At 69.9% G+C, this 55,268-nt stretch carries 52 protein-coding genes (2 of these 52 only partly in view); 30 read left to right on the top strand and 22 right to left on the bottom strand.

Going from position 1 to position 55,268, the window contains the following annotated elements; translation table 11 throughout:
* A protein-coding gene (locus ACFVBH_RS23755; protein ID WP_354987997.1) for a nitroreductase family deazaflavin-dependent oxidoreductase crosses the window boundary here: on the top strand, window positions 1–157 show its 3' portion. The gene continues 329 nt to the left of window position 1, outside the view; the window shows 157 of its 486 coding nt (coding positions 330–486); its start codon lies off the left edge, out of view; the stop codon is at window positions 155–157.
* Between the two features lie 97 nt (window positions 158–254).
* On the opposite strand, the gene ACFVBH_RS23750 is transcribed toward ACFVBH_RS23755, so the two are convergent.
* The gene (locus tag ACFVBH_RS23750) at window positions 255–857 is read right to left on the bottom strand and encodes a hypothetical protein (RefSeq protein ID WP_379004597.1); all 603 of its coding nucleotides are present in this window, start codon (window positions 855–857) and stop codon (window positions 255–257) included.
* A gap of 37 nt (window positions 858–894) precedes the next feature.
* Window positions 895–1,533, bottom strand: coding sequence for an NADPH-dependent F420 reductase (locus tag ACFVBH_RS23745; RefSeq protein ID WP_379004487.1), 639 nt, complete (start codon window positions 1,531–1,533; stop codon window positions 895–897).
* Window positions 1,534–1,641: 108 nt separating this feature from the next.
* Between ACFVBH_RS23745 and ACFVBH_RS23740 the strand changes: the two genes are divergently transcribed.
* Window positions 1,642–2,031 (top strand): helix-turn-helix domain-containing protein, encoded by a 390-nt coding sequence (locus ACFVBH_RS23740; RefSeq protein WP_354988000.1) that lies wholly within the window; start codon window positions 1,642–1,644, stop codon window positions 2,029–2,031.
* 176 nt (window positions 2,032–2,207) lie between these two features.
* On the opposite strand, the gene ACFVBH_RS23735 is transcribed toward ACFVBH_RS23740, so the two are convergent.
* On the bottom strand, window positions 2,208–4,307 hold the full coding sequence (locus ACFVBH_RS23735; RefSeq protein WP_379004485.1) for a glycogen debranching N-terminal domain-containing protein: 2,100 nt from the start codon (window positions 4,305–4,307) through the stop codon (window positions 2,208–2,210).
* On the bottom strand, window positions 4,304–5,422 hold the full coding sequence (locus ACFVBH_RS23730; protein ID WP_354988002.1) for a glycosyltransferase family 4 protein: 1,119 nt from the start codon (window positions 5,420–5,422) through the stop codon (window positions 4,304–4,306). Before ACFVBH_RS23730 ends, ACFVBH_RS23735 begins: the two co-directional genes overlap by 4 nt.
* 528 nt (window positions 5,423–5,950) lie before the next feature.
* Between ACFVBH_RS23730 and ACFVBH_RS23725 the strand changes: the two genes are divergently transcribed.
* Window positions 5,951–7,276 (top strand): GDSL-type esterase/lipase family protein, encoded by a 1,326-nt coding sequence (locus ACFVBH_RS23725; RefSeq protein WP_379004482.1) that lies wholly within the window; start codon window positions 5,951–5,953, stop codon window positions 7,274–7,276.
* 104 nt (window positions 7,277–7,380) lie between these two features.
* Here the strand turns inward: ACFVBH_RS23725 and ACFVBH_RS23720 are convergent, their stop codons facing one another.
* Together ACFVBH_RS23720 and ACFVBH_RS23715 are read right to left on the bottom strand one after the other, a co-directional pair.
* Complete coding sequence (locus ACFVBH_RS23720) at window positions 7,381–8,394, bottom strand: alpha/beta hydrolase family protein (RefSeq protein WP_354988004.1); 1,014 nt, start codon at window positions 8,392–8,394, stop codon at window positions 7,381–7,383.
* Between the two features lie 161 nt (window positions 8,395–8,555).
* Window positions 8,556–8,918 carry a DUF1304 domain-containing protein gene (locus ACFVBH_RS23715; protein ID WP_379004480.1) on the bottom strand — a complete coding sequence of 121 codons (363 nt, stop codon included), beginning with the start codon at window positions 8,916–8,918 and terminating at the stop codon, window positions 8,556–8,558.
* A gap of 224 nt (window positions 8,919–9,142) precedes the next feature.
* Here ACFVBH_RS23715 and ACFVBH_RS23710 point away from each other — a divergent pair, with 224 nt between their 5' ends.
* Window positions 9,143–9,787: a pentapeptide repeat-containing protein gene (locus ACFVBH_RS23710; RefSeq protein ID WP_354988006.1), complete on the top strand. Its 645-nt coding sequence runs from the start codon at window positions 9,143–9,145 to the stop codon at window positions 9,785–9,787.
* Window positions 9,788–9,799: 12 nt separating this feature from the next.
* Here the strand turns inward: ACFVBH_RS23710 and ACFVBH_RS23705 are convergent, their stop codons facing one another.
* The gene (locus ACFVBH_RS23705) at window positions 9,800–10,570 is read right to left on the bottom strand and encodes an SDR family NAD(P)-dependent oxidoreductase (protein ID WP_379004477.1); all 771 of its coding nucleotides are present in this window, start codon (window positions 10,568–10,570) and stop codon (window positions 9,800–9,802) included.
* A 242-nt stretch (window positions 10,571–10,812) separates the two neighbouring features.
* Here ACFVBH_RS23705 and ACFVBH_RS23700 point away from each other — a divergent pair, with 242 nt between their 5' ends.
* Complete coding sequence (locus ACFVBH_RS23700; protein ID WP_379004475.1) at window positions 10,813–11,940, top strand: flavin-containing monooxygenase; 1,128 nt, start codon at window positions 10,813–10,815, stop codon at window positions 11,938–11,940.
* 88 nt (window positions 11,941–12,028) lie between these two features.
* On the top strand, window positions 12,029–12,979 hold the full coding sequence (locus ACFVBH_RS23695; protein ID WP_354988009.1) for a DoxX family membrane protein: 951 nt from the start codon (window positions 12,029–12,031) through the stop codon (window positions 12,977–12,979).
* Between the two features lie 165 nt (window positions 12,980–13,144).
* Here ACFVBH_RS23695 and ACFVBH_RS23690 read toward each other — a convergent pair whose 3' ends face one another.
* Window positions 13,145–13,693: a TetR/AcrR family transcriptional regulator gene (locus ACFVBH_RS23690; protein ID WP_379004472.1), complete on the bottom strand. Its 549-nt coding sequence runs from the start codon at window positions 13,691–13,693 to the stop codon at window positions 13,145–13,147.
* A gap of 116 nt (window positions 13,694–13,809) precedes the next feature.
* Between ACFVBH_RS23690 and ACFVBH_RS23685 the strand changes: the two genes are divergently transcribed.
* Window positions 13,810–14,973 (top strand): FAD-dependent monooxygenase, encoded by a 1,164-nt coding sequence (locus ACFVBH_RS23685; RefSeq protein ID WP_379004470.1) that lies wholly within the window; start codon window positions 13,810–13,812, stop codon window positions 14,971–14,973.
* On the opposite strand, the gene ACFVBH_RS23680 is transcribed toward ACFVBH_RS23685, so the two are convergent.
* Window positions 14,925–15,944: a diguanylate cyclase gene (locus tag ACFVBH_RS23680; RefSeq protein WP_379004468.1), complete on the bottom strand. Its 1,020-nt coding sequence runs from the start codon at window positions 15,942–15,944 to the stop codon at window positions 14,925–14,927. The two genes, ACFVBH_RS23685 and ACFVBH_RS23680, sit on opposite strands and share 49 nt — an antisense overlap.
* A gap of 202 nt (window positions 15,945–16,146) precedes the next feature.
* Window positions 16,147–16,725: a TetR/AcrR family transcriptional regulator gene (locus ACFVBH_RS23675; protein ID WP_354988013.1), complete on the bottom strand. Its 579-nt coding sequence runs from the start codon at window positions 16,723–16,725 to the stop codon at window positions 16,147–16,149.
* A gap of 43 nt (window positions 16,726–16,768) precedes the next feature.
* Between ACFVBH_RS23675 and ACFVBH_RS23670 the strand changes: the two genes are divergently transcribed.
* From ACFVBH_RS23670 to ACFVBH_RS23625, 10 genes are all read left to right on the top strand, one after another.
* A complete protein-coding gene (locus tag ACFVBH_RS23670) occupies window positions 16,769–17,614 on the top strand; it encodes a phytanoyl-CoA dioxygenase family protein (RefSeq protein WP_379004466.1) in 846 nt (281 codons plus the stop codon).
* Between the two features lie 218 nt (window positions 17,615–17,832).
* On the top strand, window positions 17,833–18,147 hold the full coding sequence (locus ACFVBH_RS23665) for an SMR family transporter (RefSeq protein ID WP_354988015.1): 315 nt from the start codon (window positions 17,833–17,835) through the stop codon (window positions 18,145–18,147).
* Window positions 18,148–18,388: 241 nt separating this feature from the next.
* Complete coding sequence (locus tag ACFVBH_RS23660) at window positions 18,389–21,106, top strand: phosphoenolpyruvate synthase (RefSeq protein ID WP_379004463.1); 2,718 nt, start codon at window positions 18,389–18,391, stop codon at window positions 21,104–21,106.
* Complete coding sequence (locus tag ACFVBH_RS23655; RefSeq protein WP_379004461.1) at window positions 21,106–24,471, top strand: AMP-binding protein; 3,366 nt, start codon at window positions 21,106–21,108, stop codon at window positions 24,469–24,471. The genes ACFVBH_RS23660 and ACFVBH_RS23655 overlap by 1 nt, the downstream gene beginning before the upstream one ends.
* A complete protein-coding gene (locus ACFVBH_RS23650) occupies window positions 24,468–24,713 on the top strand; it encodes an acyl carrier protein (protein ID WP_354988018.1) in 246 nt (81 codons plus the stop codon). Before ACFVBH_RS23655 ends, ACFVBH_RS23650 begins: the two co-directional genes overlap by 4 nt.
* Before the next feature lie 40 nt (window positions 24,714–24,753).
* Window positions 24,754–25,842: an SDR family oxidoreductase gene (locus ACFVBH_RS23645; RefSeq protein ID WP_379004459.1), complete on the top strand. Its 1,089-nt coding sequence runs from the start codon at window positions 24,754–24,756 to the stop codon at window positions 25,840–25,842.
* A complete protein-coding gene (locus tag ACFVBH_RS23640) occupies window positions 25,839–26,738 on the top strand; it encodes a nucleoside-diphosphate kinase (RefSeq protein WP_379004456.1) in 900 nt (299 codons plus the stop codon). Before ACFVBH_RS23645 ends, ACFVBH_RS23640 begins: the two co-directional genes overlap by 4 nt.
* Entirely contained in the window at window positions 26,738–27,700 is a 963-nt protein-coding gene (locus tag ACFVBH_RS23635; RefSeq protein WP_379004595.1) for a ScbA/BarX family gamma-butyrolactone biosynthesis protein, read from the top strand. The genes ACFVBH_RS23640 and ACFVBH_RS23635 overlap by 1 nt, the downstream gene beginning before the upstream one ends.
* Window positions 27,700–28,335: a nitroreductase family protein gene (locus ACFVBH_RS23630; RefSeq protein ID WP_379004454.1), complete on the top strand. Its 636-nt coding sequence runs from the start codon at window positions 27,700–27,702 to the stop codon at window positions 28,333–28,335. Before ACFVBH_RS23635 ends, ACFVBH_RS23630 begins: the two co-directional genes overlap by 1 nt.
* The gene (locus ACFVBH_RS23625) at window positions 28,332–29,270 is read left to right on the top strand and encodes a hypothetical protein (protein ID WP_379004452.1); all 939 of its coding nucleotides are present in this window, start codon (window positions 28,332–28,334) and stop codon (window positions 29,268–29,270) included. The genes ACFVBH_RS23630 and ACFVBH_RS23625 overlap by 4 nt, the downstream gene beginning before the upstream one ends.
* On the opposite strand, the gene ACFVBH_RS23620 is transcribed toward ACFVBH_RS23625, so the two are convergent.
* Together ACFVBH_RS23620 and ACFVBH_RS23615 are read right to left on the bottom strand one after the other, a co-directional pair.
* A complete protein-coding gene (locus ACFVBH_RS23620; RefSeq protein WP_379004449.1) occupies window positions 29,271–30,029 on the bottom strand; it encodes an ABC transporter permease in 759 nt (252 codons plus the stop codon).
* Window positions 30,026–31,303, bottom strand: coding sequence for a glycosyltransferase (locus ACFVBH_RS23615; RefSeq protein ID WP_379004447.1), 1,278 nt, complete (start codon window positions 31,301–31,303; stop codon window positions 30,026–30,028). The genes ACFVBH_RS23620 and ACFVBH_RS23615 overlap by 4 nt, the downstream gene beginning before the upstream one ends.
* A 119-nt stretch (window positions 31,304–31,422) precedes the next feature.
* Here ACFVBH_RS23615 and ACFVBH_RS23610 point away from each other — a divergent pair, with 119 nt between their 5' ends.
* The 6 genes from ACFVBH_RS23610 to ACFVBH_RS23585 all read left to right on the top strand — a co-directional run bounded on the left by ACFVBH_RS23610 (window position 31,423) and on the right by ACFVBH_RS23585 (window position 36,387).
* Window positions 31,423–33,972 (top strand): cytochrome P450, encoded by a 2,550-nt coding sequence (locus ACFVBH_RS23610; protein WP_379004444.1) that lies wholly within the window; start codon window positions 31,423–31,425, stop codon window positions 33,970–33,972.
* Between the two features lie 88 nt (window positions 33,973–34,060).
* On the top strand, window positions 34,061–34,405 hold the full coding sequence (locus ACFVBH_RS23605) for an acyl-CoA thioesterase (RefSeq protein ID WP_379004441.1): 345 nt from the start codon (window positions 34,061–34,063) through the stop codon (window positions 34,403–34,405).
* The gene (locus ACFVBH_RS23600; RefSeq protein WP_379004439.1) at window positions 34,405–34,788 is read left to right on the top strand and encodes an acyl-CoA thioesterase; all 384 of its coding nucleotides are present in this window, start codon (window positions 34,405–34,407) and stop codon (window positions 34,786–34,788) included. Before ACFVBH_RS23605 ends, ACFVBH_RS23600 begins: the two co-directional genes overlap by 1 nt.
* 78 nt (window positions 34,789–34,866) lie before the next feature.
* Complete coding sequence (gene rplL, locus ACFVBH_RS23595; RefSeq protein WP_354988028.1) at window positions 34,867–35,253, top strand: 50S ribosomal protein L7/L12; 387 nt, start codon at window positions 34,867–34,869, stop codon at window positions 35,251–35,253.
* Window positions 35,254–35,311: 58 nt separating this feature from the next.
* The gene (locus ACFVBH_RS23590) at window positions 35,312–35,878 is read left to right on the top strand and encodes an NUDIX domain-containing protein (RefSeq protein ID WP_379004436.1); all 567 of its coding nucleotides are present in this window, start codon (window positions 35,312–35,314) and stop codon (window positions 35,876–35,878) included.
* Complete coding sequence (locus ACFVBH_RS23585) at window positions 35,875–36,387, top strand: hypothetical protein (protein ID WP_379004434.1); 513 nt, start codon at window positions 35,875–35,877, stop codon at window positions 36,385–36,387. The genes ACFVBH_RS23590 and ACFVBH_RS23585 overlap by 4 nt, the downstream gene beginning before the upstream one ends.
* Before the next feature lie 944 nt (window positions 36,388–37,331).
* Here ACFVBH_RS23585 and ACFVBH_RS23580 read toward each other — a convergent pair.
* Both ACFVBH_RS23580 and ACFVBH_RS23575 read right to left on the bottom strand, forming a co-directional pair.
* Window positions 37,332–38,813 carry a DUF222 domain-containing protein gene (locus ACFVBH_RS23580; RefSeq protein ID WP_379004432.1) on the bottom strand — a complete coding sequence of 494 codons (1,482 nt, stop codon included), beginning with the start codon at window positions 38,811–38,813 and terminating at the stop codon, window positions 37,332–37,334.
* Between the two features lie 163 nt (window positions 38,814–38,976).
* Entirely contained in the window at window positions 38,977–39,657 is a 681-nt protein-coding gene (locus ACFVBH_RS23575) for a class I SAM-dependent methyltransferase (protein WP_379004430.1), read from the bottom strand.
* Window positions 39,658–39,769: 112 nt separating this feature from the next.
* Between ACFVBH_RS23575 and ACFVBH_RS23570 the strand changes: the two genes are divergently transcribed.
* Together ACFVBH_RS23570 and ACFVBH_RS23565 are read left to right on the top strand one after the other, a co-directional pair.
* The gene (locus ACFVBH_RS23570; protein ID WP_379004428.1) at window positions 39,770–40,375 is read left to right on the top strand and encodes a helix-turn-helix domain-containing protein; all 606 of its coding nucleotides are present in this window, start codon (window positions 39,770–39,772) and stop codon (window positions 40,373–40,375) included.
* A 192-nt stretch (window positions 40,376–40,567) separates the two neighbouring features.
* Entirely contained in the window at window positions 40,568–40,726 is a 159-nt protein-coding gene (locus tag ACFVBH_RS23565; RefSeq protein WP_354991475.1) for a hypothetical protein, read from the top strand.
* Window positions 40,727–40,862: 136 nt separating this feature from the next.
* On the opposite strand, the gene ACFVBH_RS23560 is transcribed toward ACFVBH_RS23565, so the two are convergent.
* Window positions 40,863–41,360, bottom strand: coding sequence for a hypothetical protein (locus ACFVBH_RS23560; RefSeq protein ID WP_379004425.1), 498 nt, complete (start codon window positions 41,358–41,360; stop codon window positions 40,863–40,865).
* 71 nt (window positions 41,361–41,431) lie between these two features.
* Window positions 41,432–42,223 (bottom strand): maleylpyruvate isomerase family mycothiol-dependent enzyme, encoded by a 792-nt coding sequence (locus tag ACFVBH_RS23555; protein WP_379004423.1) that lies wholly within the window; start codon window positions 42,221–42,223, stop codon window positions 41,432–41,434.
* Window positions 42,224–42,345: 122 nt separating this feature from the next.
* On the opposite strand from ACFVBH_RS23555, the gene ACFVBH_RS23550 reads away from it, so the two are divergent.
* Window positions 42,346–42,657, top strand: a complete 312-nt coding sequence (locus ACFVBH_RS23550; protein ID WP_354991472.1) for a hypothetical protein — start codon at window positions 42,346–42,348, stop codon at window positions 42,655–42,657.
* Between the two features lie 48 nt (window positions 42,658–42,705).
* Here ACFVBH_RS23550 and ACFVBH_RS23545 read toward each other — a convergent pair whose 3' ends face one another.
* Entirely contained in the window at window positions 42,706–44,319 is a 1,614-nt protein-coding gene (locus ACFVBH_RS23545; RefSeq protein ID WP_354991471.1) for an adenylate/guanylate cyclase domain-containing protein, read from the bottom strand.
* A gap of 220 nt (window positions 44,320–44,539) precedes the next feature.
* Between ACFVBH_RS23545 and ACFVBH_RS23540 the strand changes: the two genes are divergently transcribed.
* The gene (locus ACFVBH_RS23540; protein ID WP_379004420.1) at window positions 44,540–44,725 is read left to right on the top strand and encodes a hypothetical protein; all 186 of its coding nucleotides are present in this window, start codon (window positions 44,540–44,542) and stop codon (window positions 44,723–44,725) included.
* 552 nt (window positions 44,726–45,277) lie between these two features.
* Window positions 45,278–45,877, top strand: coding sequence for a phosphoribosylanthranilate isomerase (locus tag ACFVBH_RS23535; protein ID WP_379004418.1), 600 nt, complete (start codon window positions 45,278–45,280; stop codon window positions 45,875–45,877).
* Between the two features lie 118 nt (window positions 45,878–45,995).
* On the opposite strand, the gene ACFVBH_RS23530 is transcribed toward ACFVBH_RS23535, so the two are convergent.
* Genes ACFVBH_RS23530 through ACFVBH_RS23515 form a run of 4 tightly spaced genes read right to left on the bottom strand, consistent with a single transcriptional unit; the run spans window position 45,996 to window position 52,756 of the window.
* On the bottom strand, window positions 45,996–47,867 hold the full coding sequence (locus ACFVBH_RS23530) for a hypothetical protein (RefSeq protein WP_379004416.1): 1,872 nt from the start codon (window positions 47,865–47,867) through the stop codon (window positions 45,996–45,998).
* Window positions 47,864–49,702, bottom strand: coding sequence for a serine/threonine-protein kinase (locus tag ACFVBH_RS23525; protein ID WP_379004414.1), 1,839 nt, complete (start codon window positions 49,700–49,702; stop codon window positions 47,864–47,866). Before ACFVBH_RS23525 ends, ACFVBH_RS23530 begins: the two co-directional genes overlap by 4 nt.
* Window positions 49,699–50,862 carry a hypothetical protein gene (locus tag ACFVBH_RS23520; RefSeq protein ID WP_379004412.1) on the bottom strand — a complete coding sequence of 388 codons (1,164 nt, stop codon included), beginning with the start codon at window positions 50,860–50,862 and terminating at the stop codon, window positions 49,699–49,701. The genes ACFVBH_RS23525 and ACFVBH_RS23520 overlap by 4 nt, the downstream gene beginning before the upstream one ends.
* A 37-nt stretch (window positions 50,863–50,899) precedes the next feature.
* Window positions 50,900–52,756 (bottom strand): serine/threonine-protein kinase, encoded by a 1,857-nt coding sequence (locus ACFVBH_RS23515; RefSeq protein ID WP_379004409.1) that lies wholly within the window; start codon window positions 52,754–52,756, stop codon window positions 50,900–50,902.
* Window positions 52,757–53,003: 247 nt separating this feature from the next.
* On the opposite strand from ACFVBH_RS23515, the gene ACFVBH_RS23510 reads away from it, so the two are divergent.
* A complete protein-coding gene (locus ACFVBH_RS23510; protein ID WP_379004407.1) occupies window positions 53,004–54,053 on the top strand; it encodes a YdcF family protein in 1,050 nt (349 codons plus the stop codon).
* A 42-nt stretch (window positions 54,054–54,095) separates the two neighbouring features.
* On the opposite strand, the gene ACFVBH_RS23505 is transcribed toward ACFVBH_RS23510, so the two are convergent.
* The gene (locus ACFVBH_RS23505; RefSeq protein WP_379004405.1) at window positions 54,096–54,977 is read right to left on the bottom strand and encodes a DUF4389 domain-containing protein; all 882 of its coding nucleotides are present in this window, start codon (window positions 54,975–54,977) and stop codon (window positions 54,096–54,098) included.
* Between the two features lie 137 nt (window positions 54,978–55,114).
* Here ACFVBH_RS23505 and ACFVBH_RS23500 point away from each other — a divergent pair, with 137 nt between their 5' ends.
* Window positions 55,115–55,268, top strand: partial view of a DUF2971 domain-containing protein gene (locus ACFVBH_RS23500; RefSeq protein WP_379004403.1) — the beginning only. The gene runs 728 nt beyond the window's last position; 154 of the gene's 882 nt are visible here — the first part of the coding sequence; its start codon is at window positions 55,115–55,117; its stop codon lies off the right edge, out of view.

Below are 55,268 nucleotides of genomic sequence, written 5' to 3'. Positions count from 1 at the left end.
GATCGGCCGCGAACACCGCCCCGTGCGCGCCGATCTGGCCACCCCCGCCGAACGCGCGCGCCTGTGGCCCCTGCTGGTCGAGACCTACGCCGACTTCGACACCTACCAGTCCTGGACCACCCGCGAGATCCCGGTGTTCGTCCTGCGCCCCCGCTGACCACCGCCCGCGGCACGCCGTCACCCGCGGTCGCGTGCCGCGCGGACGCCGCACGGCGGGCGTCCACCGCGACAGCCGCCGGGATCCGACCGAGTGATCAGAACTTGCCCGAATGGTGCTCGACGCGGTGGGCCAGGAACGTCGTCAGCTCGGCGACGAACTCGTCGGTCAGGGGCGGCCAGCCCCAGAAGTCCAAAGCCAGTGCGCCCAGGGCGAACTCGTCGGCCCACGTCCACTCGGTGATGGGGCTCGCGGCGGCGCAGGACGGGCAGGCTGCCGTGCCGGAGCCGGTGCGCTCCCAGGACTCGATCGCCGTCGCGAACGGGCGCCAGACCTCGGGATCGGCTTCCCACGCGGTGGGGTAGTCGATGATCACCGTGCGGGCCCCGCAGCGCGGGCACCCCGCCCAGGCGGGTTCGATCTCGCCCTGCCCGCCGTAGTGGGCGTGGCGGCCCACGATCACCGCGACGGGGCCGGGGATCCAGTCCGCGCCCCACTCCCGGGTGATCCCCGGCCACTCCGGGCCGGGCAGGTATCCCGTCTCCGCGTGCAGGCTGTACATCGCCTCGCCCGAGGTCTCGCGTCGCAGCCGGCCGTGCGACACCATCCAGTCCACGGTGCGATCGGCGAGCGAACCCGCCTCGGCGGCGGTCACGTCCAGGTCGATGATGCGTTCGAAGAAGTCACCCACGCCTCGCATACTGCCATCGGTTCCGGGACGCGGCATCCGCGAGTTCCTAGCCGCCCGGGATGTGCGCGGGCGCGGCCGGGAGCGCGTCGCGGGGATCCGCGCCGCGGAAGATCAGCCCGATCGCGAAGCCCGCGACCTCCTCGAGCTGGCGGGCGCGCGCGAGCGGGCCCAGCACCGTCGAGCGCGAGCCCGCGTCCCGGATCAGCGTTTCGGTGACGGCCAGGGCGTGCGGGTCGTCGCCGCAGATCGTCACCGTCACAGGCGGATTGGCGGGATCGCTCCACTGGCCGGCGGGAAACAGGTGAAAGGCCTTCACCACGTGCGCGCCCGGCGCGAGCGCGGCGATGTGCCCGGCACCCGACGTGCCGGGCGGGGTCAGCAGCGCGCCGACGCCGTGGTCGATGGCATTGGTCGGGTCGATCAGCGTTGTGCCGCCGAGTGTTCGGTCGCCCGCGCCCGCCGCCCGCAGGATGTCCTCGACCCCGCTCCAGGCCACGGCCAGCAGTACCGCGTCGGCCCCGGCCACCGCCGCGCGCGGGGCGCAGGCCCGCGCGCCCAGCCGCCGCGCGGTCTCCTCGGCTCGATCCGGCGACCGCCCCGCCACCACGACCTCGTGCCCGGCCGCCACCCAGCGACTCCCCAGCGCGGCGGCCAGCGTGCCCGTACCCAGAATTGCGATTCGCATCGTGTGCTCCTGCTCGTGGCCGGTGTTTTCGTGTCCGGCGTTCGGGAGCAACGGTAGGCAGGTCGATCCGCACCGATCGGTGCGAAACGACTGCGCGATCATGGACGTATGAGCGCTGCCGGAGACCCGCGCGACGAGCTGGTCGCGGACTGCCGCATGCGCGCGGCCACGGATCTGTTCGCCCACACCTGGGACCCGGTGGTGATCGCCGCGCTGCACGAAGGACCGCGCCGGCGGCGCGAATTGCGCGCGGGCATCGGGGGACTCAGCGACAAGGCGCTCACCGAGGCCCTGCGCCGGCTGCTCGGCCACGGCCTGATCGAGCGGCGCAGCTACGCGCAGGCCCCGCCGCGGGTGGAGTACGCGCTCACCCCGCTCGGGCAGAGCCTGGTCCGGGGGCCGATGCGCGCGCTGGGCGCGTGGGTGGACGAGCACGGCGACGAACTCCTGGACGCCCAGGAACGATCGGCCCGCGCGCTGCGGGGCTACGGCGCCTGAGCCCGGCCGCGAGCTCGATCACCTTCGATGGCCTTGGCCCGCACCGCGATCCGCCGTACGGAGTCGACCATCGCCTGCTCGAGTCGTCCGAATTGGGCCGAAATCGCCCCCTCGGGGTCCAATCATGGTGCCGCCCCCGCCTCGGCCGACGGCCGAGGCGGGGGCGGCAACGTCGCTCACGGCTGGATCAGCGTCCACTCCGCGGGCAGCCCCTCGACGCGGACCTCCGTCCCCTCGGCCTCGATGGTGACCGTGGCGGGCCCCAGCCGCAGCTCGGCCAGCCGCACCCGGCCCGCGCGCTCGGGCAGGCGCGGCAGCACGGTCAGGGTGCGCCGGGGCACGTCCGGTTCCAGCCCGAGGAACGAGCGCAGCAGCAGCAACGGCGCGGCGCTGGCCCATGCCTGCGGTGAGCACGAGGTGGGATACGGCACGGGCGACCGGAATTCACCGCGATCGAAACCGCAGAACAACTCCGGCGGCCGCGCCCCGAACTCGCGGATCGCCTCCAGCAGCCCGCCCGCGAGCCGCTCGGCCAGATCCCAGGCTCCCGGAATGTGCTGGTAGCGCAGCAGTCCCGCGACGGCGATGGCGGTGTCGTGCGGCCACACCGAACCATTGTGGTAGCCCATGGGATTGAACCGCCCCATGGCCGCGGACAGGGTGCGCAGCCCGAAACCGCTGTCCATGTCGGCGCTCGCGAGCCGTTCGGTGAGCACGGCCGCGCGCTCGTCGGGGACGATGCCGGTCCACAGCAGCTGCGCCGCGTTGCTGCCGAGTGCGTCGACCGGGCGCTTGGCCGCGTCCAGCGCCATGGCGTACCAGCCCCGCTCGGGCAGCCAGAACGCTTGATCGAAGCGGTCTTTCAGCTCTCGCGCCTGCTCGCGCAACCGGGTCGCGGTGGCGTGGTCTCCGGCTGCCTCGGCGATGTCCGCCCGCCCCAGCCGGGCGGCGTACACGTAGCCCTGCACCTCGCACAGCGCGATCGGCGGATCGGCCAGATGCCCGTCGGCGAAGCTGATGGAGTCCCAGCTGTCCTTCCAGCCCTGATTGGCCAGCCCGCGATCGGTCTTTCGCTGATACTCCACGAATCCGTCACCGTCGGCGTCGCCGTACTCGTCGATCCAGGCCAGCGCCGCGTCGGCGGCCGGTAGCAGTTCGGCGATCGCCGCCTGATCCACGCCCCAGCGCCGGCATTCGGTGAGCAGCATGACGAACAGCGGTGTCGCGTCGGCGGTGCCGTAGTAGACCGACCCGCCCAGCACCTGATCGCCGCCGGGCCCGTGCCGCATCTCGTGCATGATCCGGCCCGGCTCCTCCTCGGTGACCGGATTGACCTGCGTGCCCTGCAATTTCGCGAGCTGACGCAGGGTTCCCAGCGCCAGGTCCGAATCCAGCACCAGCGCCATCCACGAGGTGAGCAGGCTGTCGCGCCCGAACAGCGCCATGAACCAGGGCGCGCCCGCCGCCACGTAGGCCGTCCCGTCGGCGGGATCGTCCATGCGCAGCGCGCCCAGATCGCTCTCGGTGCGCTGCAGCACCGCGGTCAGTCCGGGGCCGGTGGCGGCCAGCGACGTCGCGGTGGAACGCCACTGCCGGATCTTGTTCGACGGATTGCCCTCGTCCTCGCAGGCCAGGTTCATCGGCACCGCGCGGTGCTCGAGAATCGGCTGGCATTGCACCGTCGTCTCCCAGCTGCCGCGCCGCGGCACCACGATCTGCCAGGTCAGCGTGCCCGGCTGGACCAGCGGATCGTTGTCGGCGGTGATACTGAGCCCGCGCCCCGAATCACGCCGATCACTCAGGTGCAGTACATGATCCACGGCCCGCAGCTCACAGCCGCCGCTGGTCACCCGGCCCTCCTTGACCGCGAACAGATCCGCGAAATCGGAGTCCGCGTGCAGGGTGACCGTCATGGCGGTGTCCTCGTCACCGAGGTTGCGCACCACGATGATCTCGCGCATGCCGTCGCCGATCATGCGCCGGCGCAGCACCAGCACCGTGGCGTCGGCCACGCCCGGACTCGGCGGTTTGCGCGCGACGAACCGGGCCCGGAAGGCCTCCGGCATCATCACCGAAAGCTGTTCCGGCGCCCGGCCGTCCAGTCGCAGTTCCCACCGGGCGAGGACGCGGGCATCGCGATAGAAGAGTCCCTGCGCGGTGCCCGCGTGCATATCTCCGAGCGCGTCCGACAGACAGAACGTGCTCGCCTCGACCATGGTCACGATGCCGCCGTGATCCTCTGTCACCGGCGGCTGACCGGCATTGAAAATCGTCATGTCCGGCTGGGCACCATCTCGTCCGCCAGTCCGGCCACCGCGGGCACCATGATGCGATGCGCGCGTGCGGCCGAAACCCGTTGCGGCCCCGCGTTCACCGCCCGCCGATACGCCGCCTCGTAGCCCTGTGCCAGGCGATCCGCGGCGAACAGTTCCTCCACCCGGGCCCGGCAGGCGTACGGATCGATCTCGTCGATCCGCGCGATCGCGACGGGCAGTTCCTCGGGGTCGTCGCAGATGAACCCGGTGACCCCGTCCTCGATGACCTCGGCGACGGCGCCGCCGCGCAGCGCGATCACCGGGGTGCCGCACACCATCGCCTCGATCATCACGATGCCGAACGGCTCCTCCCAGGTGATCGGGAACAGCAGGCAGCGCGCGCCGGCGAGCAGCTGGCGCTTGGCGGTGGCGTCGGCTTCGCCGAAGACGTCGTCGGCGTCGGTGAGCAGGGGCCGCACGACCTCCTCGAAGTACTTCTTCTCCGGCGGTTCGTTGCACTTGCCCGCCAGGATCAGGCGCAGGCCGGCGTCGTGCGCGGCCCGCAGTGCCAGATCCGGCCCCTTGTAGGGCGCGTAGCGGCCCAGAAAGAGCGCGTAATCCATTTTCTGGGTCCGGAAGGGCCATTCCTCGGGGCAGATCGCATTGTGCACCCGGGCGATCCAATTCAAATCCGGGGCCAGCGCCTGCTGCCGATCGCTGATCGCCACGAGTTGCACGCTCTGGTCGAAAGACCGGTAATACTCGTCCATATCGGCGTCGACCGGCCCGTGCACGGTGACGACCGTGGGGATTCCCATCATTCGATAGGCGGCGGCGTTACCCGGACCGGCGAAGGTGTGATCGTGAACGATATCGATCGGATCCTCGGCGTGTAATTTCTCGATCACCCGCATTGCCTTGAACGCGTTCACGATCTCCGGATACGGCTCGCCGAGCCGATGGGTCAGCACGTCGTCCCACACCCGGATGAAACGCGCCTTCGTGCCTTCGCGCCCGGCTGCGAGCAGGGTGACCCGGTGCCCGCGGTCGACCAGCTCGTCGGCGAGGGTGGCCACGATGGCCTCGACGCCGCCGTAACCGGCCGGTGGAATATCGAAGTAGGGCGGCGCGACCATAACGATGTGCAGGGGCCGTTCGGTCGTGATGCCCGAACGGGGTGAGCGTAAAGCAGACGAGCGAGGAATAAGGGAGAAAACCGGAGCAGATAATTCTTCTTCGGATTCGGGCCCTTCGAAACTCATTCCGTGCCTCCTCGTTGAGGTGAATGGCAATCGCAAGCAACATTCCACCGATATCGGCGATCCAAACCTTAGCAAGGTCAGCGAGCGAGAAAGCGATTCGAACGGGCCGGACACGAGCCGCGGTCTCGCGCGGCATGGCGTGAACGCCCGCCCGAGACGCGAACCGATCGTATCCATCCGGGGCGCGCCGCGGTAGGGCCGGTGTCCGCCCGGGACGTTCTGGACGCCTGACCGCGAGCCGCGCCGCGACCCTCGGATCCCCAGGCCGGGGGCCGGATCGGCCGGACCGGAATCCGGTGCCGCGAGGTGGCGAATTCGCGTCGGCGGCCCCGGCCGCCCGGCTAGGCTGACCGCCCGTCCAGTCCTGTCCGGGGCCGGCGGTCGCTGATGGAAGTGGTCGGGATGAACAAGGATTCGCGTTCGGCGCGGGCGGGGGCCGGAATGCTCGCCGCGCTGACGTTCGCGGGGATCGTCGGGACGGGACCGGCGCGCGCCGAGACCGGGGAAGGCTCCTGCGCGGGGGAGCGCTGGGTGGGTGCGTGGACAGCGAGCCCCTCGGACGCGGTGGGGCTGATCGATCCGCTGCTGCGGCCCATCGCTTCGATCGGGGAACAGACCTATCGCGTCGTGGTGACCCCGCACCGGGGCGGACGCCAGGTGCGGATCAAGCTGACCAACAGGTTCCGGCCGCTGCCGCTCACCGTCGGCAGGGTCACCGTCGCGGGGCAGACCGCGGGGGCGGGGGTCGAGGCCGCGACGCTGCGGCCCGTGACCTTCGGCGGGCGCGCCGGCGTCACCGTGGAGCCGGGCGGGGAACTGCTCAGTGACCCGGTCGAGTTCGCTTCCACCGCATGGGAATCGCTCGCGGTGAGCGTGTATCTGCCCGGGCCGGCGCCCGCGCTGAGCGGGCACTTCAACGGCAACGCCACCAGCTACTACACCGCGCCCGGCAGCGGCGACAGCGCCGCGGACGTCACCGGCGCTGCCTACGGTCTCACCACCACCTCGGCGCCGCTGGTGTCCGCGGTCGAGGTCACCGCCGGGACCGCGGTCTCCGCCGTTGTCGCACTGGGCGATTCGATCACCGACGGCTACGTCTCGGCCGACTACCTGGGCGTGCCACAGCATTCGGGGATTCTGGACGCCGACGCCCGCTACCCGGACTTCCTGCAGCGCCGCATCGACGCGGCCGGGCTGCCGCTGGTCGTGCTGAACGCGGGCATCTCCGGAAACGAGCTGGTCGACGACGGCATCATTCCGATGTTCGGGCCCGGCCTGGTGTCCCGCCTGGACTCCGATGTCCTTGCCCAGACGGCGGTTTCGGATGTCATCGTGCTGGCGGGCATCAACGACCTGGACTCACCGCTGGGCACGGACTACGACGGCCTGGTGGCCGGTTACACCGCCCTGATCGCCCGCCTGCACGCCGCCGGGCTCCGCGTGCACCTGGGAACCCTGACCCCGGCCGGTGATTCGCTCATCGGCGACACCCTGGCTCCCCGCCAGAACCCGATTCGCCTGCGCGTCAACGACTGGATCCGCGCCCAGCGCCTGTCGGACTCGGTCATCGACTTCGCCGCCGCCCTACAGGATCCGGCCGATCCGGACAGGCTCGATCCGCGCTACGCCGGGCCCGATCTGCTGCACCCGAATCCGGCGGGCTACCACGCCATGGCCGAGGTCGTGGATCTGAGCGCGCTCGGCGGAAACGGCTGCGACACGGAGTAGAACCGCCTCGGGAACGCCGCACACGAAAAAGCGGGAGGGATCCGATTCGGATCCCTCCCGCTTTCTGTGCGAGTACGGGCCGGATGCCCTGCGCGGGTGTGGGTTTAGATGCCCATGCCCTGGGCCAGCAGCGGCCAGGACTCGTGCAGCGCCTGCTCCCAGTACGGCCAGTAGTGGGTGCCGACCGGGTTGAACTGGTAGGTGGCCGGGATGCCCAGGCCGTCCAGGCGGCTCTTGAGGTTGGCGGTGCAGCCGTTGACCGCGGCCTCGATGATGACGCCGAGGCTCAGGTTCACCACGCCGCTGATGCCGGGCGCGCTGTCGAGGTAGTACTGCACGTCCTCCATGACCGGGATGCCGCTACCGGTGGAGATGTACAGGTGGGTGCCGCGCAGCTTCTCGGCGTTGAGAACCGGATCGTTCTCTTTCCACAGCGGGCTGTCGGCCGGTCCGTACATGTTCTCGGTCTTGCCGCCCGCCCAGGTCTCGGCGGAGAGCTTGACGAACTGCTGCCCGACCGGGTCGGCGATCTGCGCGCAGCCGCTGTAGGCCGCGACGGTCTTCCACAGGCCCGGCTTGGCCTCGGCCAGCTGCAGCACCGAGGTGCCCGAGGTGGACAGGCCGGTCAGCGCGTTGAGACCGGTGGAGTTCAGCTCAGCGTCCAGCAGCGGGGGCAGCTCCTGGGTGAAGAAGGTCGTCCACTTGTTCACACCGAGCCGCGGATCCTCCTTGATCCAGTCGGTGTAGTAGCTGCCCATGCCGCCGATCGGCTGAATGACGTTGACCGGCTTGTCCGAGAGCCACTGCAGCGCGTCGGTGCGGGCCTTCCAGTTGGCGGTGCCCTCACCGCCGTCGAGGCCGTTGAGCATGTAGAGGTTGGGCGCGGGAACCGAATCATCGGCCGGGCGCTGCACGTCGACCGTGATCTCCTTGGCCATCGCGGCCGAGTACACCTTCAGGTGCCAGGTGCGGCCGTCCTTCTTGACGGAGGTGATGGAGGAGGGCTTCTGCGGCTCCGCCGAGGAGACACCGCTGAACGTCGCCACCGAGAGGGCGGCGGTCAGCGCTATCGCGGTGATCCGGAGAGCGGCCGCGCCGCGTCGAGCAGAGAACTTCATCGAACAGTCAATTCCAATCCAAAGGGTCAACGTCGGCCACGTCGTCGGTCTGCACCGTACATCCTCACCTAAGTCTTTGATCTAGGTGAAATTGTTACTCGACATTCCTTTTCGGGGCTGGCGCGAGTCCCTGTCAGTGGTGCAGTCGTCGTGGCTATCGTTTACCCGGCGAGTAGTACCGCCGTCAATGCCAGCGCACCCGGCAGGGCCTGAACATAGAGGATTCGCCTGCTGGCGGTGGTGCCGCCGTAGACCCCCGCGACGACCACGCAGATGCAGAAGAAGATCTGGGCCGCCCGCCCGACCGGATCCCCGGCGATCAGGCCCCAGATCAGTCCCGCGGCCAGAAAACCGTTGTACAGGCCCTGGTTCCCGGCCAGCACCTTGGTGTCCTCGGCGAATTCGGCGGTCATTCCGAATGCCGCGCGCACCCGGGGCGTGGTCCACAGGAACATCTCCATCACCAGGATGTAGATGTGCAGCAGGGCGAGCAATCCCACCAGAATCTCAGCCGCAACCCGCATGTCGAACCGCCTTCCGTTCGTGCCCGCCGACGCCGGAGAATTCCCCCATCGTAAATTCCGGCGCGGCGCGCGACGGCCCGCCGCGCCCGAACCGGTCGGTCTGCTTACGGGTCGGCTCGCGCCCGCCGGGCGGAGTTGTCGGAGCCCTCGTCTACGGTCGACGAGCCGGATGCAGCGGCCGGGCGCAGCGGCCCGGATCGCGCCGATCGAGTCGAGGGAGCCGCATGCCGCGGGAGTTGGTTGATCTGCCGTTCGCACGTCATCTGGAGCCGCACACCGAGGTCGGCATCGAGGGCGAATACGACTGCGGCCATTTCGACGGCCTCGACCTGGACGACGTCAACATGCGCGGGGCCAGTTTCACCGAATGCGCCATCTCCGGCACCACCGTCTCCGGCGGCTCCCTGTCCTTCGCCCGCTTCAACGACGTGTGGATTCACAGCACCCAGTGGATCCGCGCCGACCTCACCGAATCATCCTGGCTGGACACCGAATTGGTGATGAACGCGCTCTCCGGGGTGGAAGCCTTCGGTGCGCGCGTGCGCCGGGTGAAGTTCTACAACTGCAAATTCGACTCGGTGAATCTGCGCGGTGCGACCCTCACCGACGTCTCGTTCGTGGATTGCCTGCTGCGGCACGTGGATATCAGCGAGGCGAAACTGACCTCGGTGACGTTCCCGGGGTCGGAGATCGAGGCGCTGTCCATGCGCAAGGCGGTGCTAAAGAAGGTGGATCTGCGCGGAGCCAGGTCCGTGGGCATCTACGAGGGCGTGGAGTCGCTGGCGGGTGCGACCATCGCACAGACTCAGCTGTTCGATCTGGCCCCGACCCTGGCCCATGCCCTGGGCATCATCGTCTCGGACCGTTAGGCCCCGCGGCCGTCAGACCCCGTAGCCACCGTCGATGTCGAGCTTTTGACCGCTGATGAAATCCGCGCGGTCCGAGGCCAGGAAGCACACCGCCTCGGCGATGTCCTGCGCGTCGCCGAAGCGCCGCAGCGGAATGTTGCCGCGCGCCACCTCCAGGGCGTGCTCGTCCAATTCGCCCGCGGCGATGAGCCTTTCGGCCATGCCGTCGGTGGTCATGCCCGGCCCGACGCAGTTCGCGCGGATACCGTACCGGCCCTCCTCGGCCGCGATGCCCCGAATCAGCGCCTCCACCGCGGCTTTCGGCGCGCTGGAGAGACCGTCGCGGATGGGGAACCGCACGGTGGCGGCGGTGGTGACCGCGACGATGTTGCCGGCACGCTCGCGCAGGAAGGGCAGGGCGGCGTGCGCGGCCGCGAAGAATCCGGCGGTGTCGTCCAGGAGCTGAGCGCGGAAGTCCGCGGGCGCGACCCGGCTCAGGTGCCGCATGGGAATGTGCGGGCCGGCCGCGTAGACCAGGGTGTGAATCCCGTCGAATTCGGCGGCGGCCTGTGCGACGACCCGCGCGACCTGGTCCGCGTCCGACAGGTCGAGCTGCCAGCCCCGCGCGCGACGACCCGCCTGCTCGGCCGCGCCCAGCACCGGATCGAGTTTGCTCGCCGAACGGAACCAGGTCAGTGCGACGTCGCTGCCGCGGTCCAGGAACATGCGCGCGATGGCGCCGCCCAGGCCGCCGCTGGCGCCCAGCACCAGGGTGGCGCCGGAGCGGTGTGCGAAGTCGTCCATCGGTGTCCTTCGGGTGTGGTTCGCGTCGGAGGGCGCGACGCGGGTGTACGTCCATTGGTAGCTCACCACAGAAAAACAAGCAACTGCTTGGTTCTGCTAGTGAAGCCGGGACCGCCGCGCCGACCAGGGCAATCTGGACGACTGACCACAAACTGGCCGACTTGTCGCTTTCGCCGCCCTGAACTGTGCGATAGTCGGTGCGCAAACGTGTTCTCGGGTTCGTCGTAGCGAGTGGTGGTCCAGTGAGTGAATCGGTTCTGATCGTCGGCGCCGGCCCGGGTGGACTCGCCGCGGCGGCCTGTCTGCGCGACAGTGGCTTCGACGTGACGATCGTCGACAAGGCGTACACCGTCGGCTCGGCCTGGCGCGGGCACTACGAACGCCTGCATCTGCACACCATCCGCGCGCACTCGCATCTGCCCGGCTTCAAGATCCCGCGCGCGTACGGGGATTGGGTCGCCCGCGCGAACGTGGTGCGCTACCTCGACGCCTACGCCCGTCACCACCGCATCGAATTGCGTTCGGGCACAACGATCGATCGGCTCGACCGGGAGGACGGTCGCTGGATCGCGCGCAGCGCCCAGGGTGATCTCACCGCCGACCGGGTCATCGTTGCCACCGGCTACAACCACACCCCGCTGATCCCGAATTGGCCGGGCCGCCAGGACTTCCCGGGCGAACTCGTGCACTCCTCGAAGTACCGCAACGCCGCGCCCTACATCGGCCGTGAGGTCCTGGTGGTCGGCACCGGCAACACCGGCGCCGAGATCGCGGTCGACCTGGTCGAGGGCGGCGCGTCCCGGGTCTGGCTCGCCGTGCGCACCGTGCCGACCTTCGTGCGCCGCCAGGTCGCGCCCAAGATCGGCCAGAGCTCGGCCGGCATCGTGCTGCGCCACCTGCCGGTTCCGCTGGTCAACCGGATCATCGCGCTGTCGAGCCGGATGACGACCCCGGACCTGTCCGCCTTCGGCCTGCCGCGCCCCGCGCCCGACGCGTACACCCGCCTGCTGGCCGACGGCGCGGTGCCCATCATCGACGTCGGGCTCATCGACCTGATCCGCGCGGGCAAGGTCGAAACCGTTTCGGCCGTCACCGGTTTCGAGGACGGAAAGGTGCTGCTCGCCGGTGGCGGGAGTATCGCGCCCGAGGCCGTCATCGCCGCCACGGGCTTCGATCACGGCCTCACCGAACTGGTCGGGCACCTCGGCCTGCTCGACGCGCAGGGCAGGCCCACCGTCCATGGCGGGCAGGAGCATCCGAACGCTCCCGGTCTGTATTTCACCGGCTTCACCAACCCGATCAGCGGCATGTTCCGCGAGCTCGCCCGCGACGCCCGCCGCATCGCGCGCGCACTCGGAAAGGCGCGCTGAGGCGGCGATTGTCCGCGCCCAGGTTTGCGAGTCCCGATTCCGGTAACTGCGTGAAGGTCTACGCACCCCTCGGGAAGGACTTCACATCATGGCTATGCGACGACTTGCCCGGCCACTGCTGGCGACTGCGTTCGTCGTCGACGGGCTGGACGCCCTCACCGATCCGCAGGAGCGCGCCAAGGCCGCCGCGGATCGCGTGACCCAGATTCAGCGCCGGCTGCCCGAGCAGTACGCGGCCAAGGTGCCCGATGCCGGGCGCATCGTGCGGGTCAACGCCGCCGCTCAGATCGGCGGCGGACTGCTGCTGGCGCTGGGCCGGGCCCCGCGCCTGGCGGCCGCGATTCTGGCGGTCACCGTCATTCCGGCCACGGTCACCGAACAGGATTTCTGGGCGGAGCAGAATCCGGAGCTGCGCTCGGCCAAACGCACCGCCTTCCTCAAGGATCTGAGCCTGCTGGGCGGCCTGCTCATCGCCTCCACCGATCACGGCGGGCGCCCCCCGCTGTTGCGCACGATTGCCGAAAAGGCCGCCGCGGGAGCGGGTTCCGCCGCCACGGCCGCCGAGATCCGCGCCGCGCACCTGGCCGAGACGGCCAAGGAACGCGGTTCGGACGTCGCCGAGGTGGTCAGGGAACGCGGTTCGGAGGTCGCGGGCGTGGTCAAGGAGCGCGGCTCCGACGTCGCGCGCACGGTCAAGGACCGCGCCCCGGAGGTGGCCGACGCGGTCAAGGAGCGCGGCGCCGAGCTCGGCGAGGTGATCAAGGACCGCGGTGCGGAACTGGGCGAGGCCCTCAAGGACCGCAGCGCGGAATGGGGTGAGGTGCTCAAGCACCGCGGCTCGGATTTCGGCGATGTGGCCCGTGAACGCGGAAGCGAACTGGCCGGCGTGGCCCGGGTCCGCGGCGCGGAATGGGCCGATGTGGCCCGCGAACGCGGCGCGGAACTGGCCGAGGTCGCCAAGGATCGCGGCGCGGAACTGGGCACGGTAGCCAAACACCGCGGCTCCCGCTTCGCCCGCTCGGTACGCCGAAGCCGGTAACGGCCGGTATGTAACGCCGCGACCCCGGCGGGCGCTTGCCCCCGGGGTCGCGCTCTGCCCCCGCTCCCGTCGGACCGGGTGTGTTCGTGCCATCGGGGGTCGGCTGCCGCGCTTCTCGATCCAGCCATGACCACGCCGACGGGCCCGGAGCCGGGGCCGGGGGACTCAGCTCAGCAGCGCCCGCACGATGCGGTCCACCGTGGTGTGCGGGTCGAAATTCGGTGCGGGGCTGGTCAATTCATGGAGGGCCGCGCCGTCCAGGTAGTCGACGAGCAGCTTGGCGTCGGTGTTGCCGGGGGAAATATTGCCGATCATGTCCGCTATCCAGGCGGTCAGGCGTTCGTGACCGCGTCGCACGCTCTCCTGTAGCGCGGGCACGGTCTGGGCCTCGAGGAACAGCGCGTAGCGCGCCAGGGTCCGGGTGCGGTCGGTGCGCACCGCGTGGGTCAGCACCGCGGCCAGGCCGTCGGCGAGTTGGGGGATGGTGGCGGGTGCGGGGGTGCGGCTCATGGCGTTCCAGTCCGCGTAATCGCGTTCCTCCAGGCGTTCGGCGATGCCGCAGAGCAGGGCCTCGCGGGTGCGGAAGTAGTTGGAGGCCGATCCGGGCGGCATCTCGGCCAGGCTGTCCACCGCGCGATGGGTCAGTGCGCGCGGACCGCGGGTGCCGAGCAGTTCGATCGCGGCGTCGAGTATCTGTTCCCGCTTGGTGGGCATCCCCGGACACTACATTAGTAGTGAATTCCACTACATCGGTAGTATTGAAACTACACCTGTAGTAACTTCCTCGTATCGGGCTCCCCACCGGAGCCGAGATCGAAGGGAAGTGCGCCATGTCGAAAGCGCTCATCGTCGGCGGCGGAATCGCCGGTCTGGCAACGGCCATCGCGTTCGACCGCCGGGGCTGGGAGGTCGAGGTGCTGGAGCGCGCCCCGGAACTGACCGCGGTCGGCGCGGGAATCTCGCTGTGGTCCAACGCTTTGCGCGCACTCGACGAGCTCGGCGTGGGGGAGCGGATCCGGGAGCGCGCCGTCGAGGATGCCGCCGCCGGAATCCGTGACGCGCGCGGCCGCTGGCTCTCGCGCACGGACACCGCCGCCCTGCGCGCCCGCCACGGCAGCCCCGTGGTCCTGCATCGTGCCGATCTGCTGGAGATCCTGCGCGCCGCGGTCCCCGAATCCGCCGTGCGCACCGGCATTTCCGTGACCGAGGCGCGGGCCGACGGTTCGGTGCTGCACTCGGCGGGGGTCTCGCGCGGCGACGTGGTCGTGGGCGCGGACGGCATTCACAGCGTGGTGCGCCGCGCCGTATGCGGCGTGGTCGAACCGCGCTACAGCGGCTACACTGCCTGGCGGATGGTGGTCACCCCCACCGAGCCCCTCGGTGACCTCGGTGAAAGCTGGGGTCGCGGTGAGCGTTTCGGCTTCGCCGCGCTCGCGGACGGCCGGGTGTACTGCTTCGCCGCGGCGAACATCCCCGCGGGAGCCCCCGACGGCGGCCTGCCCGAACTCCGCCGCCGCTTCCGGGACTGGCACGCGCCGATCCCCGCGCTGCTGGCCGCCGCGGACGCGGACACGGTGCTGCGCAACGACATCTACGAACTCCCGCCCCTGGACACCTATGTGTCGGGCCGGCTCGTTCTGGTCGGCGACGCCGCCCATGCCATGACCCCCAACCTCGGCCAGGGCGCCTGCCAGGCCCTGGAGGACGCGGTCGTGCTCGCGCGGGTGGTCGCCACCGGCGGCGACCCGAGCGCCTACGACGCCGAGCGCCGCCCGCGCACCCGGATGATCGCGGACCGCTCGGCGCGCATCGGCACGGTCGCCCAGCTGTCCAATCCGCTACTGGCCGCCGTGCGCGATGCGGTCATGCGCGCGATGCCCGCGTCGGCGCAGGCACGCGCGCTCGCGCCGATTCTGGACTGGACTCCCGGCGAGCCCGGCGCGATTCAGCGCCCGCGCACGGGCGGAGACGTCCGATCGCACACGAACACCTGATTTCCGCCCCCGCGTTTGGCCCGGTACATCGCGGTATCCGCGCGCCGCAGCAGCTCGTCGGGGGTGGGCCGGGGCCCGATGCGCCCGTCGTAGGCGGCGATCCCGATGCTCACCGTCACCGGGATGTCGGGATCCGCGGCCACCGCGTGCCGCACGGTTTCCGCCTGGGCCAGGGCCGCCTGCGGATCGAGGTAGCCGACCAGCGCGAACTCTTCGCCGCCGGTGCGCGAGACCACCATGCCGTCCCCGGCGAGCGAGGAGAGCAGTTCGGCGGTGCGGATCAGCACCCGATCGCCCGCGGGATGGCCGAGCAGATCGTTCACGCCTTTGAACTGGTCGAGGTCGGCGACCATGACGCAGATGCCGGGCCGGTCCCGCACCCCGAACATGCCGGAGAGCTGGAATTCCAGCCCGCGCCGATTCAGCAGCCTGGTCAGCGGATCGGACAGCGATTCCACCCGGACCAGCCAGAACATGAATTGCAGGGACGGCAGGGTCACCACCACCGCGCTCACCATGGTCAGCACGACGACGACGGCGAGCGGGAAGTCACCGCTGCCCGCCACCATCCGCGCCGACAGCACCAGAACCGAGAGCAGCGACCAGGCCGCGTGCGCCGCAAGGACTTTGGGGCTGTGGAAGAACGTAAGATATCCGCCGGTGACGACCAGCAGCATGGCTCCCAGCGCGCCGTACACCCGATCGGAGTCCTGCAAACAGGCCACGGTGATCATGACGTCGGCCGCGGCGAACATCAGCAGCGATTCGCGTTGGCTCGGCCAGGGCAACAGCCACCAGCGCAACGCCCACAGCAGCGCGCCGAGCGCGATGCCGAGCATGATCACATCTCCGGCGAGGTGCCGTGGCCCGGCGCTGGAGAACGAGGCGGCCACGGCGATGACCGCGAAGAGCAGCCCGCCCATGCCGACGACCGCGCGTTGCAGCGGCACCGTGGAATGGGATTCGAGCACGTGAGTTAGCCAGCGGTGGTCTACCGGATCTCGCCACCACGCTCTGAGCAGTGCAACGGTATTACCCATGGGTCCCGTTCGGTGTGGACGCTGGTGCCGGACTCCACCGTATACGCCGTTTCTGGCAGACGGAATATCGGCCGCGCGGGGTGTGGTGTTACCCATAGCCGCAGGTCGGATGGGCGTGCGGCGTCGGGGCGCGTTACTCGGCGCCGACCGCCGCCGCGACGAACCGCCAGAGTTCGCCGGTCGTCTCGTCCACCGCGGGCCGAGGGTGGCGGCGAAGTTGCTCGGCGATGCCGTGCCGGATCGCGCCCATGACGCAGGCTCCGGCCAGGTCGGGGTCGATGCTCGCGTCGAGTTCGCCGCTGCGCTGGCCCTGCCGGATGTTGCGGCCCGCCGATTCGATGACGCGTGCGAGGTTGGCGGCGTCGACCTCGGCGACTTCGGGTTCGGTGCTGATCCGCCCGAGCAGGAGTTCGGCGAGCGGTTCGGCGAAGTGGTAGGCCACGAAATTGCGGGTCCGCGCGCGCTCTCGCGCGGCCCAGCCCACACCGGCCGGGAGTGTCTCGTCCGCGATGGCGGCGACCAGTCCGGCGTGGAATTCCTCGTAGATGGCCACCAGCAGACCGGCTTTGGAGCCGAAGTGGTGGTAGAGCGCCCCGGTGCTCAGTCCGGACCGCCGTTTGAGGGCGTTGAGATCCACCACGCCGTTCCCGGCGAGCAGTTCCGCGCGCGCGGCGTCGAGAAGTTGTTGACGTCCGAGTGGAGCCCGTGCCATGCTCCGAACCATAACAGAACTCAGTTATGTTAGGGGAACGCCCGTGAGCGCCGAAGTCTCCTCCGTCACCGATCTGGCCGGTGACCTGGCCGGAAAGTATCGCCGCACGCCCAGCGGCGGACAGGATGTCGATCCCGCGGTGGCGGATGCCGACGTCGAAGCCGTGCTGCGCGACGGCTACGTCATCCTGCCGGACGTGCTGACCGCGGCGGAGCTGCGCGCCATTCGCGCCGACGTGGATCCGCTGCTGGACCTCAAGGGCCGCAACAATTTCGAGGGCCACGCCACCCAGCGCGTGTACAGCGTCCTGAACAAGACCCGCACCTGCGACCGCATGGCCGCCCATCCGCGGGTGCTCGCACTGCTGGACCGGCTGCTCATGCCCAACTACCTGCTGTCCATGCTGCAGATCATCAACATCCTGCCCGGTGAGGCCGCCCAGATGCTGCACACCGACGACGGCTTCTATCCGCTGCCGCGCCCGCGCCCCGCGCTCAGCGCCGCGACCATCTGGGCCATCGATGATTTCACCGCGGACAACGGCGCGACCGAGATCGTGCCCGGCAGTCACCGGTGGGGTTCCGAACTCCCGCAACCGGATTCGGCGGATCGCCGGCCGGTCGTCATGTCCGCCGGATCGTGCGTGTTCTTCCTCGGCACGCTGTGGCACGGCGGCGGTCCCAATCGCTCGGGCGCGCCCCGGCTGGCGGCGACGGCCCAGTACTGCGAGCCCTGGCTGCGCCCGCAGGAGGCGTTCACCCTGTCCACCCCGCGCGAGATCGCGCGCGTGGTCGACGAGGACATTCGCCGCATGCTCGGCTACAACATCCACCCCCCGTTCATCGGCCAGGTGGACGGCATGCACCCCAAGCGCCTGCTGGAGGACTAGCCGCGCGGGCCGGTGTGCCGAAACCGGGCGTTAGCCAGGCCATTTCCGTCGCGTTACCTACTACTCACCGGTGTGATTTACCGATGGTGAGGAGTGTCTCCACCTGAGAGCTGATCCATTGGGTACGGTCGAGGGGAGTCGCGCGCCGCGATTCACTGGACGATTGCGACCGTACCCAGACGTGACAAGACGGTAGTTCCTGAAAGGGGATTGTTGTCATGGCGTGGTTGGTTCTGGTGATTTCCGGCGTACTCGAGGCCGTGTGGGCGACCGCCCTCGGGAAGTCCGAAGGTTTCACGAAACTCGCACCCTCGGCGGTGTTCGCGACCGCTCTCGTGCTGTCCATGGCCGGGCTCGCCTACGCGATGCGCACCCTGCCGGTCGGCACCTCGTACGCGGTGTGGGTGGGCATCGGCGCGGTGCTGACCGTCACCTACGCCATGGCGACGGGCGCCGAGAGCGCCTCGGCGGTGAAGATCGCCCTGCTCATCCTGATCGTCGGCGGCGTGGTCGGCCTCAAGCTCGCGCACTGATCGCGAGCGCGGCCCGAGTCCGGAACCGCCGCAGGCACTCTCGGCGGTTCCGGCCTGGACGCCCCTGTCGCGCACTCTCCTTCGCGCGGGATCGATAGCCGATGTGCTCCAGACCCGAAAACTGTGGGCTGGCGCACATCTGAAACATAGGCTATCCAGAGAGTGAACCTCGATCTTGTTCGGCCCCGCGGCCGAGCCGGGCACCGTGCGCCGGCGCGATCGGGGGTGATGGGAGAGCAGAGTGCAGGTGCTTGGTCCGTGGTCCGATTCGGCGGTGATCGATGAACTCGCGGGCGGCAAGGCGCGTGGGCTGTTCGCACTGTACGACGGCGGGGTGCGGGTGCCGGACTGGGCGGTGCTCGGCGGCGATGTCTTCGAGAGATTCGCCGCCGATGCCGGATTGACCACGGCCATAGCGGAATTCGCGGCCCTGACCGACCTGGAACCGGCGCTCGCCCGGGGCGCGGAGCTGCGTGCGGCGGTGGCGGGCGCACCGCTGCGCGGGCCGGTGTTCGAGGTCTTCGCCGAGGCGGTCGAACGCGTGGGCGCGGACCCGATCGCGGTGCGGTCCTCGGTGCACGCCGAGGACGGTGCCGCCAATTCCTTTGCCGGGCAGTTCGATACCTACCTCAACGTGCGCGGTGTCGAAGCCGCGGCCGCGCGGGTGCGCGACTGCTGGGCCTCGGCTTTCTCCGAGCGGGCCATCCGCTACGCCTTCGCCCGGGACCTGCCGCGCGCCGCGGTCCCCGCGGTGGTGCTGCAGCGGTTGATCGCCGCCCGGGTCAGTGGCGTGGCGTTCACCGCCAACCCCGCCACCGGCGCTCGGGACGAAGTGGTCATCAGCGCGGTGTACGGGCTGGGCGAGGCGCTGGTGTCCGGTGCGGTGGACGCGGATTCGACCACGGTGGACAAGCTCGACGGCACGATCCTCGACGTCGTCCTCGGCGACAAGGACTGCCGCTACGAACCCGATGCCGGCCAGGGCTGGGTGCGGCGCGAGGTCGAGGCGGACCTGCGCGTCGCGCCGGTGCTCTCCGCCGCCGAGCTCGCGGAGCTGACCGACATCGCCCGCGAACTCGAAACCCACCGCGGCGCACCGCAGGACATCGAGTGGGCCATCGACGACACCGGGGTGTGGGTGCTGCAGTCCCGGCCGATCACCGCCCTGGCCGCGCCGGACATCGCGGGCCGCACCGCCGAGCTGCGCGGCGCGGGCGAGACGATTCCGGCGGGGGAGCAGCGCATCTGGGACAACTCCAACATCATCGAGAGTTTCAGCGGCATCACCTCCCCGCTGACCTACACCACCGCCGCGGACATCTACGGCCGCGTGTACCGGGGCTACGCGCGTTCGCTGCGGGTTCCCGCCGCACAGCTCGCCCAGACCGATGCCTGGACCCCGGTGCTGCTGGGCACCTTTCACGGTCACGTCTACTACAACCTGCTGCACTGGTATCGCATGGTCGGCATCGCGCCCGGCTATCCGCTCAATCGCAAGGTGCTCGAGGCCGCGCTCGGCGTGGCCGAACCCCTGCCCGACGAGCTGGCGAAGACGCTGCGGCCCTTCACCTTCGACAGCACCGTCGCCCGGCTGCGCTCGCGCGCGCGGACCACGGCCGTCTACGTGCGCCGCATCGCGACCATCGACGCCATGATGGAGCGCTTCAGCGCCGAGTTCTACCGCGTCTACGACGAATTCGACGCCCTCGACCACGCCGGGCCGACCGGCCCGCAGGCCTACGCCGCCTATCGCAGGGTGGATCACGACCTGGTCGAACGCTGGGGCCCGATGATGGTGCTGGACGCCATCCTGCTCACGCTCACCGGCTGCACGTACCTGCTCACGAAACTGCTGCTGCCCCGGGCCCCGGAGTGGTTCCTGTACGCGGTCGTCGGCCCGGGCGCCGATGTCGAATCGGCCGAGCCCGCCCGCGCCATGACCGAACTCGCCCGGCTGGTGCGCGCCGACGACGAGCTGACCGCCATCGTCGATTCCACTGCGCCGGAACAGGTTTACCAGCGCCTGCGCGAGGGTGGCCACACCGACTTCCTGGCCCGGGTCGAGGAGTACATCGACCGCTACGGCTATCGCAGCCTGGACGAGCTCAAACTCGAGACCCCGGATCTGCGCGAGGATCCGGCCGCGCTGTTCACCATGCTGCGCAGCGCCGCCGGTCGCGCCGGCGACACTACCGGGCCGAGCCGATCGGCCGAGGCGGATGCCTACCTCGACGAACACCTGAGCGGACTGCGCCGCCGCCTCTACGAAGGCCTGCGCGCCAAGACCTCTCGCTGCGCCGCGCATCGCGAGAGCCTGCGCTTCTGCCGCACCCGGGCCTTCGGCATGATCAAACGCCTGATCCGGGTGATGGGCCGGGACCTGGCTGCCCGCGGTGTCCTGGACGAGTTCGCGGACGTCTTCCAGCTGACCGTCCAGGAGCTGCGCGCCTGCTACGAGGGCGCGGACACCGCGGGCCTGCGCGATCTCGTCGCGGCCCGGAAAGCGTTGCGCGCCAGAGACGCCACGCTGGTCGCCCCCGCCCGCTTCCACACCATCGGACCGCGCCTGGGCCGGGCCGAACTGGCCGCCCAGGGCTGGGTGCCGCGCACCGCCACCGCCGCCGCGACCGCCGGCACCGTGCTGACGGGCACGCCCTCGGCGGCGGGCGTGGTCGAGGGCCCGGCGGTGGTGGTGGACGCGCCGTGTGACGTCGCGGGCGGCATCCTGGTCGCCTACCGCACCGATCCGGGCTGGGTGGCCGCGCTGCCCTCGGCCACCGCCCTGGTCATCGAGCGCGGCAGTCCGCTCACCCACGTGGCCATCGTCGCGCGCGAACTGGGCGTGCCGACCGTGGTCCAGGTCAAGGACGCCGCCACCCGCCTGCGCACGGGTATGCGCCTGCGCGTCGATGGCGTCAACGGCACGGTCACCGTGCTCGCCGAAGGAGATCGACCCTGATGACCTACGCCGAAGACAGTGCGCGCGTGCGGGATTGGCTCGTCGACCCCGCACGCGACACCGGCATCCACCTCGCCGACGACGCCGACGGCTGGGAGTACCGCAGCTACGCCGAGATCGCCGAGCAGAGCTGGGCCATCGCCGCGCGCATGCGGGAGCGGGGATTCGGCGCCGGCGACGGGGCCTGCGTGCTCATGCCGACCGGGTTTCCGTGCTTCGCGGCGTTCTACGCGGTGTGGGCCTGCGGCGGCGTCTTCACCCCCGTGGCCCCGCCGGTGTTCAGCGACGTGGACCAGATCGTCGCCCAGCTCGCGGGCATCCTGGAACAGGCCGGCGCGCGCCTGGTGGTGACCGCGCCGGAGTTCGAGACCTTCGTACGCCGGGCCGCGACGGCGGCGGGCCGCGCCGACGCGGTGCTGGTGGTGGATGCGGAGACCCTCGGCTCCGCGCCCGCCGCGCGCGAACTCGCCGAACCGGGGGAGGTGGCGCTGCTGCAGTTCACCTCCGGGTCCACCGGTACCCCGCGCGGGGTGCGGGTGAGCTGGGCCAATCTGGCCAACAACATCGGCATGATCAGCGCCCTGCTGGATTGGCGGCCCGGCGAGGCCATGGTGTCCTGGCTGCCGCTCTATCACGACATGGGCCTGGTCGGCACCTTCCTGACCACGGTGACCAATCAGGCCGAGCTGCGCATCATGCGTCCCGATCAGTTCGTGCGCGATCCGCTGCGCTGGCTCCGCGCCGCGGCGGGCGCACAGCATTCGATGTCGCCGTCGTTCGCGCTGGGCTACGTGGCGCATCGGCTGCGGCCCGAGGACATCGCCGGGCTGGACCTGTCGGGGTGGCGCACCCTGGCCGTGGGGGCCGAGCCGGTGGAGGTCGCCGACCTTCAGGCTTTCGCGGAGCTTGCGGGGCCGCAGGGGTTTTCGATGAACGCCTACACCCTCGCCTACGGCTTGGCCGAAGCCACGCTCATGGTCACCGCCTCCATCCCCGACCGGCCCATCGTCGCGCTGCGCATCGACAATCCGGCGCTGCGGTTCGGCCGGCGAGTGCCCGTCCTCGAGGAAGCCCGCATCGACGACGCGCGCCGGGTGGACGGCGCGGGCTGGATCACCGGACTCGGGACCTCGACGCCCGAATGCACGGTCGCCGTGGTCGACGACGAGGGCCGCGAACTGCCCGACGGGGTACTCGGGGAGATCGTGGTCACCGGCGATTCGGTCGCCCTCGGCTACTCCGGGGCCTCCGGAGCGGGCTCGTCCACCTATTTCAGCGGCGGGCGGCTCTACACCGGTGACGCCGGATTCCTCTACCGCGGTGAGGTATTCGTACTCGGCCGCATGGGAGCGAGCCTCAAGGTGCGCGGCCGCTCGGTCTTCATGGAGGACGTCGAATCCCGGATCGCGCAGGAAACGGGTTTGACCAAGGGGAAATTGGCCGCCGTCGGCGTCACCGACGCCGGGGAGCGGGGCATCGCGCTGTTCGCGGAGGCGGCTCCCGGCCCCTGGATCGCCGAGGCCCGCAGAATCATTCGGGCCAACCTGGGCCCCGCGCACACCGTGCACATCGTCACCGGCCCGCGGGGGCTCATCCGCCGCACCTCGAGCGGCAAGCCGCGCCGCCGGCACATGTGGCAGCTGCTGCGCGACGGCGTCCTGGACGGCGCGCTGCGGCACGCGAGTGAGCTCGTGCACGACGGGAGTGCACCGCTGGGCCTGCCCGAGCAGCGTGTGCGCCAGCTGCTGGAATCGGCCCTGGAAGTCGTCGCGGTGCCGAGCGCGGCCGCGGTGCTGTTCGAGGGATCGCTCGCCGAGGGCTTCGGCAACGAGGGCTCCGATATCGACTTCCTCGTGGTATCCCCGGGATCGGAGGAGTTGCCGACGCTGCCGACCGTGCTGTTCCTGGACGGGCGGCGGGTGGAGGTGCGGACCCGCTCGGTGGCTCAGCTGCGCAGGCAGCTCACCGAGGTCGCGATCGCGCCGACCGAGGATCTGCTCAATCGCTGCCAGCGTTTCCTGCGCGCCACGGTGCTTCGCGAGGGCGCGGTGGATCTCGTGGAACTGCGCGGAGTGCTCACCCACGACGACCTCGCCACTATCGCGGCCGGCTGGTGGGCCGGGCGCGCGGTGCAGAACCTGCGTTTCGCGGTCGCGCTGCGGGCCTTCGACGCCCGAGCCGAGTCCGCCGAATGGGCCCTGGACGGTTTGCAGCAGGCCGTCAAGGGCTGGGCGGCCCGCCGCGGCGAGACCTACATCGAGACCAAATGGCTGCCGCACCAGCTGGATCGGATCGGCGCGCACGACTACGTGGTGCGCTACCGCGCCCTCACCGGCGCCCGCACCGTCCTGGATCAGACGCGCTGGGAACAGGTGCTGATGCTGGCCGCCGAACTCGGCGCGGCGGTCTGCGACGACCCGCACCAGATCGTGTTCACCCGCAGGCCCCGGATCACCACGTGGGCCATCGGCGCCCGCGTGCACGTCCTGCGCGCGGACCGGGAGGTCTTCGTCCTGTCCGACGCGGCCGCCGCGGCGTGGCGTTCGGTGGTGTTCCGGCACTCGATCCGTGACGTCCTGGCCCGCGCCACCCGCGAGATCGGCCCGGCCCTGGCCGAATTCGTGCACCTGGGCCTGGTCGGGCTGCAGTGGCGCGGGGCCGAAGCCGTCGAACCCGCACTGGCCATGTGCAAACCGCCCAAGCCCTACACCCCGGTGCCGAGCGCCGCCGCGCCCGCCCTGGGCCTCACGGGCGGCGTGTCCGAGGACGACATCGCCACGCTCGCACCGTTTTCCGCCGCCACCTTCGCCGAGTGCGGCATGAACCTGGTGTGGGCCAACGTGGTGGTGGAGAACGCCCGCGAAGATCTGGTCGGGGCCATCAAGAGCGCGCAGGGCGCGGTCGCCGACATCGCCGCGCATCGGCTGCTGGCCATGGGAACCCGGGTGGTGCTGACCGCGTTCGGGGTGTACCCGCTGCCCGCCGACGTGGCGCCGCTGTCCGCGCTGGCCCGGCTGGTGCCCGCGCGCACCCCGCGCCGCGCCGAACTGCTCGCCACCCTGGAAGCCGCCCAGCGAGTGCGGTTCCCGGAGCTGTTCGCCGACGGCGGCGATCCGCTCGAAGCCCTCGCTGTCATCGACGAGTTCATCGGCCTGGCCCGCGTCGTCGCCGGGGAACCCGATGCGGCTCAGGGCTTCCCGGCCTCCTTCGACTCCCGCGAGCAATGGCAGCGCACCCTGGCCATCGGCTACGACTGGCTGCGCCTGGCGGGCTACCTGAACACCGATCTGCCGCTGGACGAAACCCGCGACCTGCTCGCCAGTGGTGGACATCAGCCGCATCTGCGGGAAAGCGAGCATTCATGAGCACCGACCGCGCCGCCCGGATCCGCGACATCGTGACCGCCATGGCGCCGCAACCGCCCGCGGCCGTGACCGGCGCGCACCGGCTCATCGAGGACCTGGGCTACGACTCCCTGCGCCTGATGGAACTGACGGTGGTCCTCGAACGCGCCTTCGACCTGCCCCGCTTCCGGCCCGAGGATCTGGTGGACGTGCTGCGCGTGGACGCGGTCATCGCGCTCGTCGATCGGACGGTGCACGCGTGACCGGGCCGCGCGGCGGTCTTCGCACACCGGGCGGCACGGCATGAGCGGGGGAGACGGCGTGCTGGTCACCGGGGCCAGCGGACTGGTCGGCGCCGAGGTGGTCGCCCGGCTGCACGCGGCCGGGCGACCGGTCACCGCTGTGCTGCACAGCAATTCGGCTATCACCCCCAACGACGGCACGCCGCTCGAGCTCGGCGACCGGATACCGGGGGACATCCGCCGGCCGGGCTTCGGCCTGGCCGCGCCGGAGCTGACCGCCCTCGGGGCCCGGGTGGGGCTGATCGTGCACTGCGCGGCGACCACCGCGTTCGACGCCACCGCCGAGGTCTACGAGGAATTGAACGTGCGCGGCGCCGCGCACGCCATCGACCTGGCCCTGGCGTGGGACGTCCCGCTGGTGCACGTGAGCACCGCCTACGTGTGCGGCATGCGCGGCGGCTCGATCCCGGAGGAGGCCGCCGCGGCCGGGCACGGATTCGGAAACGGATACGAGGAGAGCAAGTTCCGCGCCGAGGCGCTGGTGCGCGCGGCCGGCGATCGCGGCCTGCGCTGGACGATCGTGCGGCCCGGCATCGTCACCGGCGACAGCCGCACCGGCGTCATCCGCGACTACAAGAATCTCTACACGGTGGTCAAGCTCATGGTCGAGGGCAAATTCCGCACCCTGCCCGGCCGCTACGACGCCACCCTGTCCCTCGCCCCGGTCGACCACGTCGCCGAGGTGATCGTCGCCGCCGCAACTCGTTTCGACGCGGTCTGCGGCCGGACCATGCACGCGCTGGGCCGCGACACCCTGTCCCTGCGCGAGGTCTCGGACGTGCTGGCCGAATACCCGTCCTTCGAAGTCGCCACCTTCGTCCCCGAAACCACTTTCCGGGCGGCGGAACTCGATCCGATCGAGCGCGAGTACTACCTGCGCATCGGCACGCTCTACACCAGCTACTTCAAGCGCCGCATGGTGTTCGACACCGTCGTCGCGGATGCCCTGCTGGACCGGCTCTCCCCGGCCACCGGCAAGGATTACCTGCGACTGGTCCTGGATCACTGCCTGGACTCGGGCTACCTGGGCCTGCCGTTGCCGTCGATCGCGGACATGCTGGCGCGTCTCGAGATCGGCGGCCGCGCGTGACGGCCGATTCGGTGCGCACCCTGCTGTCCGCGCTGACCCCGTCGCGGGCCAAGGTCGAGGCGTATCTCGGCGACACCTACGTGCTCGAGACCGTCGAACACCTCGAGCGCCTGGGCGTGGATGCCACCGGCTTCGCCCGCGAACACTCGCTGCTGCTGCTCAAACCGGACGCCATCGTCGCCCGCGCGGTGGAGCCCACCCTGGAATGGCTCGGCGACAACGGTTTCCGCGTCGTGGCCGCTCGCCGGGTCGCGGTGGATCGCCATGTGGCCCGGGCCCTGTGGTACTACGCCTGGAACATCGCCTCCCCGGAACGCCGCCGCCTCGCCGATCTGCTGGTCGGCATCTCCGACGTGCTGTTGCTCGTCGTGCACGCCCCGGACGGCGAACCGCCGGTTCCGGTGCGGCTCACCGCCGCCAAGGGCGCCACCGACCCGCGCAAGCGCCGCCCGGGCGAGCTGCGACACCTGCTCGGGCGGCACAGCTACCTGCTCAATCTCGTGCATTCGCCCGACGATCCGGCCGACGTGCTGCGCGAACTCGCCATCTACTTCGACGAGCGCGAGCGCACGGGGGTGTTCGAGCAGGCCGCCGCGCGCCTGGACCGCACCGGTGAGGCCGCGGTGCTCGGGCACGAGCTGTACGCCACGGTCCCCGCGCGCGGCTTCGACCGCGCGGACGCACTCACTCGCCTGTGCGGCGAACTCGGTGTGCCGGAACCGGATTCCGACGCGGACTGTGCCCGGCTGCTCGAGACGGCGTGGTCCGCGGGCCACGACCTGGATCCCTGGTCACTGATCGTGCTCGGGTCCTACGTATTTCCCATGCGCGTCGGCACCCGGGCGCAGACCCTGCGGCCGATCAGCGCGCACGATTGGTTGGAGGCACGACCGTGATGCACACCCGGGCCATGACGGCGACCCATATCCGCACCATCCCGCGGACCCTGGCCCACCGGCACGCCATCGCGGAGGTGTTCGTGACCTCCCTGGACACCCTGGCCCCCGACACCTTCCTGGTCGGGGCCCAATTGCCGCGCATGCACGGCCATTACGGCGATCACGCCGGCGCGCTGGGCCTGCGGCACGACCTGGTCGCGGTGATGGAGGCGGCCCGGCAGGCGTCCATCGCGGTGACGCACGAGTTCTACGGCGTTCCCACCGACCGCGCCTTCCTGGTCCGCACCTTCAACGGCACCGGACCCGACACCGCGGCCTGGGAAATCGGTTCCGCCCCCGCCGATCTGGTCATGCGGGTGCGCGCCCTGCGCACCCACTATCGCGGTGACGACCTGCAGGGACTGGACCTCGTCCTCGACATCGGCTGCGACGGTGTGCCTTTGACCACGGTCGACGGCTCGTTCTCCTGGGTCGCGCCCGGGCAGTGGGCCGCGATCCGCGCGGGCTTCCGGAAACAGCTGGGCCTGGGCGACTTCGAGGGCGCACTCGGGGTCGGTGAACGCGCACCCGCCGCCGTCGTCGGCCGGGAGAACTGGCGCAACGTGGTGATCGGACCGCCCGTCACGGCCGCCGGCCGCACCCGCGCCGAACTGGTCGCCGACACCTCGCATCCGATTCTGTTCGACCACCAACTCGATCACGTGCCCGGCAACCTGCTCATCGAGGCGTGCCGTCAGACCGCGCTCGCGGCCCTGCGGCCGAACCTGCGCCGACTGATCGGCGTCACCAGCACCTTCCATCATTTCGTCGAACTCGACCGCATCGCCGAGTGCGTCGCCGAGGTCACCGACGCGGGCGTCGACGCCACCGTGGTGCGCTGCGAGATCCAGCAGCAGGGCCTGATCGCGGCGAGCATCGACCTCGAATTCGCCGCGCCCACCGACGAAACGGACCGCTGATGGGCCTGGACCTGCTCACCACCACGCGCGCTTTCCGCCGCCGCCTGGACCTGACCCGCCCGGTGGACCCGGCCGACCTGCTCGCCTGCCTCGACATCGCCACGCACGCTCCCAGCGGCACCAACCGCCAGCCCTGGCGCTTCGTGGTCGTCCGCGATCCCGATCTCAAACGGCAGGTCGCCGACTACTACCGCAAAGGGTTCGCCGCCTACCTGTCCGCGCGCACACCGCGCCCGGACCAGCTCGCGGATCTGGCCTCGGGCCGCTACCTGGCCGAACATCTGCACGAGGTCCCGGCGCTGGTCGTGGTGTGCGCGCTCGGCCGCCCGCCCGCCGAGCCCTCCGTGCCGGGCGCGGCGAGCTTCTACGGCTCGGTCTATCCCGCGGTCTGGAATTTCATGCTGGCCCTGCGCGAACGCGGCCTGGGCACCACCCTGACCACCGCGCACCTGCGCTACGAGCACGAGGTCGCCGAGGTGCTCGGCATCCCGGACACCGAGGCGACCCAGGTGGCGCTGCTGCCGGTCGCGCACCTGCTGCCCGGCCCGGACACCCCCGCACCCCGGCGCACCCCCGCCGCCGAGCTCACCGGCTGGGACGGGTGGAACCGGCCGCTGACCGGGGAGCGGACATGACCGAAGCGCTCGCCACCCGCCGGAGCCCACTCGAATCCCTCGGGCGCATAGCCACTTTCACCCGGGTGATGTACAAACCGCACTACCTGCTCTACGGGGTGCTGTGGGTGCTCGCCCTGGAGGGAACGGCCGCGCTGGTATCGCACCCCGATATCGGGTGGCGGCCGACGGGCGCGACCTGCGCGCGCATCGCGATCGTGGCCATCGTGCTGCTGTACCTGCGCATGGTGGACGAGCAGAAGGACCTGCGGTACGACCGGGTGCACAATCCGGACCGGCCGCTGGTAACCGGCGCGGTCGACGCGGGTGAGCTGCGCGCCGCCATGGCCGTCATCGCGCTGGTCGCGGTCTCCGCGAGCCTGGCGCTGTCGCCGGCCTCGGGTGCGCTGATCGCGGTCGTGCTGGGCTACGGCCTGCTGCTGTGGGGCCTCGAACGGCTCTCGGCGACGGTGCGCGACCGTATTCTGCTGAATCTGGTGGTGACGTACCCGGTTCAGCTGCTGGTGACCGCGTACGTGGTGTGTTCGGCGGCCGACAGCGGGACCGCCGTCGTCACCGCCCGCGCGGCGGCCGTGGCGCTGATCTTCGCCGGGGCGTTCCTGCAATTCGAGTTCGCCCGCAAGACCTCTCGCGATGTCCGGCCCGGTGAACTGCTGTACTCGAACGCGCTCGGTACCGGCGGCAGCATCGCGGCATCCCTGCTGCTCGCCACCGGTGCGGTCGCGGCCGATATTGCGGTCGTGCGGCCCTGGGAACTGGATGGAGCGGCAACGGTCATCGGCTGTATTCCTGTGGCGCTGCTGTTGATTCCCTTCGCGTCCGCGGCGCGATTCCTGCGCTCGCGCGAGCGGGACTATCCCGTCGTTCCGCCCGTGCTGTTCATTCTCGCCCTCTACCTGACCCTGATCGCCCAGGCGGTGGCCGGGACCGCCTGATCATCGGCGTGCGAGTCGCGCGTAAACGGTTCCCGCCCCGGCGAATCCGGCTCCGGCCAGTACCGCGCACCACAGCACGGCCGCCGTCCAGCGTTCCGCCCCGGTGGCGTCCAGCAGCCCGCGCACCGTATCCACCACCGGGGTGGCGGGCTGGTGTTCGGCGAATCCGCGCATCCAGCTCGGCATGGTGCTCGTCCGCACGAACGCGCTGCTGACGTAGGGAATGAAGGTGATCGCGTAGGTCAGTCCGCCCGCGGCCTCCGGATTGTCCACGGCCATACCGAGCGCCACCGCGATCAGGGTGATCGCCACGACGAACAGGGCGATGATCGCCGCCGCCCCGCCCCATCCCGCCGGCCCCGATCCCGGCCGATAGCCCAGTGCCACGGCCACGCCCACCGCGATGCCGATGGCCGCCAGCGTCCGGACCACGCCCTCCACCACGTGCCCGGCGATGAGCGCCTGCCGGAACATCGGCAGCGTCCGGAACCGGTCGATGCTGCCCCCGGCCATATCCGCGCACACCGCGGTCGCGGTGATGGACGCGCCGAATCCGGTGCACAGCAGCATGATCCCGGGCACCACGTAGTCGAGATAGGGTCCGCCGACCTCGATGGCCCCGCCGAAGACGTAGGTGAACAGCAGCATCACCAGAATCGGCATGGTCAGCGAGATGACGAGCGTGTCCGGACTGCGCAGCGTGCGGCGAGCACTGCGCCGGAACATGACCAGCGTGTCCGCGACCTGGTGCGTGGTCACTTCCCGGCGGCCTCGACCAGGTCGGCGGCGTGTTCGGCCGCGCCCTCGGTGCGCAGTGTGCGCGCGAATTCCCTTACCCGAGCGCGGCTTTCGTCGCTCAGCAGCGGAGCCAGGCCAGCGCGCAGCCGATCGGCCGTCAGCCGCGTGAACGGGATGTGCCCGCCCAGTCCCAGCCGCTCGACCTGCCCGCCCCACATCGGCTGCTCGAAGGAGACCGAGCACACCAGCGTCGGCAATCCGGCCCGCAGACTCTCGAACAGCGTGCCGATCCCGCCGTGATGCACCGCCGCGGCACAGCGCGGGAAGGCCACGTCGTAGGCGAACGGGCCGACGATCTTCACATGCGAGCCCGTCCGGGCGGCGGCGGTGTCGAGATCACTCCACCCGGCGCTCACCAGCGCTCGCACCCCGAGATCCGCGGACACCTGTTCGACCATGGCCAGCACCGCGGCACTGTCGCGAATCGGCATGCTGCCGAAGCCGAAGAACACCGGGGGCTCGCCCGCGTCGATCCAGGACAGGATCGCATCGTGATCGCCCGCGAGATCGCCCACCGCGGTGCGGGTCTCGTGATCCAGGGACAGGAATCCGGTGAACGGCCTGCGCTCGTCCCACTGCTCCGGCAGGCCCGGAACCAATGCGGGATCGTAGATCTGGACTTCGGTGACCCGAGCGCGCGCCAGGGCCGCGGCCGGACTGGTCACCGATCGGCGGAGTCCGAGGGTGGTGCGCAGGGCATTGAGGTATCGCAGGAACACCACGCGGCGCAGATTCTCCGCGAAGAGCCAGGTCGCGCGATTGACCAGCGCGGGCGGATTCCAGTGCGGCGGCAGCGCGCCCGGGAACGGATAGGCGCCGTTGGCTCGAATCGGGAAGTAGTGCAGCACGATCAGCGGAATGCCCGTGGCCTCGGCGACCGAGGCCGCGCGATCCTCGGTGACGGTGCTGGCGACGATCAGATCGGCCCCGGCGCAGACCTCGATGACCTCCCGATTCATCTGCTCCGCATAGCCGGCCATTTGCTGTGCCACCATGTGCATGAGCCGCAGCGTGTTTCCCGCCGCCAGCGCCCGCTGACCCTGCTCGGAGCTGTACAGCTGCTGTACATCCGGGCCGCACGCGCGAGCCGCGAGTCCGGCGGACTCGACGAACTCGACCAGATTCGGCGGCGCCCCGATCAGCACCTCGTGCCCGCGTCGCCGTAATTCGACGCCGAGCGCGACGATCGGATGCACATCGCCACGAGTTCCGGTGAGCGGGATAGCAATTCGCAAGGGGCTACTTTCCACGCGGGGGTGCGACCCCCTCGACAGTGTGTGCTGCCCAGTAGACCGTCCAGCCCGAAGAAATATGGGCATTTCAGATAATGTCCAGCATCGGTACAGTGCCGGTGATGCACATCGCCATGTTCGTGGACTACCACCCGGGCACGCTCGGCGGCGTCCAGACCGCGATAGCGGCCCAGCGTCGCGGTCTCGAACGCGCGGGTCACCGGGTGACGCTCTTCGTCGCACCCGCGCCGGGTTTCCGCTCCGGTGACCCGAATGTGGTGGAACTGCACGCCTTCTCGATACCGGCGGTGAACGGCTTCGCCGTGGTACTGCCCACCCGGCGCAACGCCGCGCTCATCGACGCGGTCTTCGCCGCGCGCGGGCCGGTCGACGTGGTGCACACCCAGAGCACCTACGGTGTGGCCATCGCGGGACTGAAAGCGGCTCGGCGGCATCGCATTCCGCTCGTGCACAGCGCGCAGAGCCGGGACGACGTCTTCCTCGAGCACAATTCCCCCGCGCCCTACCCGGCAGCGCTGGCCCTGCGCGCCCTGCACGGTCGCTATGTGCCGCACCGGCAGCACATGCCGCGCCGGGTCGAGACCCGGGCCGCGCGCCACGCCTGGTGGACCATCGTGGGGCAGGCCGAGGCAGCGGATCGAGTGATCACCCCGACCGGGCACTTCGCCGATCTGCTGCGGCGGCACGGACTCACCCGCCCGATCCGCGTGATCTCCAATGGCGTGGACGACGCACTGCTCGACGATCTCGTGCCCTCCGAACGCCCGGCCGGCGGGCCACTGCGGCTGATCTGGTGCGGGCGACTCTCGGCGGAGAAACGACTGCTGGAAGCCATCGAGGCGGTCCGGCGCTCGGACGATTGCACCCTGGACGTCTACGGCGACGGCGACCTGCGCGGCGCGGCAGCGGGCGTCATCGTCTCGCACCGGCTCACCGAGCGAATTCGACTGCACGGCCGTGTGACCCAGGCCGAATGCCTGCGCGCGATGACGACGGCGGACGCCCTGCTGTTCCCGTCCGACGGCTTCGACACCCAGGGCATGGTGCTGCTGGAAGCCGTGGCCGCCGGACTGCCGATCATCTACTGCGATCCCGCACTCGACGAAACCGTGCCCGCGGGCGGTGGCGTCCGCACACCCGATGCCTCGGTCACCGGCCTGATCGAGACCATCGCCAAACTGGCCGCCGACCGCACCGCCGTGACGGACATGCGCGGCGTGCTGGCGGAGCAGCGGAATTCGGTGCGGCAATCGCGGCACATCGACGCCCTGGTGGAGACGTACCGGCAGGCAGCCGATCCCGCCGCTCCGCTGCCGTTGCCGCGTTCGCTGGCCGAAATCCCCGCCGCGCCGGGCGAATTGCCGATCCTCGGGCACAGCGTGCGAGCGCTGAGTGACGCACCCGGCTTCGTCCGGGCTCTACCGCGCCTGGGTCCCATCGTGCGTGTGCGCTTCGGCAGCAAGAACGGCTATCTGCTCACCACCCCCGAACTCGTGCGCGAAGTCCAGCTCGGACCGGCCGAATTCGATCGAGAGGACCTGCGCGAAGCCATCGCCGATGTGGCGGGCGGCTCGGTCAACGTGCTGCGCGGGGAAGAACACAAACTCCGCCGCCGCATGATCGCGCCCTCGTTGCGGCAGACGCGCCTGGCCGAATACGCCGAGGCCGCAGCCGATATCGCCAATGCCTGGTCGGCGGGACTGCCCGCGGGGCAGCGACTGAACCTCATGGACGAAGCACACGGACTGGTGCTGGACACCGTGTCCTCCACCCTGTTCCAAGCCGATTTCGGCACCGCCGCCCGCCGCGAGATCCGCGACAGCGTGCCGTGGCTGCTGAGCCAGGTGATCGTGCGCACCGCGCTCCCGCCCCGAATCCGTCGCCTGCGCGTCCTCGCCAACCATCGCTGGCAGCGCAAGGCGAATCACCTGCGCGGTGCGGTCGGTGCGGTCATCGCCGAATACCGCCGTCGCGACCAGGATTTCAACGACGTGATCTCCGCGCTCATCCGGCACACCGACGCCGAGACCGGCGCCACCCTGGACGACGAACACATCATCGACGAAGCGATCCTCATGCTCGCCGGCGGCGTGGGATCGATGGCCTCACTCGCGGGCTGGCTCTGGCACGAAGTAGTGCGGCACCCGGAGATCGCGCACCGGCTGTACACCGAACTCGACGCCGTCATCGGCGCGAGCGATGTCCGTCCCGAGCATCTGCCGCGCCTGCCGTACCTGAAACAGACTGTGGCGGAGGTGATCCGCTACTGGGGACCGTGGATCAGCGCCGCCAACTCCACCTCGGACATCACGATCGGCGAACTGACCATCCCGGCGGGCTCACCGATCATGTTCAGCCCGTACATGGTGCAGCACGATGCGCGGTATTTTCGCGACCCCGACGCTTTCGACCCATCGCGATGGGATCCCGAGCACGCCGAGGAGACGGCCAAGCTCGCGAGCCTGTCCTTCGGCGTCGGGCGGCGCCGATGCCTGGGCGATCACTTCGCCATGCTGGAAATCGCATTGGCGTCGGCAGCCCTGCTGAACAGGTGGCGGCCCACACCGGTGGCCGGGTATCGAGTGCGCGCCTCGAACCGGGATTTCGTGCTCTCGCCCTCGGCCCTGCCGGTCGTGCTGCACCCGCGCTGACGTACCTGTCCGGGACAGCCGACACCGGGCTTGGTAAGAATGCCCCATGGCCCGACACCTCTACCTATGCCCCCTGCGGTGGTCCGACATGGACTCGGACGGACATGTGCACAATGCCGTTCACCTGCGCTACCTGGAGGAAACCCGGATCAACGTCTTCCGGGAGCGAGGCGGACTCGCGGGAGCGTGCGTGGTCGCGCAGATGGACATCGACTACGTGAAACCCCTGCGCTACCGGCCCGACCCCGTGCGGGTGGAAACCTGGCTGTCCAAGCTCGGCGGATCGTCGTTCACCCTCGTGCAGGAAATCCGCGACGAGGACGTGCTGTACTCGACCGCCACCTGCACACTGGTCGCCTTCGACACGGTCAACCAGCGCTCGCGTCCGCTCCAGGACGAGGAACGCGCCATGCTCGAGGAGCTGAGCGCCTGATGCACACCTACGCCATACAACTGCGGCGCACCGATATGGACGCGCTGCAGCACCTGAACAACGTGGTCTTCGCCCAGTACCTCGACGAGGCCCGCGCGGACCTGCTCGCCCGGCACGGCTCGGACGAATGGCGAGTGGTGGTCGCGAATCAGCGCCTCACCTACCGCATGCCGCTGGTCTTCCGCTCCGAACCGGTCACGGTGACCACCGCCGTATCCCGCATCGGAACCAGCTCCTTCACCCTGACCCATGAAATCCGCGACGGGGAATTGTCGTATCTCGCAGCGACTTCCACTCTGGTCACCATCGGCGATGGAGCCCCGCGGCCGCTCTCGCCCGCCGAGCGCGACTACCTGGGCACGCTGGCCTCCGTGCCGAACTGAGACCCGATGCCGCGCCACCGCGCGGAATCGCCGCCTATGATTGATGTACCGCCTGGTCAGCGCTGCAAGGGGTACATCATGGCCAAGATGACCATCGAAGAACTGCTCACCGTCTTCAAAGACATGACGCTGCTGGAGCTTTCGGAATTCCTCAAAGCTTTCGAGAATCAATTCGACGTATCCGCCGCCGTGCCCATCGCGGCACCGGCCGGTGACGGCGCCACCGCGGTAGCGGATACCGCCGAAGAGCAGACGGAATTCGATCTCATCCTGGAATCCTTCGGCGACAAGAAGATTCAGGTCATCAAGGCAATGCGCGAACTCATCCCGGGACTGGGCCTCAAGGAAGCCAAGGACCTGGTCGAATCCGCGCCCAAGCCCGTGCTGGAAGCGGTCAGTCAGGACGCGGCCCAGAACGCCAGGAACAAACTGGAGGCGGCGGGCGCACGCGTGGCCATCCGCTGACGCGCCCGATCATCCGGCAGCCGAAACCTGTCGGACCCGAGCAGTACGGTATTCGGTCATGCTTGCCCCTACCGCAGCTGTAGCCGAGCTCATCACCGCCATCGAACCCTGGGACGATCGCGAAAAAGCCCATATCGCACAAACTCTCACCTGGCTCGCATCGACAGACGACATTCACCGCCGCATCCCACCGGCCACACCGTCGCCGCACCTGGTGGTCTACACCGTGCTCGTCGATCCCGGCGCCGAATCCATCTTCCTGGGCCGGCATCTGAAATCCGGCCTGGACCTGCCCATGGGCGGCCACGTGGATCCCGGCGAACACCCACTGACCGCCGCCCGCCGTGAAGCGCGGGAGGAACTGAACCTGACCGCCGACTTCGACGTGGTCGGCGCTGCGCCGTTCTTCCTCACCGTCACCCCCGTTCTGCTGCCGGCGCCCCACACCGACATCACCCTCTGGCATGTCATCCGAGGCGACCGGGCCACTCCCTACCCACTCGACCCCGGCGAATTCAGCTCCGGGCGTTGGCATCCATTCACGCCTGTTCCCGACTCGGACCCGCACCTGCCCCGCTTTCTCGCCAAACTCACGCACGCTCTGACGAATCGATCTCGCGCGTGAGCATTCTGGTGGTGATCCGCGGCAACTCGGGATCGGGTAAGTCGACGGTCGCGAGTGCGGTGCAGCGACTTTTTCCGCGAGGGCGGTGTCTGCTCGTGCCACAGGACATAGTTCGGCGGCATATGTTGCGGGAGTACGACACTCCGTCCGGGGGGAACGTCGAGCTGATAGAGCGTATCGCGGGGTTCGGGCTCGAGCGGGGGTTGGTTGTTGTCGTCGAGGGCATTCTCAGTGTCGGGCATTACGGGGGCATGCTCGAAAGGCTTTCGGGGCTTGCGGAGTTCGCGTTTCACTACAGTTTTGATCTGACGTTCGAAGAGACGCTGGTTCGGCATGCGGGGCGAAAGCAGGCGGGGGAGTTCGGGGCTGTGGAAATGGCGGGGTGGTATCACGGGTGGCAGCCATTGGGGTTTGTCGATGAGGTTCGGATCGATGTGGGGTGGGGTGTGGGGGATGTTGTGGAGCGGATTCATCGGGATGTGTTGGGCGTGAGTCCGTGGCCTTCGTAGCAGAGTGGGGTGGTGTCGTTGCGTTCCAGCGGGGTTAGGGAGAGCAGGGCAAAGCAGGTAACGGGGTCGAGTTGGGTGCCGTGCCCGACCTGTGTTGCCGCAGGAGCGTTGTGATTCTTGCGTTTTCGGGGGACGACTTTCGACGGCACCTTTCGAGGGCGCCGGCGAGGGATATTCGGAGCGTTGGGAGACCGGCTGGGTTGAGAGACGACAGGATAATGAGAACCAGCGGGGTGCGATTGGGTGGGTGGGCTGCGGTTCCAGCCCTGCCGGGGGGCAGAGCTGCCTGGATAACGAGACACCCAGCGGGGGCCGGTTGGGGGGTCGGGCTGCGGTTCCAGTCCCCTCTGGGAGAGCGGCCTGGATAACGAGAACCAGCGGGGACCGGTCGGGGGTCGAGCTGCGGTTCCAGCACCCTCGGGGAGAGCAGCCTAGATAACGAGAACCAGCGGAGTGCGGTTGAGAGAGTCGGGCTGCGGTTCCGGCCCTCCCGGGGAAAGCAGCCTGGATAACGGAATACCAGCGGGGACCGGTTCGGAGCCTCGACGGCGGTACCAGCCCTACCGGGCCGATAAACGTGATCCACCAACGGTGAGGGTACGAGCAACCCTCGAATCGATTACCGCTCACCACAATCACCCTCTGAAGCAGTACCGGCATTCAACGATGACGGATTTTTGTCTGTAGGTCTCGAGAAGGTTCCCGCGGCCATCCGGCCAGGCTGGGAGGGCGAATCAGCTCCCAGCTGGGGAGCCGAGGTCGTGTACGGCAGGCGAAGTGACCAGCATTGCCGCGTTGTTCTTGCTTGTTCTCCCGAACCCCGCTGGAAAGCGAAGGGTGTGTGCGGGTCTGGGCTACGTCGGCCACTGGAGTGAACACCGATGCCGCTCTTTGTCTCTTGGGGTTGGGCTTTTGGGTTTGGGCTCCGGCTGGAGGGCAGGGCTCTAGCAGAGTCGCCGAGACGGGATACCCGGGATCCCTGAAGGACTCGGCACACGCGGGTGATGACGGAAGTTCACCCGGGGTCTACGAGCCGGATCGATATGCGGTGGTGGTATCCACCCGGTTTTGCCCGGATGCTCCGAATCGGGCGGCATCACGATCGTTTTCCAACCGTTCGGGCCAGAATTGACCTGTGCGTGGCAGGCATCGCACGCGAATGTCAGGTTCTCGATGTCGGTTTCGCCACCATCGGCCCACTCTGTGATGTGGTGGACCGCCGAGCGGGTGGCGGGGGCGTCGCATCCGGGTCGGGTGCACCCGCGTTCGACCGCGGTGAGTGCCAGGCGCTGCTCTACCGAGGCCAGGCGTTGACCACGGGACAGGTGCAGTGGACGGCCGTTGGCATCCACGATCACCAGGTACGGGGTCGAACGCGCGGCCAACTTGATCGCTTCGGTGATCGAGAGCGTCCCACCGGTATTCGTCGTAGCGAGCCCGGTACGCTGCTCCAGGTCCGTCAACCGCATGGTCACCACAGTCGAGACCGGCAGCCCCCGGTGATACCCGAGCTTGGTGGGCCCCATGTCCGGGTGCAGGAACCGCAGCAACGCATCGTGATTGCGTTGCGCTTCACTGCGGTGATCACGCTTGGCAGCTGCCCGCAACACGTTCCGCGCGGCGACGGTGGCAGCATCGGCGTCACTGTCGTCGGCCTCGGACTCGGTGTCGATTCCGAGCTGCGCGGTCGTGTGCGGGCTCTCCGGATCATCGGGATTACACATGCCGGGGCGCGCGAACTTGGCGAACATCGGCAGGAACACCGCACCCAACTCCGGAGTCAGCAACCCCGAGATCGGGAACATGCCATCCGCACGTTGACGACCGATGCAGATCCCGCGCATCCGCTGCCGGTCCTTGTCCGCGGTCAACACCCCATCCGGATCGGCAAAGGCCAGGACCCGGACACCGAGTTGAGTCACCCCTTTCGGGTCACCGAGGCGCGCGAAGTCGGTCAGGGAGCGTTCAGCGAGTTCCTTCAATGTCGGTTCCACGCTCGCAGGAATCCGGTCCAGGACCTTCACGATCGCCTGCACATGATCGGCGGAGATCTCACCGGCACGCTGCGCGGCGGCGATGTGCGGGAACGCCGGTGGCCGCTGGAAACTGCCTTCGGACACCGTGGAGAGCCGGTCCGCGTTCCGCACTCGGGCAGCCGCGTCGAAATGCGAGATCCGCAGGGTCTGTTGCAGGTACACGATCGGGCTCTTGATCCCGGCCTGCGCGGGCAATCCTCGTGCCGCGCACTCGAGCGCGAAGCGCTGCTTCACCGCTTCGAGTTTGCGGTAATCCGCTTCGAGCTTGTGCATCATCTCGATGATCTGGTCATCGGATGAGGAATACAGGGGTGATTCGAGAAGTCCTTCGACCACGACACCGTGTTCGTCTACACGGTGCGCGATGCTGGATTCCCCTCCCGAATTCATACCCCTATTCTACTCCTCGATAGCCATCCGCAATAGCCCAATTCGATTGTGATATAAGCGTATTCGGATTAATCGCCCACTCTCCAAGCATGTATTCCGCAAAACTAATCACTGTCCGATCCGCGCGAGAATCCAGCCGGCCGAATAGCCGTTCCGAGCCCACCTACATTCGCCGAATCGCCCGCACGACAACATCCCGAAGCGAAACCGCCCGCCCCTCACCCACGCGAACTGTGCGCGCGAGCTCCTCGGCTGTGACGACCTCCCAGTCATCCGGATCCAACCGCGCCGTAATCCCCGCCGCCGTAGCCGACGCTTCCGCGGACGGCTGGTGCCCGCTCGCCTCCCCGGCCTCGCCATCGGCCCCGTGCCCGTGAGTCCCGTGTCCGTGCGAGTGCGCCGAATCCCCACCGTGCAAATGCCCCACGATCAACAGCGACCCACCCGGCGCCACCCACTCCGCGATCCGCGCGTAGAACTCCAACTGCGGCATATCCGGATGCGCGTAGTTCGTCATGACCAGTTCGAACCGCGAATCCGGCTCCCAGTGACTCAAATCGGCCTCCACCCAGCGGATGTCCTCTCCGACCCCGCTCGCGGCAGCTCGCTCGCGTGCGCCTGCCAACGCTCGGGCCGAGATGTCGGCGGCGGTCACCTGCCACCCCCGCGTAGCGAGCCAGATCGCCTCCGCCCCGCCGCCGCAGCCCGCGTCCAGGGCGGTGCCGGGAGGCAGCTCGGCCGTCTCGCGTCCGACGTACGGGTTCGCAGGCAGGGCGGCCGTGGACCCCGAGGGCCGCTGCTCCCAGTGCCGTTCCCAGAAGTCCTGGTCGAAGGTCTGTGTCATCGGGGCGTCCTCCTCGTTCGCGGCATCGGCGGTGGTTCGCCGGTGATAGCGCCATCGTGCGGGGCGGCGAGTCGGATGTGCAAACAATATTGCCGAATGGCAAACTCCGGGCATGGACGATGCTGTGGATCGCACTCTCGACGCCGTGGGGCCGCGGCTGAAGCGGTTGCGGTTGCGGCGGGACGTCACGCTGGCCGACCTCGCGGCGGAGACCGGGATCTCCACCAGCACGCTGTCCCGGCTCGAGGCCGGGTTGCGGCGGCCGACGCTCGAGCAGCTCCTGCCGCTGGCCCGGGCGCACGGGGTCACGCTCGACGAGCTGGTGGACGCGCCGCCCACGGGGGATCCGCGCATCAACCTGCGGCCGATCCCCGCGGGGGACGGTGCGGTCGTGCTGCCGCTCACGCGGCGGCCGGGTGGGATTCAGGCGTACAAGTTCGTGCTTCCCGCCGGAGCCGACGATGCGGTGCCGGACATGCGCACCCATGACGGGTACGACTGGGTCTACGTGCTCAACGGGACCCTGCGGCTGGTGCTGGGGGAGCATGATCTCCGGCTCGAACCGGGGGAGGCCGCCGAGTTCGACACCCGGACCCCGCACTGGTTCGGGGCCACCGGCGGCGGGCCCGTCGAGTTCTTGAGTCTCGTTGGCAGGCAAGGGGAACGGGCGCACATCCGGGCGGCGCCGCCGCGCGACTCGAGATCAGCTGAACAGTAGCCGGTCCGGCTCTTCTCGACCGCGCGGGGAACGGTCCGGCTCGGGCCCGCCGCGTTCGTGCGGGTGCGGGGAATCGCCGTGCACCGCGCCGCGAACCCCGGGTGCTCCCACCGCCGCGCCGGTCATTCCGTAGACTGCCGAGGAATACCCCTTAGTGGTATTTCGCTCATTCACCACGCCAAGGAGATCATCGTGTGCCAGCGAATCGTCTGTCAGGGCTGCGGCAAGCCCTCCTTCCAGGGCTGCGGCGAGCACGTCGAGGAAGTGCTCGGCGACGTCCCCACCGCCCAGCGCTGCGCCTGCAACGCCGGCTCCGGCACCACCAGCAGAGGCCTCTTCAGCCGCCAGTGACGCCCTGACTCCCCAGGGTGCTACAGCCCAGCCCAATCGCTGTTCCACCCTGGGTATGACCCACCCTCGCCCGCCGCATCGATGACGACGGGCAATGGTCTTGCCCCGTAAGGGAATCCGGTGTAGCCGGGGCCGCTTACCGCCGCTGTGACAGCTGCTTCTGCTCGTGAGCCTGCACATCGCGCGCGGCCTGCGCGACGAAGTCTTCGATCGCGTTGTTCGCCTTCTTCATCAGGATCGCGTGATCCTCGGGACTTGCGGGAGCCACCCCGGAACGCTGAATCGCCCGTATAGCCTCGATCGCATGATCGGCCAGGTCCTGAATCCGGGGATCGCTGGTGAGCAGCTTGACCCGGACCAGCTCCGACCTCAGCTCGACTTTCTTCGAGTAGGACTCCGAGCGGGCGGTCACCTCGGTGTCCGGGTTCTGCCGGAGCCGATGCCAGCGTTCGATCTGGTGATGTCGGTATTCGATGGCCGAGGCCGCGAACGCGTTGTATGCGCTCAACCGGTCCTGCCGGAGCCGGTCGGCGAAGTTCTGTCGGGTCGTCCGGTCGGCGGTCATGCGCTGAAATACATGGGTGACAATGGATCCCAGAAGTGTTCCGGCGACGGCGATCAGTGCGGTAACCACCGCATCAACCTAGCCGCTGCGACCGAATATGGTGCGGCGCCGGTTTTTTCGGGTCCGTACTCGCCTGGCCGTCAGACCAGATTGATCGAGTCGAGGAACCGTGTCGCGAGGGCGGTGTCGCCTTCGATAGTGATGTCGCAGTCCTTCCACGCGCGGCGCGTGGTGCTCCAGGCCGGGAAGTCCGTTGCGGCGGTGTGGATATGGGCGGCCGGGGCCGCGGCGGTGGTGGGAACGACGCGGAGCTTGGAGCCGGGTTCGATCGTCCAGGTGGAGGCTCCGGGGCCGGTGAAGGTCAGGGCTATGGGCGCGGTGAGCCAGGACAGTTGGTCTCGGTGGGAGTGTTCGAGCAGGGTCATCAGCCACGTGACGATGGCTCGCATGCGGGTGTCGTCGGTGGCCGGGGCGGGGCGGTCCAGCGCGGGGGCCAGGTCGTGGCGCAGGTGGGTGTGCCAGTCGAAGATGTACAGGGCGGGGAAAATGTGCAGGGGGTACCAGCCGAGTTCGCCTATGCGCAGCGGTATTCGGGAGACGCCGGGTGCGGTGAACAATCTCAGGCCGGTGATGCCGCGGGCGCTCCAGTTCTCGAAGTCGCGCAGGGTCTGCTGCGGTGTGCGAGTACGGCTTTCGGCCACCACGCGATCATTGGTGCGCTCGACGGCACGGGAGAAGACCAGTTGCAGCGCCGCGGGGGTGATGGCCGCGCGGATCACGCCCGTCATATGGGTCACCACGTCCTGCACTGTCCAGCCCGCGGCCGCGCTGGGGCGCGCCCACTCCGCGTCGGTCAGGGTGCCCAGGAAGTCGAGCACGGCCGCGCGCTCGGTGCGGATCGCCGCCAGGGATTCGGTACGCGTCGCGGTCATGGCGTCAGCCTAGTGCGGGCGTCGTGCCGGAAAAGCGGCTATCGGCGGGGCTCGAGTGCACCGGCGGCCGGACCTCCGGCTACGGTCGAATCGTTCGTTCGAGTAACTGTGGAGGTAGTGGCATGGCTGGAATTCCCGCGGTACCGACTTCGCTGCTGGCGGTCGGCGGTCTCACCGGCGGTTTCGCACTCGCGCAGGCCACCAAGCAGCGGCAGTTGGGCGGGGCGGTGTTCGCGGCCGGCACCGCGGCGGCGTTTCCGCGCTGGCGGCGGGCGGTCGGCACCCCCGGCGCCGCGGCGCTGACCGGGCTGTCCATCGGCGCGATGGGCGCGTCGCACCCGCTCGCCAAGAAGATCGGCGCCTGGCCGTCGGTGGCCGTCGTCTCCGGCGTCGTTGCCCTGGTTTCCTGGGCGGCGGTGGATCGCCGCGGCTGATCGGCTGCGCGACAGGGGGTTTCGCGGGCGGCCTCGCCGCGGCACGGGTCAGCCCGTCGCCCGGTCCGATTCGGGCTCGCCCGCGAGCACCCGCGCCACCTCGTACGGCCGCGCCAGCGCGGTGGGGGAGAGCCGGCCGCGCAGGGTCACCGATTCCCCGACGCTCCAGTGCGCTGCCTCGGCGGAATCCGCTGCGGCAACGGTGTTTCCGGAGGTCAGAATGAGGCTGACCTCCTGCTTGGCGAGTTCGCACAGCCGGGCGGCCTGGTTCACCGCGTCGCCGATGACGGTGAACTCGTAGCGTTGATTCGAGCCCACGTTGCCCGCTACCACCCGGCCGGCCGCCACCCCGATGCTCGCGGTGAAATCCGAGGACTGGCAGATCAATTGGTCCTGGATCGCCCGGGCGCACGCCAGTGCGGCGCCGGCGGCGGAGTCGAGTTCGGCGGGGGTGCCGAACACCGCCAGCGCGGCGTCGCCCTCGAACTTGTTGAGCAGCCCGCCGTGTCGCTCGACCTCGTCGACCACGATGCCGAAGAACCGGTTCAGGATCTGCACCAGGTCGTTCGCGGGCAGCGTCGCGGCCATCGTGGTGGACCCGATGATGTCGATGAACAGCGCCGCCGCCTCGCATTCGGTGCCGCCGAGGGCCGAATCGCTGGCGATGGCCGCCACCGCGACCTCGTGTCCGACGTGTTTGCCGAACAGTTCGCGAATCTGCTCGCGCTCGCGCAAACCCTGCACCATGTGGTTGAAACCCGTTTGCAGTTCCCCCAATTCGGTGCCGTCGTAGACCGTGACCACGACGTCGAGATCGCCGTCCTCGACCTGTCGCAGCGCGCGGCGCACACCGCGAATGGGCGCGACCGTCGCCGCGAGCGTCTGCATCATCATGAGCAGGCCGTAGACCAGGGTCACGCCGCCGAGCGTGAGCACGCACACCGCCAGCCGCGCCTTGCTCACCTCCGGGACGAGAAGTGCCTGGATCGCCACGACCATCGAGAGCGCCACCGGCACCCCCGTGCCCAGCAGCCACACGAGCACCGACCGTCCGAATACGCCCATCCCGCGCCGCCGCCGCGTGTGCCCGGCGTCCAGCACACGTGCGGTTACCGCACGCAACGCGAACTGCGACGCCAGGTAGCTGTTCGCGCACACGCCGACGGCGGTGGCCCCGATGCCGAGCACGACCTTCGGTATCAGCCCCGGATCCACGCGCCCGTACAGCACGGTCAGCACGGCGATCGCGCCCAGCCACAGCACGCCCTGCACGATCGCCAGGTTCCGCGGCACCCGCACCGCCGACGCCTGCTCGGCTTCGGTGGGAATCCGGTCGGGGTCGATGGTCCAGCTCAACGTGCCCAGCGCCCACCGGGTACCCCACAGCACCCCGGCGATCAGCGCGGCGATCGCGTAGAGCGGCAGCGCGACGGCGTTGACGTACCAGAGTTCGTCGGTGAACAGCGGTGGCCCGGGCAGCACGAACCCCACGAGCAGCACCACCAGCGCGATGCCGAAGAGATTGGACGTGACGACGGCCGCGGTCAGCAGCAGCTGGATGCGAACACGCCGAACCCCGGAGTTCTCCTCCGCCGACCCCAGCAACCGGCTACCCCACGGCGCGTGGCCTCGTACAACAGTGCCCGACCCGCTGTCGCCCATGGCGTTGCAGCGTACGCGCAGCAACCCTTCTCGTGAACCCCGGACCCTTGTTGATAGCTAAAAACTATTGACCCATGTGGGAGCGGTAAACGCCCTGCCCGCATGGCCGCCGAGGCCCCCACGACCTGGCCTCTCGGCGCGCAAGTGATCGCCGCCGCACGACCCGCTCGAAGAGAGCTGCGCCGCTACCGGATAGTTCGCCGACCACGAAGCCCGACCCGTGCACTCGTACACCAGCATGCTGGTCCAACAGCGCCTCGAGCACGACGCGCGCACGGGCGGTGCGGCCACCAACGGCAGCAGGTACCCGCGACACCGAACCGGTGAGCGGGATGGAACCGCCCACACCGAGTTCGCGACCTCGGTGTTCGACGCCTTGCCCATGGCCTCGCGCGTGGCGGGATAGGCGGGACTCGTTGCGCCCGCGGCGAATCCGGCGCCGACGTCACCGCCCCGGCGCGTCGGCCCGCCCCAGCACCGCATTCCGGCAGTCGACGCGCAGTCGCCGCCGACGCGCCGATCGCCGTGGCAAGCGGTCATGAATTCGGCCCGCCCACAATCCGTCCCGGTGAACGACCCTGGCGACGATGCCGCACTTTGTCGAGTGAATGCATGAGCGTACGGGACCGCGGATGTCGTCCCTGGCGGCCCGAATGGTCGTCCATAGACCAGCCGCTCGTCTCGTCGAGTTCGGCGATGATCTCGGCCCGGAGCAGCGCCCCGGCAGGCATATGCCTTCTCGAGACGCGCGCACGCCGGGCGGTCGGTGCCGCTCGCTCGGCAGAGAGCCGCCCAGCGGTGGGTCGAGACCAGAGGCCCGCTGCGTCGAGGCGTTGGACTGTGGTCCGTCCCCAGCGCATCGCTGATGTGGTCCGCTCGTCAGGCGTTTGTGACGACGTTCGGCCCGCCCGGTGAGGCGGTCGCGCCGGTGTCGGGTGGTGTTTGGTTGACTGGGGGCGTGAGTGGGCCATTCGTCAAGATTTGCGGGTTGAAGACCGGGGCGGACGTCGCGGCGGCGGTCGAGGCCGGGGCCGACGCGGTGGGGTTCGTTTTCGCGGCGGGGAGTCCGCGTACCGTCGATGCCGTGACCGTGCGGCGGTTGATCGCGGACGTGCCGGAGGGGGTGCTCACCGTGGGTGTTTTTCGGGGGCAGTCGGTGGACGAGGTCGCCGAGTTCGCCGCCGCGAGTGGGGTTCGGGCCGTGCAGTTGCACGGCGAGGAGGGGCCCGAGGACTTCGCTGCCCTGCGTGCGGCGGGGCGAACCCTGTTGCGCGCCACGGCGAATCGGGTCGAGATCTGCGGGGAGTACGGCGAGGACCTGCTGCTGCTGGACGCGCCCGACCCGGGGTCGGGCAAGCCGTGGAACTGGGGCGCACCCGAATTCGTCGCGCCGCGCGGCCGATGGCTGCTCGCGGGCGGTCTCACCCCCGCCACCGTGGCTGCCGCGCTACGGGCCACCGGCGCGTGGGGTGTGGACGTCTCCAGCGGCGTCGAGATCGAGCGCGGCGTCAAGTCCCCGGAGTTGATCCGCGCTTTCGTGGCCGCCGCACGCGGCTAGGGCTGAATGGGAACGGCGTGGCGAAGCCCCATGTTCGCCGCTCACCAGGAGAAGCCACACCGAGATGCGTTGGGGTAGTTGCGTTGCGGGCACCGGGAGCCACGGGCTCGTCAGCGAACTACCGCCCCGGCAGGCGCGCCACCACGGTCCGGAGCATGGCTTCGGCTATCGGGCAGTTCGATTCGCGCGTTCCTTCGGTCCAGCGCACGGTCACCGCCACCGTGTCGGTGCCGCTGTTCGGGACCAGGTACTCGCGGGTGCAGGTGTCGGCCGCGGCGGGGGTGTCCAGGAACATCCGGACGCCTTCCACCACGGCGGTGTCCGGGCCGCCGGTGTAGCGGCCGGACTGGCTCGCGCGCACGGTCAATTCGAGGCCGCCGTCCCACACGCAGCTGTGCGCGTCCGCGACCGAGGGCTGGGCGGGGGTGGGCCCGATGGCCTTGGTCACCACCTCGCGGGTCAGCAGGTCGCAGGGTGCGAGCACCGCGAGCGCGGTGTCCGGGCGGTTCGCGCCCGGCGCGGTCGCGAACGTCCGGACCAGGTTCGCCGCCACGTATTCCAGTCCGCGGCAATCCTTCACACCGGCGGGTAGTCGCAACTCGACCGTGACACCGGCCGCGTCCTCCGGCGCGGGCGCGGCGATCGCGCGGGCGCAGCGCTCACCCGCGCCGTGCCGCAGGCGAATTCCGTCGAGCACCGTCTCCTCGGGCGTGAATCCGGCCAGCTGCGTGCCGAGCTGGAGTTCCAGTTCGTAGCCGGCGGCCGCGGCCCGGCAGCCCCAGCCCGCGGTGACGGCGGTCTTCCAGGCCGCGGCCGGTTGGGGCGTGGGGGCCACCGGCACCGAACCGCCCAGGGCGTCGCCGAGCCAGCGGCACGCGTCGATCCGGCGCGACTCGTCCAGCGAGAGACCGCTCACCGCAACGGGTTCCGGCGCGGGGTCCGTGGAGTCCCCGCCGTCCCGCACGGCCAGCACCAGCGTCGCGATGGTCACCACAACCAGCGTGAGACCCACGACCGCCTGTATCTGCCCGGTCGTGTCGCCGGTCCGGGTCCGGATCGCGCGCACCGAGCGCTCGCCGAACTCGGTGGTGGCCCCGGCGGCCGCGGCCAGCGCCGATCGCCACGCTCGCGGCTCCCCGGAGGTCGCGGTGGTGGCCTGCGTTCCGGCCAGCTCCGCCGCCTCGCGTTCCTGCGCGTCGATGGCGTTGAGCACCGACACTGGCCAGGCCGCGGCGGTCGTGGCCGGTCCGAGGTAGTCCAGGATCTGTTCGGGCGTGGGCCGGCCCGCGGGGTCCTCGCGCAGGCACGCCGCGATCACCGTCCGCAGCGGCTCGGGCACGTCTCGCAGGTCGGGTCGCACGCCCCGCGCCGGTGTGCGGGCGAACGGGTCCCGGCCCGAGGCCGCCGCGGCCAGCACCACCCCGAGCGCGAACACGTCCGAGGCGACGGTGTGGTCGGCCCCGCCGTTCAGTTCCGGTGCGGGACAAACGGACTCGACCGCCCCGCCGGTAGCCGGGACGGCCTCGGCCAGCCGCACACCCTGCCGGGTGAGCGCGACGGTATCGGGCCGTACCCGCCCGTGCACCAGCCCCGCCGCGTGTACGTCACGCAATGCCGCGGCCAAGCCGGTGGCCAGCGCCAGCACGGCGGGTTCCGGGAGCGAACGGTGCCGGTCCAGCACCCCGTCGAGCCGCGCGGAGGCCACGAACAGCGTGGAGCGCCAGGGGTATTCGTCATCCGCGTCGACGTCGACCACGGCGGTGTTCCCCGCCCCGGCGACCCGCATGGCCGCGAGCGCGTCCCGGCGCCAGCGCAACCGGAAGCCGGGCTCGTTCAGCTGCGGGCCGCCGGCCTGGCGCACCACGTGGACGCCACCGTCCGGCCCCACACCCAGCACGCAGCGGAATCCGGGCCCGGATTCCAGCACGCCCAGCAGCCGATACGGCCCGATGCGCAGGGGCTCCCCGGCCGGAATCGATTCGATGGTCATAACCTCGGCAGTTTCTTCAGAATCGGAATGGCCACGGCGTCCGCGATATCGCACGCGTCGCGGTCGGACGGTCGGCGGGCCGTGTAGTCGATGGCGGCGATCTCGGCGTTCTTGCCCGCGGAGGGCTGGATCATGACCACGTAGGAGCAGCGTCCGGGCGCGCGCTCGACGGTCCACGCCTTGCGGCTGTCGACCGATCGGAAACCGAGGGTGCGCGCACCGGACCAGGCGGGCCGCAGTCGATCGTCGAAGGTGATCGCGAAGTCTCCGTCCCGGCCCGAGAGCCGGCAGCCGTGCGGTCCCGACACCAGGGGCGCCGCGGGATCTCCGATCCCCGCCGGTATCGGCCCGTCCTCGAACAGCGCGCACGGGTCGAGCCCGAGCAGGGAGGGACCGCTGAGCGCGCGCACCGGCGGATTCACCGCGAGCCGCCCGATCACCGCCCGCAATGCGGATTCGGCTGCCGGGCAGGCGTCGCCGGTGGCGACCTCGGCGCGCATGCCCACGGCCAGCGGCAGGCCGCTTTGGGTCACGACGTAGCGATCGCAGCGCGCGGCGGGCGCGGGCGGTCCCAGCAGCGGCATCCACGCCACGGTCTTGCCCGTCGTGGGTTGTTCGGCTCGGATCCTGGCCGCCGGTGTCGCGAGCCCGAGCGTGTACGTGGTCTTGCGCTTGTCGGCGTCGGTGAGCGCGGTGCTGCACGACATGACGCCGTCGGGCTGCAATTCCGCGACATACGAACCGAATTGGTGCATGACCCGCTGTTCGAGCAGCGCGCAGACATCGAGGGTGCGCGCTTCCAGGTCGGTCAGCGCCACGGGCGGATCCCCCATCGCGATGGCGTGTCCCGGCACCGTGACGTCGGCGAGCAGGCTCGCGGTCAGCACCACCGCACCCAGCGCGGCGGCGGCGATGAGCGCCCGCGCCCGCCGACTCGCGCCGCGCCACAGCGGTTTCGCGTCCTCCGGCGCGGGCTGCTCCGCCCAGCGCACCGCCTCGGCCCGGAATTCCTCGATCGTGCGCCGAATCGGCCCGGGCCACACCGGGTCACCCGGCACCGATTCCGCCGCGTCCAGCAGTTGGGCCGGGGTGGGCCTGCGCGCGGGATCGGCGGCAAGGCAGGCGTCGATCAGACCCCGGATCTCCACCGGCACCCCGCCGAGTTCGGCGCGCCCGTGCAGGGGACCGGCGGTGCCGAACGGAATGACCCCGGTCGCCGCCGTCACCAGCACCGCGCCCAGGGCAAACACGTCCGAGGCCTGGGTGAGCGTGAGCCCGGCCGCCTGCTCCGGCGACATGTACGCGGGCGAACCGATCCGCGCGCCCGCGATCGTCAGCGGCGCATCGCTTTCCAGCGCCAGCGCGATGCCGAAGTCGATGACCCGCGGTCCCTCGGCGGTCAGCAACACGTTGCCGGGCTTGAGATCGCGGTGCACCAGTCCGGCGCGATGGATCTCCACCAGCGCCGAGGCCAGTCCGATGGCCAGCAGCTTCAAGCCGGACAGCGACAGCCTGCCGTGCCGGTCGAGCACCTCCTGCAGGGTCGGCCCGGGGATGAATTCGGTGGCCAGCCAGGGGCGTTCGGACTCGATGTCGTGATCGACGATGCCCGCGGTGTACGCCCCGGTCACCCGCTCGGAGGCCTCGATCTCGCGCCGGAACCGGGCCTGGAAGGTGTCGTCATCGGCGAGTTCGCCGTGAATGAGCTTGATGGCCACCGGCCGGCCGTCCGGGCTCCGCCCGAGCAGCACCTCGCCCATCGCGCCGTGCCCGATCATCGCGTGTACCCGGTAGCGGCCCAGCTGTTTCGGGATGTTCCGCCCGCGCGCCTTCATCGGTCCTGCTCGAACAGCATGGACTGGGCAGCGGCCAGTCGGCGGACATCGGTGTCCTGATTGCTGTTGACCCGCACCACGAATTCCGCGTGCCGGAGCAGGCACGTGTATCGCCGGGCCTCGATCACCAGCGGATCGGGTTGGGTCGCGCGGTAGCAGGCCACCCCGGATACCCCGGGACCGGCGTCGATGGTTTCGTAGCCCTGCGCGGTGAGCCGGTCGCTCATCGAGCGCACGAGGCCCTCGGCGGTCTCCGGGTTCCGGGTGCGGTACAGCTGATTGTTGTGCGACAGCGCGATTGCGGTGACCCCCTGTTCCCGGAACTCGGCCAGCCGGGTCGCCGGGCGATCGAGCAGCAGTGCGTGCGCGCGCGGGCCGTACACCGCGAAATCCAGTTTGTTCGGGGTGTCCGCGCCGGTGCGCACCAGCCGGGGGAGCAGTCGATCGCCGTCGAGCTTCAACTTCGGCACGCCCGCGGCCGGGGTGGGGACGAAATCGGTCAGTGCGCTCACCTGCGCGCGCACGGCGCGGGACAGCATATCGGCGAGCTGGTCACCGCTGGCGCCGCCGAACTTCGCCGAGATGCCGATGGCGAGCGATTTCCACGCCAGCCAACTGCCCGCGGTCGCGGTCGACGGACGCCAATAGCCTTGCACGCCGGGCTGTCCCGCGATACCCAGCGGCAAGGTATCGACGGCGTCGGCTGCGGCCGCCGCGCCCGCCGCGGCCGCCGCGAGGTCGGCGCCGGGCAGTGCCACGATCGTCACGGTCAGGGATTTGGCCGGCGTCGCACCGGACGGCGCGGTGTCGGCCGCGACCGCGCCGAAGCCGCCGAGCACTTCGAACGGCGCCAGCGCCGCGCGAACCGCGGCGGGCAGCGGCCCGGAGGTGCCGGTGTGGTCGACCAGGACACCGCCACCGCGCCCGTGGGTGAGATCGGATTCGATCTGCTGCGCGGAGATCAGGGTTTCGCCGATCCGAAGGGACTCCACCAGAATTCCACGCGCGTAGCCGGTTTCGGCGTCGTAGTCCGCCGCGGCGGCGACGGTCGGATACGCGCCGGGATCCGGGCCGGGCGCGTCCGCACCGCATCCGGCGCCGATCAGCACCGCGGGCAGCAGCGCCGCCAGCGCGATCGGCGTCCGCACTCGAAGACCCATGCCGTCTACCCACCTCCGTACCGAAGACCGACCCGCGCTAGTTCCCGGGCAGCCGGGCGATGACGGAGGTCAGCAGTGCGGTCGCCGCGGAGCACTGCGAACCGTCACGCCTATCCGAGATCACCAGGGCCGTCACGGTTTCGACGTAGGTCTCGTCGATGGCACGATAGCGGTAGAGCCGCTTGCAGTGCATGGTGGAATCGAAGGTGCTCGGCCGTTCCAGCACGAGACCACCGCCCGCGTCGAAGGTCTCGGTCACCACATCCACCTGTCGCGGCAGCTCCAGCAGCAGTTCCACCGAGGTGTCCCCGCGCCATTCGCAGGTGTGCGCGGTCGCGATCCCCGGGCCGCGAGCCGAGACGCCGGACACCTCCGAATCACTCAGCAGCGCACAGGGATCGACGGCGGCCAGGGACCTGCCGGCGTCCGGTTCACGGGGCAGGCCGACGAGGTCGCCGGTGAGCCGCTCGACGGCGTGCTCGGCCAGCGCGCAGGCGCCGCCGTCGCGCGTGATCACCGTGATGCCCCAGTGCGGCGCCGGGTCGTCGTTGCCGACCGCGAACGCGCAGTCGGTACCGCGCCGGCTCAGTACGAATCCGTTGACGACGCGGTCGGCCGGGCCGAATCTGTCGAGACCCGTGCCGATTTCGACGCCGATCTGTTCCGCGCCCGAGGTGCCCAGGCAACCCCATGCCTCGGTGCGGGTCCAGCGCCAGGCGGCGATCTCACGCGCCGTGCCCGCGGTACGCACCGCGCTCGCGGGCAGCGTGGGTCCGAGCGCGCGGCGCACCCAGGCGCAGGCGTCGGTTCCGCGCAGCTCCGCGAGGGTGGGCAGCGCCGCGGCGGGTGTGCCGGTGTCCGTGCCGCGGCGCACGAGCGCCACGGTCAACCCCGCCGCGATCAGCACGATCACGAGCGCGGTCGCGTAGATCGCCCGGCGCGGGCGGCGCTTTCGCTCGGGCACGGGTGCCGCGGGACGCGGCCGCACGATCACCTGCGTCGCCTCCGGATCCATGGTGAAGGCCCGCAGCCGCCGACCCTGCTCCCGGATCGCACGGTGGATCGGATCGGGCCACGGCTGGGTTCCGATCGACTGCGGGCCCAGACGATCGAGGATCTGTGACGGTGTGGGTCGGGCCGCGGGGCTCTTGTGCAGGCACGCGGCAACGAGCGCGCGCAATTCCGCTGGCACGCGGTCGAATCGGGGCGTCTCGTTCACCACCTTCGCCAGCACGAGGGTGGGGTGCGCGGCGCCGAACGGCGTGATTCCGGTCGCGGCCCAATACAGCAGGGTGCCGAGGGAGAACACGTCGCTGGCGGAGGTGAGCTGCTGTTCGGTCGCCTGTTCCGGCGACATGTACGACACGCTGCCCACCACCCCCGCCCCGGTCAGCTCACCGGAGGCGCCGACCCGTTGCGCGATACCGAAGTCGATCACGCGTGGTCCGTCGGCGGCCAGAATCACGTTGGCGGGCTTGAGATCTCGGTGGACGAGCCCGGCCCCGTGGATGGAGTGCAGGGCCGAGGCCAGTCCGGCGGCCAGGGTGCGCAGCGCCGGGACCGGCAGCGGCCCGAACGCGGTCACGGCGCGATCGAGCGGCAGCCCGGGGATGAAAACCGAGGCGAGCCAGGGCCGCGGCTCGGCGATGGAGAAGTCGATGACCGCCGCGGTGAACGCGCCCGATACCCGGGCCGAGATGGCGACCTCGTTCGCGAACCGGTCGCGGTATTCCTGGTCGTCCAGCAGATCCGGGTGAATCTGTTTGATCGCCACGAAGCGCCCGTCGGGTGCGATGCCCAGCAACACCCGTCCCATGCCGCCGCGGCCCAGGAGACCCAGGATTCGATAGCGCCCGATGACGGACGGTTCGCTCGCCGCCAGCGGCTCGATCAATGACTCACTCCCCGGCCCACTGCGCACCCACCCCGGATGGGCGAAAAATCCGCGTAGTCAGCGTATTCGATGGTTCCCGGCCGATCCGGCGGAACTTCGAATCCGCCGTCGGAGCGGGAGTGTCCCGAATTCGGTGGTTATTCGCCGGTTATCGTGGGTGTGCCGAGCCGCTGAACGGGCATCCGCCTGATCGTCGATCGAACAGTGCCGCCCGGACACGGGCCGGACGAAGAGCGGAGGTTTCGGCGTGGTGACGCAGACGCTGTTGCTGGGCGGCGCGGTATTGGCCCTGTTCGGGGCGGTGCGGGTGCTTTATGAGCCCCGGCACATCTCCACCGGACTCGTATTGCTCTGTGCCCTGGGGCTCTTGGCGTTGTGGGCGGCCGTCGAACTCGGCGCGCGCTGGTATCCGTGGGGCGTCATTCTGATCCTGGTGCTGCCTCCCGTGTCGCTGGTGCTGGCGGGGCTCGGGTTGCTGGCCAACGGCGTGATCGTCACCAGGCGTGAGGGTTTGCGCATATCCACCGCCGTGGCGCCGGTGGTCGGGCTCGCCTTGCTGGCCCTGCCGTTCGCGGCGATCTGGGCGGTGGGCGCCTGGCCGCACGCGCCGATCTGGGCGACGGCGACGGCGGTGATCGTGACGCTGCTGGGTCTGCTGTTGCTCGCGCAGTTGCTCGCGTTCACCGTGTACGCCATCCTGTACGCCCAGCTGCCCTATCGGTCGGGCGCGGACGCGGTGGTCGTGCTCGGGTGCGGTCTCGTCAACGGCCGGGTCACCCCGTTGCTCGCCACGCGGCTGGACCGCGCGCTCGAGGTCTACCGGGAAGAGGTGGCAGCCGGGGCGTTCCCGGTGCTGGTGGTCTCGGGCGGGGTGGGGCGCGGCAAGAAGGTGGCCGAAGCCGATGCGATGGGCGACTACCTCGAAGCGGCAGGCATCGATCCGGCGATGATCATTCGGGAACGGCGCTCGGGCAACACCGAGGAGAATCTGCGCTTCACCGCGGCCGAGCTCGCCACGCGCGGATTCGCCGACGACGCGCGAATCACGGTGGTCACCAGTGATTTTCATGTGATGCGAACGGCGGCGCTGACACGCAGGCAGGGCATGGACGCGCAGGCCGTCGGCGCGCGCACCGCCCGTTATTTCGTGCCCGCCGCGTTCCTGCGCGAGTTCGCGGCGGTGATCGACAGCCATCGCCGGGTGAATCTCGTCGCGGGAGGGACGCTGGTTGCGGTGGTGCTCGGTCTGGCCGTCTACGCCTCCTGCATGCCGAACGGGCTCGAGGCCGTCTCCTGAACGGGAGCCGGCCTCGAGCCTCGGTGATTCGCGGAACGCGGACTACGGCACGACGAGCGAGTTGTAGTCGTATTCGACGGTTTCGTTGTCCGGCCCGACGACCGCGTTGGTGGCGCTGGACAGAATGCCGAGCACCAGCATGACGATCAACAGGATGCGAGCCGCCTGCGAGAGCAGCAGCGGCCGGGTGGGCGATCCCGCGCCGAAGCCGGAGGCCGGGGTGGGGAAGTTCTCCGCCGCTGGGTAAGCCGGTGCCGCCGGGTAGCCCGGTGCTGCCGGGTAACCCTCCGGCGCGGGGTAGCCCGGGGCCGCCTGCGGTGCCTGGCCGTCGCCGAAGATCCCCTTCAGGTAGGTGGGGGTGAGCAGATAGAAGTACGCGTCCACCCGGACCTGCATGCGCAGCACGGCCGCGGTCGATTCGAACAGCGCCTGCGGCAGTCGCCCGGTGATCAGCACGATCGCCCAGATGACGATGGCCATGACCGCCCACCCGGCCATGAACCAGCTGACCAGAATGAGAATGGGCAGCGCCAGGAAGAAGCGGAACAGCACGGCCAGCCGGTTGAGCGGTGTGGGCTGCGGGAACAGCACGCGCACCGGGTAGTCCGGCGCGGTCTCCAGGGTGAACGGCGGGTACTGGTCCACGAGCAGCATGGTGTAGCCGTACACGCGCCCGGCGTAGGCCACGTACGACCGCAGGTAATCGCCGGCGAACTCGGGCAGGCGGCCGGTGAACAGCGCACCGAACCAGCCGATGATCACCACGATGAACGCTCCGACGCTCAGGAGCCACATGGCGATCAGCTGCGGAATGGCGAGAATGATGCGCAGCAGGACCGTCCAGCGTCGCTGCTGCGGGGGTGCGAACACATCCAGATCGACCGAGGGCTCCCGGTCGCCTGCCCAGGCGGTGGTCTGATCCATGACGTCTCCTTAGCTCTGCCGAGCCGGCCGAAGATCCGAATCGAGGTGACGATGTTGTTCTCCAGCGTCGCACACCGCCGTGATCGATTACTGTCGAATTGCCGTGAACGGTCGCCGTGGTGGAAGGAAGTTCTGCTGTGCGCAATATCGAGCTATTGCCGGTCGCGGCGCGACTTCTGTATCCCGAGCCCCCGCCGATGCTCTACCACTACACCAATGCCGCGTCCCTGATCTCGATAATCGACAGCAGGCATTTCTGGGCAGGGCTGCCGGTGCAGATGAACGACGCAG

The sequence above is a fragment of the Nocardia sp. NPDC057668 genome, from assembly GCF_042799795.1.
Lineage (GTDB): Bacteria > Actinomycetota > Actinomycetes > Mycobacteriales > Mycobacteriaceae > Nocardia.
The sequence above is the reverse complement of the archived record's forward strand: the minus strand, read 5'-3'. Positions and strand labels throughout refer to the sequence as shown.

What these genes read in the sequence shown, in the direction of transcription:
- ACFVBH_RS23740 (WP_354988000.1), top strand. Translation starts at nt 1,642, where the DNA reads ATGAGCGCTGCCGGAGACCCGCGCGACGAGCTGGTCGCGGACTGCCGC.
- rplL (WP_354988028.1), top strand. Translation starts at nt 34,867, where the DNA reads ATGGCCAAGATGACCATCGAAGAACTGCTCACCGTCTTCAAAGACATG.
- ACFVBH_RS23750 (WP_379004597.1), bottom strand. Translation starts at nt 857, where the DNA reads ATGCGAGGCGTGGGTGACTTCTTCGAACGCATCATCGACCTGGACGTG.
- ACFVBH_RS23745 (WP_379004487.1), bottom strand. Translation starts at nt 1,533, where the DNA reads ATGCGAATCGCAATTCTGGGTACGGGCACGCTGGCCGCCGCGCTGGGG.
- ACFVBH_RS23505 (WP_379004405.1), bottom strand. Translation starts at nt 54,977, where the DNA reads ATGGATCAGACCACCGCCTGGGCAGGCGACCGGGAGCCCTCGGTCGAT.
- ACFVBH_RS23545 (WP_354991471.1), bottom strand. Translation starts at nt 44,319, where the DNA reads ATGGGCGACAGCGGGTCGGGCACTGTTGTACGAGGCCACGCGCCGTGG.
- ACFVBH_RS23645 (WP_379004459.1), top strand. Translation starts at nt 24,754, where the DNA reads ATGAGCGGGGGAGACGGCGTGCTGGTCACCGGGGCCAGCGGACTGGTC.
- ACFVBH_RS23665 (WP_354988015.1), top strand. Translation starts at nt 17,833, where the DNA reads ATGGCGTGGTTGGTTCTGGTGATTTCCGGCGTACTCGAGGCCGTGTGG.
- ACFVBH_RS23610 (WP_379004444.1), top strand. Translation starts at nt 31,423, where the DNA reads ATGCACATCGCCATGTTCGTGGACTACCACCCGGGCACGCTCGGCGGC.
- ACFVBH_RS23675 (WP_354988013.1), bottom strand. Translation starts at nt 16,725, where the DNA reads ATGGCACGGGCTCCACTCGGACGTCAACAACTTCTCGACGCCGCGCGC.
- ACFVBH_RS23655 (WP_379004461.1), top strand. Translation starts at nt 21,106, where the DNA reads ATGACCTACGCCGAAGACAGTGCGCGCGTGCGGGATTGGCTCGTCGAC.
- ACFVBH_RS23725 (WP_379004482.1), top strand. Translation starts at nt 5,951, where the DNA reads ATGAACAAGGATTCGCGTTCGGCGCGGGCGGGGGCCGGAATGCTCGCC.
- ACFVBH_RS23570 (WP_379004428.1), top strand. Translation starts at nt 39,770, where the DNA reads ATGGACGATGCTGTGGATCGCACTCTCGACGCCGTGGGGCCGCGGCTG.
- ACFVBH_RS23705 (WP_379004477.1), bottom strand. Translation starts at nt 10,570, where the DNA reads ATGGACGACTTCGCACACCGCTCCGGCGCCACCCTGGTGCTGGGCGCC.
- ACFVBH_RS23600 (WP_379004439.1), top strand. Translation starts at nt 34,405, where the DNA reads ATGCACACCTACGCCATACAACTGCGGCGCACCGATATGGACGCGCTG.
- ACFVBH_RS23580 (WP_379004432.1), bottom strand. Translation starts at nt 38,813, where the DNA reads ATGAATTCGGGAGGGGAATCCAGCATCGCGCACCGTGTAGACGAACAC.
- ACFVBH_RS23590 (WP_379004436.1), top strand. Translation starts at nt 35,312, where the DNA reads ATGCTTGCCCCTACCGCAGCTGTAGCCGAGCTCATCACCGCCATCGAA.
- ACFVBH_RS23690 (WP_379004472.1), bottom strand. Translation starts at nt 13,693, where the DNA reads ATGCCCACCAAGCGGGAACAGATACTCGACGCCGCGATCGAACTGCTC.
- ACFVBH_RS23720 (WP_354988004.1), bottom strand. Translation starts at nt 8,394, where the DNA reads ATGAAGTTCTCTGCTCGACGCGGCGCGGCCGCTCTCCGGATCACCGCG.
- ACFVBH_RS23695 (WP_354988009.1), top strand. Translation starts at nt 12,029, where the DNA reads ATGGCTATGCGACGACTTGCCCGGCCACTGCTGGCGACTGCGTTCGTC.
- ACFVBH_RS23685 (WP_379004470.1), top strand. Translation starts at nt 13,810, where the DNA reads ATGTCGAAAGCGCTCATCGTCGGCGGCGGAATCGCCGGTCTGGCAACG.
- ACFVBH_RS23735 (WP_379004485.1), bottom strand. Translation starts at nt 4,307, where the DNA reads ATGACGATTTTCAATGCCGGTCAGCCGCCGGTGACAGAGGATCACGGC.
- ACFVBH_RS23550 (WP_354991472.1), top strand. Translation starts at nt 42,346, where the DNA reads ATGGCTGGAATTCCCGCGGTACCGACTTCGCTGCTGGCGGTCGGCGGT.
- ACFVBH_RS23625 (WP_379004452.1), top strand. Translation starts at nt 28,332, where the DNA reads ATGACCGAAGCGCTCGCCACCCGCCGGAGCCCACTCGAATCCCTCGGG.
- ACFVBH_RS23530 (WP_379004416.1), bottom strand. Translation starts at nt 47,867, where the DNA reads ATGACCATCGAATCGATTCCGGCCGGGGAGCCCCTGCGCATCGGGCCG.
- ACFVBH_RS23730 (WP_354988002.1), bottom strand. Translation starts at nt 5,422, where the DNA reads ATGGTCGCGCCGCCCTACTTCGATATTCCACCGGCCGGTTACGGCGGC.
- ACFVBH_RS23605 (WP_379004441.1), top strand. Translation starts at nt 34,061, where the DNA reads ATGGACTCGGACGGACATGTGCACAATGCCGTTCACCTGCGCTACCTG.
- ACFVBH_RS23520 (WP_379004412.1), bottom strand. Translation starts at nt 50,862, where the DNA reads ATGGGTCTTCGAGTGCGGACGCCGATCGCGCTGGCGGCGCTGCTGCCC.
- ACFVBH_RS23630 (WP_379004454.1), top strand. Translation starts at nt 27,700, where the DNA reads ATGGGCCTGGACCTGCTCACCACCACGCGCGCTTTCCGCCGCCGCCTG.
- ACFVBH_RS23635 (WP_379004595.1), top strand. Translation starts at nt 26,738, where the DNA reads ATGCACACCCGGGCCATGACGGCGACCCATATCCGCACCATCCCGCGG.
- ACFVBH_RS23575 (WP_379004430.1), bottom strand. Translation starts at nt 39,657, where the DNA reads ATGACACAGACCTTCGACCAGGACTTCTGGGAACGGCACTGGGAGCAG.
- ACFVBH_RS23555 (WP_379004423.1), bottom strand. Translation starts at nt 42,223, where the DNA reads ATGACCGCGACGCGTACCGAATCCCTGGCGGCGATCCGCACCGAGCGC.
- ACFVBH_RS23525 (WP_379004414.1), bottom strand. Translation starts at nt 49,702, where the DNA reads ATGAAGGCGCGCGGGCGGAACATCCCGAAACAGCTGGGCCGCTACCGG.
- ACFVBH_RS23715 (WP_379004480.1), bottom strand. Translation starts at nt 8,918, where the DNA reads ATGCGGGTTGCGGCTGAGATTCTGGTGGGATTGCTCGCCCTGCTGCAC.
- ACFVBH_RS23710 (WP_354988006.1), top strand. Translation starts at nt 9,143, where the DNA reads ATGCCGCGGGAGTTGGTTGATCTGCCGTTCGCACGTCATCTGGAGCCG.
- ACFVBH_RS23650 (WP_354988018.1), top strand. Translation starts at nt 24,468, where the DNA reads ATGAGCACCGACCGCGCCGCCCGGATCCGCGACATCGTGACCGCCATG.